We start from the raw sequence: 57,671 nt of genomic DNA, 5'->3' as shown, positions 1-57,671 counted from the left end.
GTTATAATTCCAATGTTGTATATAAAATTAACACATATATAATGAGAAAAATAAAGGAGGATGTAATATGGCTAACGTAGGAAGAAAGCTTGGCGTTAACATCAGAACGTGTATGCAGGAAGCTAACATTAGTCTTGATAGCTTTGCCAAGCATCTAGGGTATTCAATTAAAGATGTGTGGAATGTTATCGAAGGAAAGGTTATAATTCCTCCAGTTGAATTAGATAAGATTGCAGGCCTTTTAAAAACAACAAAGAATGAATTGATTAATCGCAAATCGGACACATTGGTACCTGATTTGCAGTATATGAAAGAGTTTAGCAATCCAGACAATTTGGATAAAATATTGAATTTGATGGATGAATATGTGGAACTTAGAGAAGTCATGTAAAAAGAAAAGCTGTACGAAAGTACAGCTTTTTTGAGGTGATAAATGGATTGGGAAAAGATAGTTGAGCAAATACCAACAGTAATAGAGAAAGTAAGAACAGATTATGTTCTGAATAACATGATAATTAAGGATGATATATTTGGAATTCTGGAAAAGCATTGTACAGTTGTATATTATCCTATAGAGAATGAAATTAATTGTGGTTTTCACACAAAGCGTTTTGTTAAAAATAAATTAGAAGACTTTGTGTATATCAATACTGCAAAGACTATTGCAGAGCAAGTTTTTGCGGCAGCCCATGAGTTGGGACATGTATGGGGTGTTGCCACTCAAGTGTGGGAATTGGCTGGAGAACATGGTGTATTAGAAAATACGATAGAAGAGCGAATAATTAATAGATTCGCAGCAGAATTATTAATGCCCACAAAAGAATTTAGGAAAACTTTTTGGGCGCATATGGAAAAATTGAATCTTGACGCTAATAAGCTAAGACTCGTCGATTTGGTTCGCGTAATGGTGTTACAGATGAATGATTATATGGTTCCATATGAATCCGTAAGAAGGAGAGCTGTTGAAACAAAGATTATTACTCAGAAGCTCGGAGAAACTCTTTTGGAGAATGAAAAAGATATATTGCCTTTGATTAATGTCTTTTCAAAAGACCAAAATACAATGTTAGATAGAGTGACTGCAAAGAAAACAATTCCTGGTTTAAGAAACATGTTAGAAACGGTTGAAAGGAGCGGAGAATTGAGTATTTATACTATCAATAGGATAAAGAGAGACTTTGATATTGATGATATAAATGGAGCCGATGATATTGTGGAAATTTCTATAGAAGGAGGTAAGCATGGAGAAAACTGAGGTCATTGTAGACACCTGTTTTCTTCAAAAATTATCTTCAGAAGGTAAAGTAATAGACAATATTAAAAGGGTATTGGCTGAGTTAGAGTACATTCCAGTTGTACACCCATATATTTATGAGCATGAATTATCTTTACATTCATACTTTGTGCGCTTAGTTGAGGATGGGTACATAAAGGTAATGGGGTATGATGAATTCCAGAAAGATGCGATAGATAAGCAGACTTATGAAGCCTATTATGATGTACTGTATGAAGAGATGAGACTGACTTTGGAAGCAATGAATAGTCCAAAGCAAGTAGAGAAATTGTGTTTACAAAAAGGACAGACAATATATAATACGCATAAGCAGGGGAGTAGTATGGGTGACGTTCATATGATTCTGATGGCATCCTATTTGCAAATGCCTATTTTGTTAACTGAAGACTCGGATATTGAGATGTTGCGTGACATAGCTAAACGGCGAATGCGATTAGGAGAATATTCATTGCAAATACTTAATGGTGTTCAGCTTATAGAGGAGATTGCTAAAAAGCAAGATTCATCAATAACAGTTAAGGAGATAGAAGCAATTTTAAAAGCCATGCGAGAACGAAATGCTGTTTCTGGTATAAAAGCAGTATGGCGAGAGAATCATCCTGTGTAAAGGGCAGTATTAGAAAATAAATATAATATTTACGTAAATAGCTCCAGTGAACGCATATATTCACTAGAGCTATTTTTTTACCATCCCTTAATCTGTTTTATCTGTTCTGCCCGTTCGGGATCTCTATGATACTGTAGTTTAAATTGTATCGTTTCTACAACTTCTTTCCGTGCTTCATCATCCAATTGATAAAAAGATGTGAGTAAATTATCCACATCCGGCATACTGTTTTTTCCGAAAAGGTACATAAGCGGATACATGGAATTCTTTAAATATGTTTTTACTCGATTTCCGTCAAGAGCACCATTCAATCCATTTGGTAATGTAGGGTAGATTTCTTCTTCTGTAATGGCTCCGGAGAAAGGACTGGCAGAGCATATATCATTCACATCAATTTCTAATTCATTTGCCAACCGAAGTGCAAAATCAAATCTAATATTAGAATCCTTTTGAATAATAGAATAGAGTGTTGTGGCGCTGATTCCGGTTGCTTTTGCAATTTGGCGGACATTCGTGCCTTTACTATCAAGTATTTCTTTCAATTTCTTTCCATCGCCCATAAATGACCTCCTATATTCATACAAAGAAAAATTACGAAAAACATAAGCACAGTATTTATAATAGCATATTTACAAAATGCATAAAAGAGAAAAATACAAAAAATTGTAATTACGAAAAACGTAAAGATGAATTTACGAAGTGTTGACATATGAGATATATGGTGTTAATATAAATGTACGAAAATCGTACAAGATATAGATGCAAGAATTGTAACAAAATTAGAAATGAAGAAGGGAGGACGAATATATGGCGAATTATCAATATATGATGAGTGCGGAAGATATTGCAAAATAGTATGACGGAATTATATGTTATGCAGCGATATCTGCAGAACAGTAAATTACAAAATATGGGACTTGGACTGTTTGATTCCTGGGCTTCCACTTTTGGAGAAGTTGTCACGAGCATCGAACTTGCTCCCGAAGGAACAGGATATCGTGCAAAGTCCAGATTTGCACGGTTTTATAATATCCCGGAACTGATGAATATGTTCAAGGAGATTGCAGATATCAAGACTTCCGATCAGTTAAAGCTTCCTGTGCCGGAAGCAGAATATGAAACAGTGGTGCTGAAACCAACGGAACAGCAGAAAGAAATCGTAGAAAGCCTTGGAGAACGTGCGGAAGTTGTCAGAAATGGCGGAGTAGATGCCGCGGTTGATAATATGCTGAAAATCACCAATGATGGAAGAAAGTTAGCATTGGATCAGCGTTTAGTGAACGAATTATTGCCAGACAATCCGGAAAGCAAGATATCAGTCTGTGCAGAGAAAAGCTATGAAATCTGGAAAGACACAGCAGCACAGAAATCAGCACAATTGATTTTCTGTGATTTGAGTACACCGAAAGGCGATGGCAGTTTTAATGTCTACGACGACCTGAAACGGAAACTGATGGAAAAAGGAGTGCCGGAAAAAGAGATTGCTTTTATTCATGATGCAAATACAGAAGCAAAGAAGACGGAGCTGTTTGGAAAAGTGAAATCCGGACAGGTTCGTTTTTTGATTGGTTCTACAGCAAAGATGGGTGCAGGAACCAATGTGCAGGATCGTCTGATTGCGTTGCATCATCTGGATATTGGCTGGAAACCATCTGATGTAGGACGGATTTTGCGGACATTCAAAATAAAAAAGAATGTGGAGGTAACAGACAATGGCAAAATCATTATTTGAGGAACTGGGCGGCAAATACGAAAGGCAAGGGGATTATTTGATACCGTGCTTAACTGTACCCGCCGAAGAAGAACAGGCAATAGGCATCTGGGGGCAACGGCATTTAGATTATCTAAAACAGTACCGTAAAGTTACATACACCAATCTTCTTACAAGCGGCAGGCTAAACGCCTACCTTGCCGACATCAACAGACAGGCACAGGAACGCTTTGAAAGGCTCATAGAGGGTATGAAACAGGCACAGGGCATAACGGAACAGCTAAAGGCAGAAAACGCCTTAGAATGGACAGGATGCCTCAATAACATAAGGGCTTGTGCGAGGGAGATTGTGGAAAAGGAAATTATTTTTGCATAAACAGATGATTAGTGGCAGGGGGAAATCCTGCCGCTTTTTCTGCTTTAGTTTGTCAGCTTGACAAATAAAGGGTTAAGGAATATAATTAGATTCAGTATTATACAAGGAGTTAATAAATATGCGGCAAGGTATTCTTAAATAAACTGTCAATTTGATAGTGGGAACAAAAAGTAGCAGTCTCGTTTCACTTTTAATATGGGGCTTAGTTTTTTGTACCCAGTTTAAGAATACTTTTATCATGTAATTTTATATGCCCGAAAACATATAAGTGTTTTGGGGCTATTGGAGTTATTTACCCAGTGATAGGAGTATTTATCACTGGGTATTTTTATGCCCTTTTTTGGGTGTTGATAGGAGGAAAATCACATGAAAATAATTAACTTAGGCATTCTGGCTCACGTTGACGCAGGAAAGACAACATTAACGGAAAGTTTATTGTATACCAGTGGTGCAATTGCAGAACTAGGGAGCGTAGATGAAGGCACAACAAGGACAGATACAATGAATTTGGAGCGTCAAAGGGGAATCACTATCCAGACAGCAGTGACATCTTTTCAGTGGGAGGATGTAAAAGTCAACATTATAGATACGCCAGGCCATATGGATTTTTTGGCGGAAGTATACCGTTCTTTATCCGTATTAGACGGAGCAGTATTATTAGTTTCTGCAAAGGATGGCATACAGGCACAGACCCGTATACTGTTTCATGCACTACAGACAATGAAGATTCCGACAATTTTTTTCATCAATAAAATTGACCAAGAGGGGATTGATTTGCCAATGGTATATCGAGAAATGAAAGCAAAGCTTTCTTCGGAAATTATAGTGAAGCAAAAGGTTGGGCAGCATCCCCATATAAATGTAACGGACAATGACGATATGGAACAGTGGGATGCGGTAATTATGGGAAACGATGAACTATTAGAGAAATATATGTCAGGGAAACCGTTTAAAATGTCAGAACTGGAACAGGAAGAAAACAGGAGATTCCAAAACGGAACGTTATTTCCCGTTTATCACGGAAGCGCTAAAAACAATCTGGGGATTCGGCAGCTTATAGAAGTGATTGCCAGTAAATTTTATTCATCAACGCCTGAAGGTCAATCTGAACTATGCGGGCAGGTTTTTAAGATTGAATATTCAGAGAAAAGGCGGCGTTTTGTTTATGTGCGTATATATAGCGGAACATTGCATTTGAGGGATGTTATTAGAATATCTGAAAAAGAGAAAATAAAAATCACAGAGATGTGTGTTCCGACAAACGGTGAATTATATTCATCCGATACAGCCTGCTCTGGTGATATTGTAATTTTACCAAATGATGTTTTGCAGCTAAACAGTATTTTGGGGAACGGAATACTGTTGCCGCAGAGAAAATTTATTGAAAATCCTCTCCCTATGCTCCAAACAACGATTGCAGTAAAGAAATCTGAACAGCGGGAAATATTGCTTGGGGCACTTACAGAAATTTCAGATGGCGACCCTCTTTTAAAATATTATGTGGATACTACAACGCATGAGATTATACTTTCTTTTTTGGGGAAAGTGCAGATGGAAGTCATTTGTGCCATCCTTGAGGAAAAATATCATGTGGAGGCAGAAATAAAAGAGCCTACTGTTATATATATGGAAAGACCGCTTAGAAAAGCAGAATATACCATCCACATAGAAGTCCCGCCAAATCCTTTCTGGGCTTCTGTCGGGTTGTCCATAGAGCCGCTCCCTATTGGAAGCGGAGTGCAGTATGAAAGCAGAGTTTCACTTGGATATTTAAATCAATCGTTCCAAAATGCGGTTATGGAGGGGGTTCTTTATGGCTGCGAGCAGGGGCTGTATGGATGGAAAGTGACAGACTGTAAAATCTGTTTTGAATATGGATTGTATTATAGTCCTGTAAGTACCCCCGCAGACTTTCGGCTGCTTTCCCCTATCGTATTGGAGCAGGCTTTAAAAAAAGCAGGGACAGAACTATTAGAGCCATATCTCCACTTTGAAATTTATGCACCGCAGGAATATCTCTCACGGGCGTATCATGATGCTCCAAGGTATTGTGCAGATATTGTAAGTACTCAGATAAAGAATGACGAGGTCATTCTGAAAGGAGAAATCCCTGCTAGATGTATTCAAGAATACAGGAACGATTTAACTTATTTCACAAATGGGCAGGGAGTCTGCTTGACAGAGTTAAAAGGATACCAGCCAGCTATTGGTAAATTTATTTGCCAACCCCGCCGCCCGAATAGCCGTATAGATAAGGTTCGGCATATGTTCCACAAGTTAGCTTAACAGCTTGCAAAAGTCATATAAAATGAGATTTGAAAGGATTAGAGACTAATTATGATGAAATGCGAATGGATATTGTGTCCTGTTTGTGGGAACAAAACCCGTAATAAAATTAGGAAGGACACTGTTTTGGAGAATTATCCCCTTTATTGTCCAAAATGCAGACAAGAAAGATTGATTAAAGTTGACAACTTGAAGATAACTGTCATCAAAGAGCCAGACGCTTAAGACGCAGAGCCGATGAAATTGTGGAACAATTCACGAATCATCGGCTCTTTTTGTTTCGTATTTGAAAGAACAAACTCACCAAATAAAAAAAACGATATTCGGGTGGGTTATTTTGTTATACCCTAAATTACCCTCTGAATTTGTTTTTAAATTTGGAGGGATTTTTTTATGTCCTTTTTTCGGGCAGTTATCTATCTGCTCATACGAAGCAAAATTTATCAATACATAGCATATCAGAGAACGGCAGGAAACCAGTTAAAAAAATTTCTGCCTATGCAACGGCACTTCCTGCCTTGAATGTAGAAGTACAATCTCCATACAACAGAATTAATATTTCCCATAACCGTAAAGGTCATAGAGCCTTTGCGGTTTTTCTTTTGTCGATTTTTGTTGGAAAGTGCCATAGGGCTATTAGTGGTGTTAGGTGTCGTTCGCCACCTCTCCATCTGGATTTTGAACATTTCAAAAATTCAGATGGGAGGTACTTACAGTGAAATACGCACCGAGAAAGGTATATATCAAGGAAAGCGGCAGATATGTGGAACTGTCCTATACGGATTTCTGCCGCCGCAGGGAATCCGACCAGACCTATATGGACAAGCTGTTTATCCCCATTCAAGGCTGTCTGCTTGAAGTCGTGAGGGAGCAATACACGGACTTCTACCGAGATAAGGAACGGTGGCGTTATCTGAAAAAATTAGATACGAAGAACAGCCTGCTTTCTCTGGATGGATTTACGGACAGCGAGGGGAAGCCTTTAGACTTTATCGCTGATGAAGCGGCAGACATTGCGGAAACCGTTGTCAATGCGGTTATGGTGGACAGGCTGAAAGCCGCCCTGCCTTTGCTGTCGGATAGTGAACAGGAATTGATACAGGCAATCTTTTTTGACGGACTTTCTGAGCGTGAAGTCGGGGCGAGGTTCGGCATAACCCAGAGCGTTGTGAACAAACGCAAAGCCAGAATCCTAAGAAAACTAAGAAAGATAATAGAAAATTAAAATTTAAGGCGTTCAGCCCCCTTGTTTTTTCCTTTGGGAAAATGAGGGGGTTTTTCTCTGCCCTCTCAATCAATTCTGATTGGAGGAAAAGAAGCATGGCATATAACCACGGACGGGAGGACAGGAAATGGCGTATCTGGAAAGAAGCGGAGGAAAAGCTGCTGCGTGAGTGCGGCGTTGATGAAGCGACCATTGAGCAGATACGCATTACGGACAGGGCAGACTTCAATTCCAACAGGCGGTTTTACCGATGGACGAATGACATTGCGGAATACCTTGAGGACATGGCAGACAGGGAGCGGCAGACGGAAGTGGGTACGGTTGCGGAGTTACTGGACGAGATTGAGAGCGAAAATCTCTATCAAGTATTAGTCGCGGTGGACGGGCGTACCTTGAAAATCGTCCTGCTGAAAATGCAGGGGTATTCCACAAAGGAGATTGCCCCGCTCGTGCATTTGACGACTGGTGCCATCTATGCGAGGTTAGACCATCTGCGGAAGAAGCTACGAAAATTTTATAGCGTCTAAAACAGCCTGCCGTCCTGCGGGCTACTGGGTGAGGGATGGAAATCCCCTCACTTATTTTTTGCAGGAGGCAAGCGGGATGGCATACAGAGTTAAGGCGTACACGCTTCGGGAGGAATCCACGGAAAGCGGCACAAGGTATTTTATCAGCTTTAAGGACGGGCAGGGCAAATCCCACGAGTTGGAAGTGTCGGAACAGTTCTTTATGGAGTTTCGGCAGATGGAACGCAGGAACAGGAATCTCCTCCAATGGGACGAGCGGCACAGGGAGTTTTCGGAAGTATGGGACGAAACGCTGAACAGGCGGGCGTTGAAGCTGCCTAAGAGCATAGAGGAACAAATGATTGAGGCAGAACGGGCAGAACTGCTCTGTAAGGCGGTTGACGGACTGCCAGAGATACAAAGGCGGCGTTTCCTGCTCTACTACGAGTATGAGTTCAATTTTTACCAAATCGCCGCTATGGAGCATTGCACCGCTTCGGCAATACAGAAATCTGTTGCGATTGCAAAGGAGAAAGTAAAGGCGGAAATGAGGAAGTATCTCCAACCGTGACCGACACCGCCCGAAAAAGAAATCTGTTTTTTATTTGTGTGGGATTGGCGGCATTACATACTCTCACTTTTTCTTCGTGGGAGTAAATCTATTTTTAAGGAGGTCAACGCCTATGTGCAACGAAAACAAAAACACCGCCCGAAAGGAGGAAAGCCATGCAGAAGTTACAGACAGTCAACGCCGAAACGCTCCTTTATGAACCGCTTGAGAAGCCGTCCTTTGTGGTGGACAGCCTTATCCCCACAGGCTTGTCGCTGTTCTGCGGCTCACAGAAGATAGGAAAGAGCTGGCTCATGCTGAAGCTATGTTTATGCGTGTCGCAGGGACTTCCCTTGTGGGATATGCCGACAATGGAGGCGACGTGCTTTACCTCTGCCTTGAGGACACGTTCTGCCGTATACAGGACAGGCTGTTCCGATTGACGAACGAAGCGAGCAGGCGGCTTCACTTTGCCGTGGCAAGCTGCAAGCTGTCAGACGGTCTTATCGTGCAGCTTGAAGATTATCTGAAAGATTACCCAAACAGCAGGCTTATTGTCATTGACACTTTGCAGAAAGTCCGTACAGCTTCAAAAGACAATGCCTACGCAAGCGACTATGGGGACATCTCACTAATCAAAGACTTTGCCGACAGGCATTCATTGGCGGTCATTGTCGTACACCACATCCGAAAGCAGAATGACAGCGATGTGTTCAACAAGGTGTCTGGGACGACAGGCTTAACGGGGAGTGCGGACGCTACCTTTGTTCTGGAAAAGGAGAAACGGGCATCCGACACCGCCAAGCTGTATGTGACGGGCAGGGACACGCCCTATCAGGAATACACGCTGCGTTTCCGTGATTGCAGTTGGGAACTTGTGGAGAGAAAAACGCAGGAGCAGCTTGCGAAAGAAACGATACCAGACGTCCTTTTTCGGTTGGTGGATTTTATGAGGGATAAGGAAGAATGGGCAGGCACGGCAACGGAGCTGTTAGCCGCTATGAGGGAAACGGAAACCATACCCACGGTGATTACGAAATGGCTCAATGAATACCGCACCACATTTTTAAATGAGAACCATATCGTTTATCAGTACAGCCGCAAAAAACACGGCAGGCAGATTTCGCTTGCAAAGCGGGCGGGTGACAGCGGTGACGGTGGTGACAGCGATATTGGGATACCCCCTGTTACTGTCATTGACGCTTAAAGCCGTGTAAAGCTGGCGACTCTGCCCTGCGGGTGACAGCGGTGACGGCGGTGACAGTGATTTTAGGATACCCTGCCGCTGTCATCCCTGCGGGAGAACACCCCGTAAACGCAAAGTGCAGGCGTAGGATTTACCCGCCCTTTTCGGCGTGTAAAACCACCCCTGCGGTCAGAAAAATCCTTCCGATTTTTCCGACTGCGTTTACAGGGTGTAACACACTACACTTTGCCCTGCAAAGTCGTGTGCCAGACGTTCCCTCTGGACTCCCTTATGGCAGGTCTTACGCCCTGCTTATCCTACGCTCCACGCTTCGGATAAAAGAATGGCAGCATGACGGTGACGGCTCTTGCGAGGGGGTATTCCAAAAACACCGTCATCATCGACATGACCGTCATGCAGGGAATAAGGGTGACAGTTGAGGCAGTCGGTAGGGGGTATCCCAAAACTGCTGTCACCGCCGTCACCGCTGTCACCCAAAGGGCAGTTTACCCGCCGAAGAAAGGAAGATGATGAATTATGCCCTATGCAATCCTGCGTTTCCAGAAACGCAAAGCGGGCGGCGTTGCGGCTTGCGAACGCCACAACGAGCGTAAAAAAGAAGCCTATAAAAGCAATCCAGATATAGATATGGAACGCTCGAAAGATAACTACCATCTTGTGAATCCGCCGAGGTACACCTACAAGAAAGAGATTAACCGCATGGTAGCCGAAGCAGGGTGCAGGACGAGGAAAGATAGCGTGATGATGGTGGAAACGCTTATCACGGCTTCGCCAGAATTTATGAACAGCCTGCCGCCCAAAGAACAGAAAGCGTATTTTACGATGGCTCTGGATTTCATTTCAGAGCGTGTCGGGGAGAAAAATATCCTCTCCGCAGTCGTCCACATGGACGAGAGAACGCCGCATATGCACCTCTGTTTTGTGCCGATTACACCAGACAATAAGCTGTCTGCCAAAACAATTTTAGGCAATCAAAAGAGCCTGTCCGAATGGCAGACCGCCTACCATGAGCGGATGTCCTCACGGTGGAATCAGCTTGAAAGAGGTCAGTCCTCAATGGAAACGAAGCGGAAACATGTCCCCACATGGCTCTATAAGTTGGGCGGCAGGCTTGATAAACAGTATGAGGAAATTGTGTCTGCACTGTCCGACATCAACGCCTTTAATGCAGGGAAGAAGCGTGACAAGGCTCTGGAACTGATTGCGGCATGGCTCCCAGACGTGGAGAAATTCTCAAAGGAAATCAGTAAGCAGAGTGCCTATATCAATAGCCTAAAGGAGCAAATCGGGCAGGAATCAGACTATGCGGGGCGTATGCGTGATGAAAAGTATGAGCAGGAACTAAAGGTGCAGAAAGCGAACCAGAAGATATTTGAGTTGCAGAGAACCAACGAGCAGATGGGGCGGCTGCTCTCAAAGATACCGCCCGAAGTGTTGGAAGAATTGCAGAAAAACCATAAAAGCAGAGCGAAAGAAAGGTAGATATGTGAATGAAGAAACAGGATTTTAAGGTGTTAAAGACCAAAGACTTGTACCCGTTTCCCGACAATCCGTTTCATGTGGCAGAGGATGAAACGCTGTCAGAATTAGCGGAAAGCATCAAGGAATTTGGCATTGTCACGCCGATAATCACACGCCCGAAAGAGGACGGGAACGGCTATGAAGTGATTGCAGGGCAGCGGCGTGTCCGTGCGTCTGAACTTGCAGGGATAAATACCGTGCCTGCGTTTGTCCTGCCCTTAGACCGTGACCGAGCCATCATCACCCTTGTAGACAGTAATTTACAGCGTGAGAATATCCTGCCATCAGAGCGGGCGTTTGCCTACAAGATGAAATCCGAAGCCATGAAGCGGCAGGGTTTCCGCACAGACTTAACCTCGTCACAAGTTGTGACGAAGTTGCGGACGGACGACAAGGTGGCACAGGGCTTCGGCGTAGGCAGGATGACCGTACAAAGATTTATCCGTTTGACGGAACTGATACCGCCGATTTTGCGGATGGTGGACGAGGGGAAAATCGCCCTCACGCCTGCGGTGGAACTGTCCTTTTTGAAGAAAGACGAGCAGGAAAACCTCTTTGCCACGATGGAGAGCGAAGAAGCAACGCCCTCACTCTCACAGGCACAGCGGATGAAAAGCCTAAGCCAGAGCGGGCGGCTTGACATGGATACGATATTTGCAATTATGACGGAGGAAAAGGGAAACCAGAAAGAAACCTTGAAAATCAACACAAGCAAGCTGAAAAAGTATTTTCCGAAGAACACAACGCCGAAGCAGATGGAGGAAACCATCATTAAACTTTTGGAGCGTGAATTGCAGAGGAAACGGGGCAGGGACAGCCGCTAATCTTCTCTTTTCGGGAGGTAAATGCAGAAAATTGAGGTATGAAGAATGAAAGAAATCCAGTATGAGATTGTAAAGGAAATCGCCGTATTGTCTAAGGGCGACAGCGGCTACACAAAAGAAATCAATCTTATCTCATGGAACGGAAGAGAGCCGAAATATGACATCCGCAGCTTTTCCCCGAACCGTGAGAAGTGCGGAAAGGGTATCACGTTGAACGCTGATGAAGCAGCAGCACTCCTTGAAGCATTACAGAAAGAAGTAAACAGCGGGGATTGATGGTATCTGATTGACAGGGCGGGGCGTTTCCAGACGTTCTCCTGCCCTGTCTGGAAAGGAAGATTTAAGTATGGGCGAGGATAAGAAAGCAGATAAAAAGAGAAAGCGTATCGTGCCGAAAGCACCAGTTCAGATGATAATCAGCCGTGAATATGTCGGCACGCAGACAGTCACAGAAGCGTTTATCCCGATTATTTCCGAGGATATTCGGAAGAAGATTGCCGAGGGCGACACCTTCGACAATGAGGGGCTGTCCGCTTAGAATGTACGCAATGGAACATGAAAACAGATAGGACAGATATGGAGGTTTTACAGTATGGCAGGAATAAGAATGGAGAACAAGATTTATGAAGTCGGCATGTACTGCCGCTTGTCAAAAGACGATGGCACGGATAACGAGAGTGCGAGCATTGCGACACAGAAATCCATCCTCACGGATTATGTGAAAAAGCAGGGATGGCACTTAGCAAAAACGTATGTGGACGACGGTTACTCTGGTACAAATTTCCAAAGACCAAGTTTCCAGAACATGATTAAGGACATTGAAAGCGGTCTGATAAACTGCGTTATCACGAAAGATTTATCTCGTCTGGGGAGGAACTATCTTGATTGCGGACTGTATCTGGAAGTGTTTTTCCCAGAGCATAATGTGAGGTATATAGCGGTCAATGACGGCGTGGACACGCTCAATAAATCCGCTATGGACATCACGCCTTTCCGCAACATCCTAAACGAAATGTATTCCGCCGATGTGTCGGTCAAGATAAAATCGGCGTACCGAGCGAGGTTTCAGCAGGGGAAATTCATGGGGACGACAGCACCATACGGTTACGTCAAAGACCCCGCCGACCACAACCATCTGCTGATAGATGACAAAGTTGCCCATGTGGTAAGGGAAATATTTGACCTTGCGTTAGCGGGCAACGGAATCGCCAAAATCCGCAAGCACATCAACAAACAGCATATCTTACGCCCCGCCGCTTATGCGGCGGAGCAGGGGGCAACAGGCTATGAGAGGTATTTTGAGGAGAATGAGGAGAACCGTTATATTTGGAGCGAGAACAGCGTAAGGGGCATTTTAAGAAGCCCGATATATGCGGGAAACCTTGCAGGCTACAAGCGGATTGCCGCCAACATGAAAAGCAAGAAACGCCCCTCTAAGCTGCCCGAAGAATGGGAAGTGATACCAGACACCCATGAGGGGATAGTCACGCAGGAGGAATTTGATACCGTACAGCAGCTTATTACAAGCCGCAGATTACCAGAAAACAAGGGCGGCTTTGAGAACATCTTTGCAGGCGTTATTAAGTGTGCGGACTGCGGCTATGCGATGCGGGCTATGAGTGCCAACAGGAGGAAACGCCCCGACATCATCGACTGCGTACAATATTCCTGCAATAATTATGGCAGATACGGTAATATCATGTGTACCGCACACAGCATTGAAGCGAGGGACTTGTTCAACGCTGTCCTCACCGACATCAACCGATTTGCGGATATGGCAGTCAATGATGAAAAGGCAGTGAGGGCGATTGAAAAGCGGCTCACGGAAACAGACCAGAGCAAGGCAAAGGCACTGGAAAAGGAGCAAAGAAAACTGAACAAACGCCTTGCAGAACTGGACAGGCTGTTTTCCTCACTCTATGAAGATAAGGTGATGGAGCGTATTACCGAGCGGAATTTTGAGATGATGTCGGGAAAATACCAGAAAGAACAGCTTGAAATTGAAGCAAGGCTGAAAGAGGTAACGGAAACGCTCAGCGACAGCTATGAGAAGACGCAGGGTGTCCGTGATTTCCTCTCCCTAATCCGCAACTATCAAGGCATTAAGGAACTGGACGCAACCATCATAAACGCACTTATAGACAAGATACTTGTTTCGGAACGTGAGAAACTTACAGACGGAATGGTGCGGCAGGAAATCAAGATTTATTATAAATTCATCGGCTTTGTCGGTGAATTACATATCACACCGACAAAGCGGTGGACTGCGTTAAAGCCTAAGAATTGTACGGTGTGCGGTGTTGAATATGTTCCCCGCTCTGGCATATCGAAGTATTGTCCTGCTTGTGCCAAGAAGATACAGAGGGAGAAATCAAACGAGAGCAAACGCAGGAGCAGGGAGCGAAACAGACAGGCATGTATTGAACTGTCCGCAAAAAATGACCGACTGACTTGGAACAGAGGGAAGGACGTATTATCCGTCAGGGAAACCATAATAAAAAGGTTCATATCTTCCGGTATGTAACTGAATCCACATTTGACAGCTACATGTGGCAGTTGATTGAGAACAAGCAGAAATTCATTTCTCAGATTATGACCAGCAAAGCACCTGTGCGAAGCTGTGAAGATGTAGACGAAGCGGCACTTTCCTATGCAGAGGTCAAAGCTCTTGCAACCGGAAATCCGGCAGTAAAAGAGAAGATGGCATTGGATGTTGATGTGGCAAAATTAAAACTTTTAAAAGCCAACCACATGAATAACCAGTATCGACTGGAAGATGATATTGCAAGGAATTTTCCACAACAGATTGCAAAACTGACAGAGATCATTGACAGCTACAAGGCAGACATCGCTCATTTTTCTGAGTACAAAATCACAGATCCAGAGCAGTTTTCTATGGAAATCAGTGGCAAAGTGTTCACAGAAAAGAAAGAGGCAGGAGCGGCTCTTCTGGCGGTCTGCAAAGAAATTAAGTCTGTGGATGCAGCTATGGATATTGGAAGCTATCAGGGATTTAACATGAGAATCCAATTCGACAGTTGGAGCAAAGAGTTTATCCTGTCTGTAAAGCATGAATCGGTAGCTAAAGTTCGATTGGGAGCCGATGCTCTAGGAAATATCACTCGTATCAATAATCTTTTAGAAAGTTATCCGGAGAAACTGGCAGAAGCAGAACAACGGCTGGAAACGGTACAGGAGCAGATGACAAACGCCAAAGAGGAAGTCGGGAAGCCATTTCCAAAAGAAGAGGAACTGAACCAAAAACTGGAGCGACTGTCAGAGTTAAATGCACTTCTCAATATGGATGAACGGGAAGATACAGAAACAGAGCAGTCGGAATCAAAAGAGAAAGAAGAAAGACCGGCACGAGGTTCTATCCATGAGAAACTGCAGATTTATAAGGAAAAGAGTCAGCGGGAAAGTGAAACTGGCAAGGAAACCAGAAAACGGGACTTCGGTCTGGAATAAAGAGGAAAGATGGCATAATTTGGTAGAAGAAGGTTCTGTCGGTTATGCCATTTTTTAGAACACAGGAGGAATTTATATGGCAAGAAACAGGATAACGGGTAGAGAAACACAGAAAATGCAGGAATACACGCAGGGACAGATCAGTCAGGCAGAGCGTAGAGGCATAGAATTTCCAACAGATGTAAAAGAACAGCTTTTTGAATATGCGAATCTGATCGGTGAGGAAGAGAAAGTTAGGACTCTGGTAAGAAATCTAGCAGATGCAGTGATCCAGGCAGATGAAGAAGGGGTAGAGGATCTACTGGATGATGCAAGAATGGATATTCAGGATCTACCAGATCCAACCATAGGTAAGCTGGAATTACGTGATTATGGATATACAGCAGAAGACATGGTGCCGCTTAGAAAAGAAGCAGCTTTGGATTATCACAGAATGGGTTCTAAGATTTATTGCCTGGGCAGCGATGGCAGCAAGGGAGAGTATGCAAGTAAAGAAATGATACAGGCGCATGAAGGTCTGTTTGGCATGGAATCGCAGATGTGGGAACGGATAGAGGAGAATGACCTGGATTATGCCGATGAAGATTTTGGAGCATTTCAGGAGCCTATGAGTGTCATTGAGCAGGAAGAAGCACTGAAATTATACGATGCCGGAGCAGATATCTATCTGATCACTAATTTTTCATCACCAATGTATGTCACGGAACGCATGGAAATTGAACGAGGACCGGAGCATTATCAGATGTCTATGACAGAACTGGAGCGTTTCCGTAACCTGGAATGGGAAATGCAGAAATATCCGCAGATTCAGTCTTTGAAAGAGGCAAACCTGTTGTTAGGAACAAGGCGAACCTTTGGTATTTATCAGATCAAGGACGATTCACCGGGCGAAAACTATGCATTTATGAATATGCGCTTTATTGAAAGTCATGGTATGCAGATAAAAAAAGAAGATTATAAGCTGGTCTATGTTGGGGAATTATCGGGAAATATGTCACTGGATGATATTTTTGAAAGGTTCAACATTGATAGACCGGAAGATTTCCGTGGGCATTCCCTGTCTGTCAGTGATATCATAGTTCTGAATGACGGGGAAAAAGTAACCGCTCATTTTGTAGACAGTATCAGTTTTGAACAGCTGGATTCTTTCCTGAATCTGGAAGAACAGGTTCTTAGTGAACTGGCATATGAGGTAGGAGAACGTTACTTTGCTATTCAGAGAACAGAAGAAGGATATGATTATTCGTTTTACGATGAAGATTTTCGTCTGATGGATGGTGGCGTCTATGAAAATGATCAAATTTCTATTGAAGAAGCGGCAGAGGAACTTCTGGAAGACGAAGGCTGGACTGGAGAACGCATCCGTGGAGATTATGATCAGTTGATGGAAAAAGTAGAAGAAATGGATGAAGTTGTAATGGCAGAGATTCAGAAAAGCCAGGGCGAATATAAGCCTTTGGCAAAGGTGGAGGAACTGGAAGAGGCGAATTATAACATGATTGATAACGTCCTTAATAATATGCCACCGAAGAAAGAGCCTTATCTGGAATATTTCGCCACAGAATGTGATGAGTTCCATGATATGGGAGCTTATGAAAAAAGTACCGATGTTAATCAGATTGCTGCGGTCTATGAAAAATATAGGGAGAATCCTAAAACTGCGTATCTGGGATGCTCAATGGGAATTATTTATCGTGATCCGGAAGACAGTTACTATGATGAAGCCGAATTTGCGATCGTTAAAGGGAATACCGTATTCGGAGATCTGATGGATGATGTTCGATTTTATGGAGAACTTGCACTGGTACGGGAAGGGATCGAGAAAATTCATGAAGCATTGCCGGACTACAAGTATGTACCGATGAGGGATGTTCGAGAAGCAATGTATCCTGAGAAAATGACCACAGAACAGCTGGCAGAGGCACTGGATGAGATTGCAGAAGCTTTTGATCCGTATGAGTATCGAGATAATGTGGAGAGGGGAGAAAATACGGTGCAGGAAGTAATGCTGGATTTGAGAAGTGGAAATATTCATTCCTATATTTCATATCTGAAGGATATTGTAGACGAAGAATGCGATCTGTCTGTTCGTGCAGGAGTATTGATTGAAAGACTGAAAGCCTATGAACCTGAACTTCCAAAGGATATGGAACCAATGGTGTATGTAAACTATTGTGAAGAAAGTGATCTCATGAATCCAAGATGTCAGAAGCTGTCTGAGCTGGATGCAAAAACAGCAGAAATGGATAAAGAATGGTATGCAAAACGTGATCCGAAGACAGAGGAACCTACAAAAATTGCAAAGATATATGTGACTGTATATTATGCGGAAAAAGGTGAACAGATGCTGCATCATTTTAAGAAGTCAATGGATATTGGAAATGGACATGGCGGTATTGTGAGTCAGTTGAAGTATGATAATGAAATGAAGCTTACAGATGAGTATTGGATCAATTACCAGAAAGGCAAAGGAAGTGAAGAGTTCCAAAAGTATATGGAAGATCTGACAGACATGCAGAATCATGTGCTTCCGTATCTGCAGAGTTTTTGCAATCTGGAGGAAAAAGGTGTGAAGGAGAGACGAGAACAGCAGATAGCAGAAAGATATGAAGGAAGAGCAGATGAGAGGGTAACAAGTACCGAAGCGAATGAAGTTGTTAAGGATGTAGGAAAAACAGATAGAAAACCGGCACAGCAGAAGCAGGCGGTAGATGGAAAAGATAAGAAATTATCCATTCATGAACGGCTTGAGATCAATAAGAGGATTATTCAAGAAAAGCAGGGAAAAGATAAAACGGAGAGAGGAGTTGATTTGGGTGTAAGGACAGTGTAGAATAAGCAGAACGAGTCGGAGGTCATGGATGATAACGTGGCTTCCGGCTTTATTGCGTATTGTCGGAAGAATTATAAATGGTATAATGAATGTAAATGCGATAAAAGAATGTCGCCTGTTATGCGACTTCCAAATGAGAAAAGTGTGTTATTCTGAGATCAAACAAGAGGCTAATAGAGTCAGGAGGATGACATTATGAGTAAAAAAGGATATAGCAGACCAGGATTCTTTGGATCCATAAACCATTATGATGCAAACGGAAAAAAGTAGGCGAGAGCAGACCAGGATTCTTTGGTGGTATGAACGACTATGATGCAAATGGAAAGAAAATCGGACATAGTTCGCCTTCCTTTTTTGGTGGTATGAATCATTATGACAATAACGGGCATAAAGTAGGTGAGAGTCGACCAGGATTCTTTGGCGGTTTAAACCATTATGATGACAAGGGGCATAAGCGGGGGCATAGCAATCCAGGATTTTTAGGTGGATTCAATCATTACGGTTAAAACTGCACAGAGAGCAGCACAAGCGGCAAGGGCTGCGGCAAAAGCCGCCGTGGTTACGGTAAAGGCGATTGCCAAAGCGACCGCACTTGCCATTAAAGCGATTATTGCCGGAACGAAAGCCTTGATTGCCGCTATCGCCGCAGGCGGCTGGGTGGCGGTTTTGGTTATTATCGTGATTTGCCTGATTGGTATGATCCTCGGCTCAGTATTTGGCATTTTCTTCTCAGACGAAGATTCCGGCACTGGAATGAGTATGCAGACCGTTGTGCAGGAAATCAATACCGAATACGATACCAAGCTGCAAGAGGAAAAGAACTCGGTATCCTATGATGTTCTTGAAATGAGTGGCAGCAGAGCCGTTTGGAAAGAGGTGCTTGCCGTTTACTCTGTAAAAACGAATACGGATCAAGATAACCCCCAAGAGGTTGCCACAATGGACGATGGCAAAAAGCAACTCTTAAAAGACATCTTTTGGGAGATGAATCAAATATCTTCCCGAACAGAGAGCAAGACCGAAACAGTTATTACCGAAACCGATGACGGACACGGTAATATCGTGGAAACTGAAAGCACGGTCACACAAACCTATCTGTATATTACCGTCAGCCACAAGACTGCCGAGGAAATGGCGGCGCAATATGGTTTTAACGAAGAACAGAAAGGCTACCTCGCTGAACTGCTTGCAGATGAAAACAATTACCTTTGGTCACAGGTGCTTTACGGCATTACAGGCGGCGACGGACAGATCGTGACCGTTGCACTCTCTCTGGTTGGCAATGTGGGCGGTCAGCCGTATTGGTCGTGGTACGGTTTTAACTCCCGTGTAGAATGGTGTGCTTGCTTTGTATCTTGGTGTGCCAACGAGTGCGGCTATATCGACGCTGGAGTTATCCCAAAATATGCAGGCTGTGTCAACGGAGTACAATGGTTTAAGGATCGTGGACAATGGCTGGATGGCAGCGCCGAGCCTGCCCCCGGAATGATTATTTTCTTCGATTGGGCAGACGAAAGTGGTCAGGATGGATTATCCGACCATACGGGTATTGTTCAAAAGGTCGAAAACGGCAAGGTTTATACGGTCGAGGGCAACTCCGGCGATAGTTGCCGAGTCAATGAGTATTCTATCGGTTATTACGAGATTCTTGGCTACGGCGCACCTGCCTATTAAAATACACAAGCCGCCTGCATTTTGCAGGCGGTTGGATTACATATCAGAAAGATATTGTGCCGGTTTGAAAACTAAAAGTCTCAAAATACAGACTTAATAATTGCGATTTCACTCTCAAAGTGCTATAATACAAACTATATTTGGGTGGAGGTGCGGAAATGAAAGTACGGTACAACAAACTTTGGAAACTTCTGATTGACAAGGGAATGAAAAAGAGTCAATTACGAGAAGCGGTCGGGGCAAGCAAAAGTACATTTGCGAAACTCGGAAAAAATGAAAATGTTACCCTTCCCGTGCTGTTGAATATATGCGAATACTTAGAGTGTGATTTTGGCGACATAATGGAAGCCGTACCCGAAAATGAGGTGTAGGATCAATGAACAAGAAGATTTTAATTGTGGATGACGAAAAAGAAATCGTTGATCTGCTTGAAGTGTATTTGAGTAACGATGGTTATTCAGTATATAAATGTTATAATGGGTTAGAGGCGATGAAATGTATCAAACAGTCGCAGATTGATTTAGCGATACTTGATATTATGCTGCCGGATATTGATGGTTTTCGACTTTGCCAAAAAATTCGGGAAAAGTTTTACTTCCCTATTATTATGCTTACCGCCAAAATTGAGGATAGCGACAAGATTATGGGGCTTACGATTGGTGCGGATGATTATATAACGAAACCGTTTAATCCTTTAGAGGTTGTGGCAAGAGTAAAGACGCAATTAAGGCGTTATCAGAGCTATAACAGTCCTAATTTGAGCCAATCCGAAGAAAAAGACGAGTATGACATCAGAGGTCTACTGATAAACAGAGTCAGCCACAAGTGCTACTTGTATGGCAAAGAAATAGCCTTGACTCCGTTGGAGTTTTCTATTCTGTGGTATCTGTGCGAACATCAGGGTAAAGTTGTCGCCTCGGAGGAATTATTTGAAGCCGTGTGGAAAGAAAAGTATCTTCGCAACAGTAACAATACGGTAATGGCGCACATTGGGCGGCTTCGGGAAAAATTGAATGAACCTTCAAAAAATCCGAAGTTCATTAAAACTGTTTGGGGGGTAGGGTATGAAATTGAATAAAAAAGAAAAAAACTATCTGCTCTCTACCTTGTTCAAAGGGTATGTAATTCAATGTGCGATTTGCTCTGTGCTTATTTTTGGCGGTACTTTTCTTTTAGGAATTATGGCAGAGGAAATTCTCCGCAAGTATGTTTTGTATTATTACTTGTATTACAGAACAGTATATCTTTATATAGTGGCTGTAATCGTGTGGGGTGGCTGTATTATATACATGACATACCTACTTTTGAAAAAAGTAGTCGCCTATGTGTACGAGGTACAGGCTGCGACAGGAAAAATGTTCGATCAGAATGTCAGTTACATTGAAATGTCCCCGGAGTTGAGTGAAATCGCCGCTAACATCAATCAGTTAAAACAAGAGGCTGAAAGTAATGCAAGGCTTGCAAAAGAAAATGAGCAGCGAAAAAATGACCTGATTATGTATCTTGCACACGATTTGAAAACACCGCTTTCTTCTGTAATCGGGTATCTTACTTTACTGCGTGATGAGTCGCAAATCTCAAAGGAACTTCGAGAAAAGTACCTTTCAATCACTCTTGGTAAGGCAGAACGGTTAGAGGATCTGATTAACGAGTTTTTCGAGATAACACGATTCAATATATACGATATTACATTACAATACACGAAAATCAATTTAACTCGCCTGCTGGAGCAACTTGTATATGAATTTAAGCCTATGCTCAAATCAAAGAATTTGCAATGTAATCTTTGTGTTGATGATGATATAATGCTTCGATGTGACGCAGACAAAATTCAGCGTGTTTTTGATAACCTTTTGAGAAATGCGGTTATCTACAGTTTTGAAAATACGGATATCACGATCAGCGCACAATGTCAGGAAGATACGGTCAGCATTATTTTTTGTAACCACGGCGATACTCTGCCGGAAGAAAAGTTAAACAGGATTTTCGAGCAGTTTTATCGGCTTGACGCAGCGAGAAGTACAAGCAGTGGAGGAGCTGGATTAGGTTTGGCGATTGCAAAGCAGATTGTTGAACTACACAATGGTACAATCGTTGCAGAGAGCCAAGAGGATCAAAACAAGTTTTCAATTACTTTGCCGTTGGCGTAGGAAAATTGTAAGAATTTGCATAGAAAAAAAGAGGAATATCTTACGAGCAATCAAGAAAATACGGGCTTCTGTTTTGGTACAATAAAAGTATCAAGATAGAGGCTCGTATTTTTTGTGATACAGCATAAGGAGGAATGATGAAGTTGCTAAGAAAACAAATGCTGCTATGTTCTATTTTGTTTCTTGTATTTACGCTATCTGCCTGCTCTGCAATTGGGCAGACAGACGAAAACAATCTTACAGATAGCGCAACATCCGCAGAAAAAACGGTATCAGTTGTACGAGGGACAATTACTCCAACCGTTTCAACGCAAACGACTATTGTTCCGGCAGTACCGTTTATTATTTTCTCACCCGAAAATGGCATATTTAATACAGCGGTAGAATTAGAAGAAAAAATCACTGCCGGGCAAATTATTGGAACTGTGAACGGCAAAGAATTGAAATCTCCGGTGGATGGTACAATTACCTCTATTGCCCCATCCAATGAAAGCGTACCGAGTAATTATCCCGTAGCGATAGTGCATTATACAGGATTTGCCCTCAATGTAGAGGCAGATAATTTTTTGAGTACCTTACCGGAGTATGCAGAGTTGAAAGCAAAATTTCAAGTATATGATGGTGTAGGACCAACCGATATGATTGCCGTGGTGTCGCCTGCCGCAGATGAAAATGCGTTTACGGGAATCGTGCCGCAAGAGGGCATTCTGCAATGCTTGATCAGTCAAACAGTCGATGTGAAATCGGGGCAAAGTGCAACGGTAGTCATAACGGCGACAACGAGAAATGATGTCCTTATATTGCCGCTGTCGGTAATAGCGGGTAGACAAGGGACGGGATTGGTTACTGTAATTACTCCGAATGGAGAAAGAGTGGAAACAAAAGTGACATTGGGTGTGACAGACGGAGCCAATATAGAAATACTGTCCGGCTTAGAGGAGGGCGATGTAGTTTCTGCTACTCCGCCAAACCTTGATCCGAGGGGGATTTGATAAAATGAAAGGAATTTCCGAAAAGACTTTAATCAAAATAAAGGATTTGAAAGCAAGCGTCAAATTGAATAATGGCGATATGCTGACAACAGTAACCAACGCTAATATGGAATTGCAACGAGGGCGCAGTTATGCCATTGTCGGAAAGTCCGGCTCAGGCAAAACAAGCCTTATATCCATTATTGGCTTGTTAAATCGGGAATATGAGGGCGAGTACCTTTATGATGGTATATCTATTTCTGCTTTGAAAGACCGTGATCTGTCTATACTGCGAGCCAATAATATCGGATTTGTATTTCAGAACTACTCTCTGATTAAGCACTTGCGGGTATGGGAAAATATCGAATTACCCCTACTCTATGCCAAAAAGTCGTTTACCGCCAAACAGCGTCACGAGATAATTACAGGCTTGCTAAAAAGTGTCGGCTTAGAAAGCAAGGAAAATGATTACCCAATCAATTTGTCCGGCGGTGAACAACAAAGAGTTGCAATCGCAAGGGCGCTTGCAGTATCTCCGGAAGCCATTTTATGTGATGAGCCTACGGGAGCGTTGGATAAAAAGACGGGAACGCAGATTATGGAACTGTTGCACAGCGTCGTAAAAGAAAATGGAATTATGCTGCTGTTGGTTACGCACGATCCTGATATTGCAGATACCTGTGATACGATTTTTGAAATGGATGGAGGGAGGATAACTTGTGCTAAAAATGATACTTAAAGACCTTCGTCTGTCTCCACTTAGAAGTATTCTGACAAGTGTTTCAATGCTTGTAGGCATTATCGCAATGCTTGGATCGGTATTAGTTGGTACGCTTGGACGGGAGTATTTGATTTCCGTAAACGCACAGGTATATGGCTGGTCACCTACTTACTCATTCGTGATAACGGAATCCGATTTTCACGATAGAAATAAAATGGAACAATTATTCCAGAGATTTGAAGCCATTGATGATGTAGCCGCTGTTACTTTTTCTATGGGAGAAGATATTCGATTTGCACCAATGAAAGATTTAACGCCAATACCGCCGAATGATGTTTACCAAAACCTGATGGCTTTTGATTTAGTTTGCACCACGGAGGCATATAGTCAAGTCTATAATCTTCCAATGACATCCGGTAGATGGTTAGAGCCTTCGAGTGAGGGCGGATCGCTTGAAGTGGTCATAAACAAAGAAGCTAAAAACTATTTTAATGATTCGCCCTATGCTGCAGGAAATGTAAAAAGCACACTTTCGTTAACCCCATTCAATATTGTCGGAGTAGTAAACGATGGCAGGGATTTTCCGACTATCTATGCGGATTCTGCGGCGATCCTCAATTTCGCACCAGCAATGTGGCAAGTACAAAATGCAAATGTGTATTGGCATCCCACAACAGGACTGACAATCGAACAGATACATTCTGCCCTTGGCGACATTTTGACTGATACCATTGGCGGTTACTGGGAAAGTGCTGGGCGGAGTGATATTGGAGATACCTATGATTCGGTATTGTCCATACTGCAATTAGGGCTTTTGGTTACTTCGCTTTTGTTGCTGTTTGTTTCCGTATTAGGGCAGATCAATATCGGACTATCTTCATTGGAACAGCGCACACATGAGTTGCTGATCCGCAGAGCGATAGGTGCTTCACGAACAAATATTGTGGCATTGGTTTTAGGCTCACAGTTGATTTTATCAATATTCGTTTGCTTTGCAGCTATTTTGATTTCGCTGATTTTGGTGCATTGTATTGGAGCGTTGCTCCCTGTGGATTCCCCGGTGGGAACACCGAGTTATCCAATCAGCGTTGCTGTTGTTGCAGTTGCTGTGTCTGTGCTTACAGCATTATTGGGCGGATTATTACCAGCATTGAAAGCAGCAAAATTAGAGCCTGCATTGGCTCTTAGATAATAAAACTCAATTCAAGGAGGAAACAAAATGAAACGAACAATCTCAAAATCCGAAAGACCGTACAGACTGTTATTGTGTGTTATGATTTCTTTGCTGGTGATTATGCTGGCAGGCTGCTCCACTTCTTCGGACTCCGACACAAACACAAGAGGTTTCACGGACTTTGCTACCATTGAAGAAGAATACCTAACGACCATTGAGAGTTGAATTGGCCGGAGGGCTTTACGCCGCCTGATGCTTTGGAAGGCGAAGATACGGGAGCGTCTTTTCAGATAGGATATGGCGATACAAGAGCATCTAACCTTTGGGAATATTCTTGGATGCAGGAATGGCTTGATACTTACAATACGGATTCGGAAAGGGCGGCAAAAGCCTTAGCTGAACTCGAAAAAGCCTTTGATATGCCTTATATGGGAACAGATCGCTGTGATGACGCCACACGCAAATATCTTCGTGATAATATTGATAAAGCTAAGTTGGGAGATCCGTCTGGATTTACAGAGTGTATTCAGGCAAATTATGCCGATTAAAAATGGCACATAGGAGTTTTGGTGTTGGGAGGTGAGCACATATATGCAGAGAAAACGCCGTAAGAAAAAACGATTTGGAGTATTTTTGTTTTTGCTTGTAGTTTGTATCGGCATAGGTATAATGTTTGTGCCGTGGGCAATGCAGCCGGAAAATTTCAGAGAGGTAAAGAATAAAATAAATGGTTTTCTCTACAAAGAAGATTTTCCTGACTCTTATAATGCAAAATCGCTGATTTTGGTGGATTGTTCTGATGATGAAATATTTGTTTCAAAAAACGAGAACGAGCCACAAATTCCTGCAAGTTTAGCCAAGCTGTTTGTTATTGAGTATGCGTCAACTTTAGCAGACCTTGATAGTATCGTTGTTGCAGACTATGGTGCTATTTCACTCACGAAACCTGGCTCGTCTGTTGCTCAAATCAAGGAAAAAGAATACTTTTTACACAATCTATTTGCGGCAATGTTAGTACCGTCAGGGAATGACGCAGCTTATGTGGTTGCTGATTATTGTGGAGGATTACTTTCGCCGCAAGCAGAAAGCTGTCAAGAGCGTGTGAGGATTTTCATGGAGAACTTAAACCTGCATTTGCAACAGCAGGGGTACTTAGACACAGTTTTATATGATCCGAGTGGTTTTGATATGGAGGCACTTACCACCACTTTAGATTTGAAAGAAGTAGTATATCGGTTGTTGGAATACTCGTGGTTTAGAGAAATTGTATCTCAAAACACTTATACGGCAACACTGCCTGATGGCAGTACACAAATATGGCAGAATACAAACGCCTTCCTTGATCCGACATCCGAATATTACAACGAAAATGTATGCGGAATTAAGACTGGCTCTCTGTCTGACGACTATAACTTGATTGTGCTTTATCAGCAGCACGGAAAAGAGTTTTTGATATGCAGTTTAGGCTCTCAGTCCGATTCCTCTCGTTATGACGATGTGAATTTTATTCTGAAAACGATTGATGAATCGTATTATCTCACGCAATAAATCTTATGTTGTCCAAGACAAAAAAACTAACCAAGGGGGGTGATAATATAGGACGAATCGTAATAATGGAGTTCAAAGCACAAGACTCAACAGCCTTTGACGATATGCTGGCTTTTGTAAAACAGCACCCTGATTTTGAAAATTAGAGATTTCATATGAGCCGACATTATCCCTTTCCGGCTTAGAAATCAATTTGAGCCGGCGCAGAGTTATCAATAACGGTCAGGAAATTGAACTGACCGTCAAAGAGTACGATATACTCTGCTTGCTCGCAGCCAATAAAGGTCGTGTTCTTACATACGAGCAGATTTATGATAAGGTGTGGGGCGAAATATCAGCAGGCAATGAAAAGGATACCGTAGGCTTTCACATTCGGAATCTTCGTAAAAAACTTTGTGATACAAACTCTCACTTTTCCATAGATAGTGTTCGTGAGATCGGCTACCGCTTTAACAGTCAGTAAGCAGTCCCTCGTAGTTCATAATGAATTGCGAGGGATTATTCATTTTCTAAGACGGTATGTCGGAATTTGATAAATCCCTGCAAATGTTGTTTTTATACGACTGTTAAGAGCAATATCGTGTCTAAACTTGCGACTGGACTTTGCATTTTCTACGAGTTATCTTCGTAATATCTCGGCATTATACTACTGGAATGTTTATCATAAACAGGGCATGATTTATGGCAGAATGGGCAGTCGTTCTCGTGCCATTTATTAGGTCTTGCTTGGATACGAATATGTTTAACTCCATTCTTATCAGAGTAAAGATTACAATTTTTTATAACTGTGTTCTTGACATTAAGGACACTTTTGCATAATGTATTAACTGAAGCCACTTGTGAATACTCCTTTTGTGTTTTTCTTCGCAGTTAATACATTAAAGGACACAAGTGTTTTTTCAATATGGTGTTGTTAATTTATGGTGTTAGGCTTCCACCATTATGCCAGAAGCCTCATATAAATTTATTGGGAAGAGTTACCGATCAAGTTTTCTCAGAATCCGAAGAATGGGATATTGATACGGTGTCAGAAACTATTGCATCGGAATATGAAAGAGCAACGAATCTTTCGATAAATAAAGAGAAGCAGAATTTGCCAATAGAAGAAAAACGAACGATAGATGTTAAAGAAATACGAGAATGGCTGAACTTTATTATTACGATTATATCAGTTGTTTTGGGAGTTACGAATTCTTCAGCAACAACGATAAATAATTACAATTATACACAACAAGTCAATAATTATTACATCGTTGGAATGGGATATGATGCGAAGGAGCTAAATACGACTAAATATAGAATCGTTAATAGAGAATCTATTGTACGACTGAAGCATGACTGCCATTCGATTGTAATTGAAAAGCTTGAGGAAGGGAAAGTTGTTAGAATTATAGATAAATATAAAAAGTGGCGACAGATAATTTGGGAGAATGAAGATGGTGAAGAATGTATGGGGTGGATTCAAAATTATAGATTAACTGAGTTTAAAGTGCCTAGAAATAAATGATGTATATTTGATGAAATAGAATCTATAAGTGAAGGAAGTATTATGTGTGGTAGATATTATATTGATTCTGATATGGCAGATGAAATCGAAAAAGTAGTGCATGATATAGACCAACGGATCCGGCAGGAACATTTTGCAGGAGATATCTTTCCAACCAATGTAGCACCGATCATTGAAAAATCAGAACATGGATTGAAACTGGATGTTTGCAAGTGGGGATATCCATTGTCACAAGGAAAGAATCTGGTTATAAATGCAAGAGCAGAATCTGTTATGGACAAACCTTCTTTTCGAAATGGAATCCTCTATCACCGCATTTTGATACCGGCAAGTGGGTTCTATGAATGGAATCGGTTAAAAGAGAAAAATACATTTTCCAGATATGATGCACCAGTATTGTATATGGCTGGCTTCTGTGATTGGTTTGAGAATGAACGACGATTTGTGATTATGACTACAGCAGCCAATGAATCTATGATAAAAGTACATGATCGTATGCCGCTGATATTGGAAAAAGGACAGCTGAAAGATTGGTTCGATGACAGGAAAATGGAGCAAATTCTGCATCAGGTACCGGTTCAGCTAAAACGAGAGGCAGAATACGAACAGCAGAGCTTATTCTTATAATGGTTCAGAGGAGAAATAGAAAGATGCAAATATTTGTTGATGCAGATGCCTGCCCAGTGGTTGCGATCATTGAAAAGATTGCAAAAGATAATAGTGTTCCGGTAATGTTGTTGTGTGATCTGGAAAATATTTTTTACATGGGAGGATGGAAGAAAATATAACATCGACAGAATTTTGAAAATCGAGCGATGCGCCAGCAGAAAGGCAGGCGGTGTAGGAATGATGTACACCTGTATGATACAGGGACAGGAAAGCCATTTATTCTATGAAGTGGATAAATGGTTTATGGAGAGAAAAACAGCATAAGGAGAGATAGGTATAGACGATATTATATGGATTATTAACCGGCAGGGATAGTCACTTTCCCTTTATATTCCTGCAGGTTTTACATAAGAAGATGGATTCCGGTCAGCAAAGGCAGCTCCCACAATGCCTTTTGGATATCCGCTTCTGCAAATTGTAGTAAGTAATTGCTTCCCATCAAAATCATGGGGAAAGCGAACTGGTCTGAAAGACCGCCAGTTAGTGTGATGATGATAAGGAGATTTTGAAACTGATGACAGATAGAGATTATGCAATTAAATCAATGAAAGAAATTACCTTCCAGATGGCAAACCATGCACAGAATTATCTGGAAGTAACGATCGAAAGACATTATACTGATATTAAAGAACTGATGACAAGCTACCAGAAACTGATTTTAGAAAACCAGGTTGTATTGGAAGAACTGGATATGGAGTGTCAGGAGAAGATCAATGAAGATATGGCATATGCGTTGAGTTATCTGAGTATTTATAACAATCAGCTGAATGTGCCAAAGATGCACCGGGAAATGAATAACCTGATGATCATTTACGGCTTGTCAGATATGATCTATCGTGGAATGACACTGGTGAAGTTTTATGCACCGAATGGTGTGATGCTCAGTGAGATCCTTCATTCTTGTTTTTGCAGTCATTATAATAAGACAGATGTGGAAGTACAGCAGGAGTTAGGAATAAGCCTGATGTTTGTTACTATGGTGGAGATGGTCCTGACAAAATCGTTGTTTGTGAACCTTTAGGTAAGGCAACTGTAACCGGAACATCGTTTGCGGCACCTTGGATAACTCGCAAAATGGCGTATCTTATACATGTTATGGGTTTAAGCCGTGAAGTGGCAAAAGCTTTAATAATTGATTCTGCGGCAGGATGGGATCGACAGGATACTATTAAATATGAAAAAGGATATGGCATTGTACCCAAAAGGATAGAGGACATTTTGTATTCTCGAGAGGATGAGATAAGATTTATTATGTCTGGAAGCATAGATGAGTATGAAGTATATACGTATAATATTCCGGTTCCACAAGATATGAATGCACATCCCTTCTTTGCAAAGGCTACACTTGCTTATTTCCCGCAAAGCGATCGAAACCAAGGTGTTGATTATACATCAACGGAGATGGATATTCATTTTGGAAGAATTGCGGAGCAGAAGGGAAAAGCAGTAATTAAAGCTATAGATTATAATAAACAAGCAGAAGAAGGTCTCAATACAATCTATGAAGAAGATGCGAGAAAATTGTATCGTAAGTGGGATAATGTCAAGCATATTAGCGAGGCGTTAAAAGAAAATGGTCGTCCACGCAAGGCGTATCGATCGGGAATGTGGGGACTAAGTATTAAAACAAAAGAAAGACTTGATCCGAAAGCCGGAAGAGGGTTGCAATTTGGTATTGTTGTAACTTTGCGAGAAATGAATGGTGAAAACAGAATAGATGACTTTATAAAGATGTGTATGATGAGAGGATGGGTTGTTTCCAGACTTGATGTGCATACACAGGTTGATGTTTATGTTAAAGCCGAGGAAGAGATTACATTTGAATAACTAGAATTGTTATGCGTTATTGTAGGTGTGTAATAAACAAAAGTGTATAATTTAATAAGAATGTTATTACAAATAAAAAATTGTGAGTAACAATTTTGTAGGAGAAAGGAGTTTATTGTGCATGGCAAAAAAAATTATGTTTGCAAGGTCAAATGTCGAAGGGGATTTTAAAAAGGAAATTTATTGCGGGGATTTAGATAAAAATGACTATGAAACAAAATACAAAGGGCATTTGACTTGTATAAAGGGATGTCCGGCTAGAATCAAATTCACAGAAAGAAAAAATAATGTTAAATTCTTTAGCACATGGAATAAAGAGGGGCACTTACATAAAGAAGGTTGTCCTTATCATGTTGATTATAAGGGCAAAATGGGAAGGAAAAAGCTAAGTGCTTATTATGAAAGCATAGAACTTAGTGAAGAAACTATTTTGCGCCGATTACAAAGAAAAATGGAGGGCTTACTTAGACAATATTCTGACGAAGATATAATTGATCCGTCAAATGGTAGTATGGAGGTCGATGCAATTGGCGAGGATGAAGCTGTAGTATTTGAAGGTGATGAAAATGGCAATAAGAGTGAATATATGCCAAGAATTCGTTATGAGGATGCTGAATATATAAGTACGGATGATATTGGATGTAGAAAATCGGTTTATGGATTTATAAGTAATGTCCAGTTAGAAGAGGATAAGAACAAGAGAGAATTTGCATATTTTAACTTGGCGACAAAGCATAGTACCGTAAACATTGCTTTTCCGGAGGCTTTCTATTCGAATGAACTGTCGGCTGGGATGGAAGAATTTGAAATATACATATCAAAGGTAAAAGAATTAGTAGAAAAATACCCTGATAAAATTATGGTTATTGCATACGGAGACATAACTAAAAAGAAGAGAGATAAAAATGGAGTAAATGTTTCGGTTATTTCTCCAAATCGGATTTTGGTTAATAATAAAACATACAAGCAGATTGTATATGGAGAAATCTAAGTGATAAATGCAGTTATCGGGAAAACGGAACATATATGATATAGCGTAAAAAAATATATCGGATACTTCCTGAAATTGAAGGTATCCGATATATTTACGCATTAAAACGCTTCCAAACTATCCTCCGCATTCACCCATGCCTGAATCTCGCCATCCAGTGCAAGCAGGGCGTATTTCAGTGGATTATCAATCGCCAGAGCATTTAGGCACCGTTGAGAATTAGGCGTGGTCCGTATTCCTGATTCTGCCTGATTACAATCAAGCCGGAGGATGTAGCCGTTATAGTGGTTAATGTCGATGCTGTTGTGCATCGGGTTATATTCTGCGTGTATCAATTTCATTGTTATCAGTCCTTTCGTTTTAATTGGAGGTAAAAAGCCCATGGGCTTATTTTGGACTTGAAAAACTTTCGAAATAGATATAATAATCACAAAATGTACTATTTTATGAAATGAAATATCACTAGAAATATTCAGAACAATACAAGTTGTGATATTAACAGTTGTGTTGCTACAATCATCGAGTAATCTACGCGTAAGTAACGAGAAGATTAGATAAATAAAAAATATCCGGAGAGTGTTTGCACTCTTCCGGGTATTTTTTTGTTTATCGATTAGCAGCAATATTGACAATGAAATTACCGGTATGTTACTTTGTAGATGCAAACAATTGGGTGGGCTTATAAGCAAGCCCTGTGCAGCAGAAAAGGAGATATCAATGAAGAAAATCTTGATTACCGGTGGAACCACATTTGTCAGTAAGTATGCAGCAAAGTATTTTGTAGAGCATGGATATGATGTCTATGTAGTGAACCGTAATTCAAAACCGCAGGTTAAGGGCGTGACGCTGATTGAAAGCGACAGGCATAATTTAGGGGATAAGCTGAAGAATCTGCATTTTGATGTTGTTGCCGACATAACCGCTTATGATGCACAAGACATAATTGATTTACATAATTCGCTGGACTCTTTTGATCAATATATAATGATCAGTTCCAGTGCGGTATATCCGGAGTATGGTGTACAGCCATTTCCTGAGGATTCTGAAAGAGCAGTAAATAAATTCTGGGGAAAATATGGAACAGATAAGATCGAAGCAGAAAATGCACTGTTGGAGAGAGTCCCGGATGGTTATATTTTAAGACCGCCATATTTATATGGTTCTATGGACAACGTCTATCGGGAGGCGTTTGTATTTGACTGTGCAATGGCAGACAGAAAATTTTATTTGCCGGAAGCCGGTGAGATGAAATTACAGTTTTTCCATGTGGAAGATTTGTGCAGGCTGATGGAAGTATTAATTACAAAGCGCCCAACTGATCATATCTTAAATGTCGGAAATGAAAATGTAATATCGATAAGCGACTGGGTTATCAAATGTTATGCCTGCTTTGATAAAGTACCGGAATTCGTATCGGTACCGGAAACAGTAGAGCAGAGAAATTATTTCAGCTTTTATAATTATGAATACTGTCTTGATGTGACCCGGCAGAAGAAGATATATCCGGAGACGATGTCAATGGATGCCGGGTTACAGGAGGCTGCAAATTGGTATATAGAGCATGAAGGTGAGGTAAACAAGAAGCCATATTGGAAGTATATCGATGCCAATTTGGTATAAAGGTAATTGACATAATAAAATGACAAGCGTGTGTATCAGGAAGGAATTATGATGGAGATAATAGAAGTAGCGGATCTGAATCGATCGGAGCTGGTGGTTTATGCGGAACTCTCGGAACGGCAGCTTGCAACAATCTATGAACCGGCGGAAGGGCTGTTTATTGCTGAGAGTCCGAAGGTGATCGGGCGGGCGTTAGATGGTGGATATGAACCGGTGTCTTTTCTGGCAGAAAAGGGACAGCTTGCAGAGGCCGAGGAGATTCTGAATCGGATGGAGGATGTTCCAATCTATGTTGCACCGGATGAGATATTGACGAAGCTTACCGGTTATCATCTGACAAGAGGACTCTGGTGTGCGATGCGCCGCAGGACATTGCCAACGATAGAGGAGGTATGTCAGGGAGCGAAGCGGATCGCTATTTTGGAAGAAGTGGTCAATCCGACAAATGTGGGAGCGTTGTTTCGCTGTGCCGCAGCACTTGGAATGGATGCGGTGATATTGACCGGTGGCTGCAGTGATCCTCTTTACAGGCGTGCAAGCCGTGTGAGTATGGGAACGGTATTCCAGATTCCGTGGACAATGTTGTCAAAGAAGGATGGTATCTGGCCGGAGCAGGCAATGAAGACATTGAAAGAAATGGGCTTTAAGACGGCGGCAATGGCACTTCGGGAAGATAGTGTAGGAATTGATGATCCGCAGTTAAATCGTGAGGAAAAGCTGGCGGTTGTGCTTGGTACAGAGGGCGATGGGCTGGCCGGAGATACGATAGCTGACTGCGATTATACGGTTATGATTCCGATGGCACATGGTGTGGATTCACTTAACGTAGCGGCGGCAGGAGCGGTAGCTTTCTGGCAGCTGGGACATCAGCGGCAGGAGTAGTATCCGTTTGTAAAGATTGTGCGTCGACGACAGGAAAGGGTGGTCTTCTGGCAGGTGAGATACCGCTGACAGGAATAAATAGTATTCATCTGGAAAGTTATAGCATCAGTCGCAGAAGGGAGCAGCCCGCAAGAAAACATGCTGGGAATATATTGATGCCGATTTGGTAAAATAATAAATTGACAAATAATAAGATGGCAGTATAATGATTGGTAGCACTGAATTGGTGCTACCAATTTCTTTTATATGAAAAAGTATAGTTCAAACGAAAAAGGATAAAAAATGTAGAGAGGATATTTGAATGAAGTATATTAGACAATTTTTAATCATTCTTGCAATTTCATTTATCGGGGAACTGCTCAAATATGTATTACCGTTGCCGATTCCTGCAAGCATCTATGGAATGGCGATTTTATTTGTATGCCTGATGACGGGTTGGATCAAGTTAGAAGCGGTGAAGGAGACAGGAAAATTCTTAATTGAGATCATGCCATTGATGTTCATTCCTGCCGGTGTTGGTCTGATGGTTAGCTGGGGAACGCTGAAGCCGGTGCTGATTCCGGTATGTGTGATCACGGTCGTTACGATCATTACGGTTATGGCGATGACAGGCAGACTGTCACAGTGGATCATCAGAAAAGACAGGAAGAAAGAGGAACAAGAGGATGCATGATTTTTTTGAAAACTCCCTGTTTGCGGGAGTTACACTTAGCCTGATCTCATATTTGATCGGGTCGATATTAAAGAAAAAATTCAAACTGGGAATATTTAATCCGTTGCTGATCTCGATTGTAGTTACCATCCTGGTACTGGTTGTGAGCAGGGTGGATTATGATACTTATAATGAAGGCGCCCAATATTTAAGCTGGCTGTTGACCCCTGCAACCGTATGTCTGGCGATCCCGCTCTATGAACAGTGGGAACTGCTGAAGCATAACTGTAAGGCGGTTATGGCAGGTCTTGTTGCCGGTGTGGTGACAAGTCTTTGTACGGTGTTTGTATTGTCAAAGATCATGGGACTTACACATGAGGATTATGTAACGATGCTTCCGAAGTCTATCACGACAGCGATCGGTATGGGTGTTTCAGAAGAACTGGGTGGATATGTAACGATTACGGTTGCGGTTATTATCGTAACGGGTGTTCTTGGAAATATATTTGGTGAATTAGTGTGCAAGATTTTTCGAATCACCGAACCGATATCAAAGGGTCTGGCATTTGGATCTGCATCTCATGCGATCGGAACGGCAAAGGCGATCGAGATCGGTGAAGTGGAAGGTGCAATGAGCAGTCTGGCGATTGCGGTTTCCGGTATTCTTACGGTTGTGCTTTCGTCGTTATTTGCGCATTTTATGTAGTTATATACGCCGCATTATAAAATGCAGGGGTTTATTTCAAATTTACAGATCAGATATCAAAATATAGAAATAACGAAATTTATTGATAGTCAGGGAGACGAGTATGGAAAAACAACATGTTACATCAGAATATGAAAAAGCAATTCAATATATTTACAGCCTGATGCAGGACGGAACCTTGCAGATCGGAAGCAAGCTTCCGACCGAACGTACGATAGCGGAGACGTTGGGAATCGGAAGAAATTCGACCAGAGAGGCACTCAGTATCCTGCATGGCATGGGAATGATCGAACGCGTACAGGGATCGGGAAATTATATATCAAAAAATGCCGGAGAGTCGATCCGTCAAATGCTTATGATGATGCTGGCACTTGGCAGTATCACGAAATCCGAGGTCTGTGAGTTCCGTTGTACAATGGAAAAGTCTGTATGCAGTATGCTGATCGAGAAAGGAATACCATTTGAGTGTCAGGTGCTTCTAGAGGATAATCTGGCAAGGATGGAGCAGGCGGATGGTTCCGAACTGGTTAGCGTGGATAAGGAATTTCATGAACTGCTGATCCGGGCGACAGAGAATGAACTGTTTTCAATGATCATGGAGGCGGTTATGATCGTTTACCGGGAATGGATCGATCTGGTGCTGCGTCGTGTGAATATAAAAGAAAAGGCAAACTTGCTTAATTATCACAAGCAGATCTATAATAGTGTATTGGAACGTGATGAAGTAGCCATGAAAGCGGCGGTAGACGGGCATTATCATCTGATCAGCCAGATGCTTGCATTGTAGATGAGTAGAGATAATATATAAGAAGGAGGTAAGAGCGTATGATCGTAACACTTGGAAGACAGTGTGGATGTGCGGGAGATGAGATCGGAAGAAAATTATCAGAGCTGTTAGGGATTCCGTTTTATACAAAGCCTGAACTGATCGCACTTGCAAAAGAAAAAAAGATTTATGAGAAATATCCGATGTATTTTGGGGAACAGCCGGTAAATGCGATGATCAGTTCTGTCGCCGATGATTTCTGTCCGAAGAATCAGTATGATACACCGAAACGGGCATTGTCAGCAATGTTTGGTGGACAGAGTTTTATTATTATAGGACGTGCTTCGAATTATGCCTACCGGGATGATAAGGATGCTGTCCGGGTGTTTCTGTGCGGAGATAAGAAGCAGCGGGCGTATCATATCGCAGGAAAGCATAAAATCTCGGAGCGAAAGGCTATAGCGCTTGTTGAAAAGACAGATGAGAAACGGCGTGGCTATCACAGATATTATACCGGAGAAGAATGGGGCTATGCAGAAAATTATGACCTGTGTATGGATGCGGTCCGTCTGGGCGTGGATAAGACAGCAGAGATGATCGCAGACTATGTAAAGCAGGTTGGAGGAAAATAAATGACAACAAGGGAAGAAGCATTGGCATATGGACTGTCTTTTCCTGATACATATCAGCAGGCGCCATTTCATGATCCGAACTGGCAACTGGTGCGTGTGAAAGGAAGCAAGAAGGTATTTCTGTGGACATATGAGAGAGACGGATATATTAATCTGAACGTAAAGGTCGATCCGGAATGGCGGGATTTCTGGCGGAGTGCGTTTGACTCGGTGATACCGGGCTGGCATCAGAATAAGGAGCATTGGAATACGATCATTCTGGATGGAAGCATTCCGGATCAGGATGTGAAACGGATGATCGCAGAGAGTTATGATCTGGTGACAACCAGTCCATCAAAGAGAATCTATGAGGCTGTGAAAAAGATTCCAGCCGGAAAGGTTGCAACCTATGGTCAGATCGCGGAGCTTGCCGGGGATAAGAAGATGGCGCGTGCAGTGGGAAATGCGCTCATAAGAATCCGGATCCGGAGCACATTCCCTGCTTTCGTGTGGTAAATGCAAAGGGTGAATTATCCGGAGCATTTGCATTTGGCGGAAAGAATGTACAGGCAGATCGATTGACGGCAGATGGAGTTACAGTTGTCGATGGACGGGTGGATATGGAGAGATTTGGAATAAAGATCTTAGATGGAGAAATCATATAAAAATATAAAGTGAAAAATGATTTATATGCAGGAAATGACCGTTCAAATACAAAGGTTATTTGAAACAGAAAACAAGTCATTTTTGCGGATGCATATTTTACGGAGTGGAAGTTAATTATTTTGTAATTCCGTTTGAATGTGTAAGATTTGCAGGCAATTCTTTATTTGAAAGGAAATAAAAATGTCAGAATATCAGTATGTAGAGCATGAATTTGCTCCGGTATATAATGAAGAATCACAGGTGCTGGTTCTTGGCAGTCTGCCATCGGTGAAATCCAGAGAGCAGGGCTTCTACTACGGACATCCGAGAAACCGTTTTTGGAAGGTAGTGGCAGCTGTACTTGGTGTACCGGAACCCTTGACGATAGAAGAGAAAAAACGGATGCTGCTTGCCGGTCATGTGGCGGTCTATGATGTGATCCGGGCTTGTGAGATCATCGGTTCCAGTGACAGCAGTATCCGAAATGTTGTTCCTGCAGATATTGAAAGCATTGTAACACATGCCCCGATACAGGCAGTTTTTACAAATGGAAAGACTGCGGGCAGATTATATAAAAAATATCAGGCGGAACATATTGATCTTCCGATGATCGAACTGCCGTCGACAAGCCCGGCAAATGCAGCGTTTTCGCTGGAACGACTGGAAGAAATATGGAAGCAGGAGTTAGGAAGATATTTGTAAAAGCATTTTACAATATAGGTTGACTGATATAAAAAAGAATAAAATTTTACATTGATTATACACACTTGACAACATCAACCGTATCGCAGAAAACTGTGTAAGTATTGCAGAAGAGGCTCTCGACAATACAGCATTTGTTGAGATCAGGGAGGATGCAAAGAAAGCAGAAATAGAAGCTTCCGATAATGTAGTCCTTGCATAAAAGCATGTTACATGGCGGTTTTATCTGTTTGTAACATCATATGAAACAGTTCCTTCTGTAGGGCTTTTTTCACACCCTGAATGATATAGATTGTTTTTTCGTTTGACCGGTCTCTGTATGTTACAGTTGACCGGCCGTTTTTTGTATGATATACCACATCCAGACCAGAATTTTGCGTGTAAAATATAAGATGATGGCATGAGGAATTTTCTCATGCCATTAGCTTATTTTTAATTTTACAAAATTCTGGTGGGTATGGTATAGTAAGGATAACTTTTTTTCTGATGAACAATAGACGCGGAGGTTACAAGGAAATGTCTCAGATAACGAAACGTGCGTTGGAAGCATCACTGAAGAAGCTTCTTACAAAGAAACCGCTTGACAAGATCACAATAACCGATATTACAGAAGATTGTGGTATTAACCGGATGACATTTTACTACCATTTTAAAGATATCTATGATCTGGTAGAGTGGGTGTGTGTGGAGGATGCAACGAGGATACTGGGTGAGAATAAAACCTATGATACCTGGCAGGAAGGCTTCCTTCGTATCTTTGAAGCGGTGAGCGAGAATAAGACATTTATGATGAATGCATATCATTCGATCAGCAGAGATCAGGTAGAAAAATATCTGTACAGTCTGACGTATGATCTGATGATCAAGGTCATCGAAGATAAGGCGAAGAATATGCAGGTGCGGGATGAAGATAAGAAGTTCATTGCTGATTTTTACAAATGCTCCTTTGTCGGTGTGTTGCTTGAATGGATTGAGAATGGCATGAAGCAGGATCCACATGTGATCGTGGATAAGATGGGACTGGTGATGCATGATAATATTACCAGAGCACTGGAAGCATTTCGGACGGATGCCTTTCACAAAAAAACAGAGAGCTGACAGATACATTGAAAAAACAATGTGTCTTATTTTCAGACCGGTTATCCCATCAAAACAGGGGAAATGATAAAATTTTAGACAGAACAAGTACCGTGAATATATTTTTATCACGGTACTTTTTTTGTTTATTGAGGGCAAAAACGGGGAATCTTATAATAAAGACAGTTTTTGAGATAACCGGTCTGTTTGCGGGCAGGCTGTATAGATTGGAGGTAATTCGTATGTATTACGCAAGTGGAAATTATGAAGCATTTGCCAGACCGAAGAAGCCGGCGGGTGTGGATCAGAAATCGGCATATATTATAGGTTCGGGACTTGGTGCATTGGCGGCAGCCTGTTTTCTGGTAAGAGATGGACAGATGAAAGGCTCGCATGTGCACATTCTGGAGAAAGACCCGATTCCGGGCGGTGCATGTGATGGTTATCAGTACAGCGATATCGGCTATGTTATGCGTGGCGGACGTGAGATGGATAACCATTTTGAGTGTATGTGGGATCTGTTCCGTTCGATTCCGTCCATCGAGACAGAGGGTGTCAGTGTACTGGATGAGTATTACTGGCTGAATAAGGCAGATCCAAACTATTCTTTGTGTCGGGCAACTGAGAATCGGGGGCAGGATGCACATACCGATAAGAAGTTCGGATTGTCCGATAAGGGTGCAATGGAGATCATGAAGCTGTTCTTTACCCCGGATGAAGAATTATATAATAAACGGATCGATGAGTATTTTGATGAAGAAGTGCTTAATTCTAATTTCTGGATGTACTGGCGGACGATGTTTGCATTTGAGAACTGGCATTCTGCACTTGAGATGAAGCTCTATATTAAGCGTTTTATCCATCATGTCGGAGGACTGCCGGATTTCACGGCACTTCGTTTTACCAAATATAACCAGTATGAGTCCATGATTCTTCCGATGGTAAAATATCTGGAATCATTCGGTGTGGTGTTCCATTATAATACCAAGGTTATAAATGTGGAATTCGAGATCGAAGCAGGAAGAAAGCTGGCAAAGAAGATTGATATTATCCGTGACGGTGAAGCAGATGCGATCGATCTGACCGAGAATGATCTGGTATTTATCACAAATGGCGGCTGCGTGGAGAATTCTTCATACGGAAGTCAGAACAAACCGGCTGAATTCAAGACCGAGATCCGTGAGGGTGGCGGATGGGATATGTGGAGGAAGATCGCAGCACAGGATCCATCCTTTGGACATCCGGACAAATTCTGCTACGATCCGGAGCAGTCAAACTGGATGAGCGCAACGGTGACGACATTAGATGAAAAGATTCTCCCGTATATTAAGAAGATCTGTAAGAGAGATCCGCTCTCAGGCAAGGTAGTTACAGGTGGTATTGTGACTGCGAGAGATTCCGAATGGCTGCTTTCCTGGACGATCAATCGTCAGCCGCAGTTCCGTAATCAGCCAAAGGGACAGGTGCTTGTATGGGTATATGGCTTATTCTCGAATAAACCGGGTGATTATGTAAAGAAGACCATGAGGGAATGCACCGGTAAGGAGATCTGCGAGGAATGGCTCTATCATATCGGGGTACCGGAGGAGGAAATACCGGAGCTTGCCGAACACAGCGCAAATACGGTGCCGGTTATGATGCCATATATCACGGCATTTTTCATGCCGCGTGAGAAGGGCGACCGTCCGGATGTCGTACCGGAGGGAGCGGTCAATTTTGCATTCCTTGGACAGTTTGCCGAGACAGCAAGAGATACGATATTTACAACCGAGTATTCGATCCGGACAGGTATGGAAGCAGTATATACTTTGTTGAATATCGATCGTGGTGTGCCGGAGGTCTGGGGCAGTGTCTATGATGTCCGCGACCTGTTAAATGCGACAGTGGCGATCCGGGATGGAAGAAAGATCACAGATATGAAGCTTGGTCTGAAAGAAAAGATCGCGATGAAAGAGCTTTTAAAGGCGGTAGAAGGAACCGATGTCGAGAAACTGCTGCGGGAGCATGGAGCGATATAAATACAAGATCTGTATATAAAGAAAGTCTCACGATATAATATAGTGAAAGAAAACAAAGCATCTGCTGATGTATGGACTTTATATAGTTTATGGATCAGCAGATGTTTTTTATATGGACAATGCAGACCATGACGGATAAACTGTCATGCATGACAAATTTATATATTTATTTTTTATATGCAGTGATATAATACAGGTATCTGCAAAATCTGCAGAAGGAAGGAATAAAAAATCAGGAGGAAAATGAATGAAAAGACATTTAAAAAAAGTAGTATTGGCAATGATCGCATTTGTACTGTGTGGAGTAATGAATGTGACAGGTTCCAATGTAAGTCTGGCAGCAACAGACGTTGAGACGGAGCAGACGGCGGAACTGGAAGCAGCATCAACCGTAAAGCATGTATCAGCGAGAAAACTGTATCATGCAGGTGACTATCTCTACATAGAAACCTCAAAGGGTGTACTTGCGTATAATATGAAAAAACAGACTGCAAAGTATGTTGTAGAGAGTGATGGTGTCAGTGGAGTTTTGGTACACAAAGGATATCTGTATTACAACCTTTATCAGGACAGCCAGATGAGTATCTATAAGATCAAGGCTGATGGAAGTTCAAAGCCAAAACAGATCTGTAAAAATGGAAGACTTGGTTTTATGAAAAACAACCGACTTTATTATGGTCATTCCGGTTTATGTTCTATGAAACTGGACGGAACTGATAAGAAGCGTCACATGAGGGTAAAAGATGATGCAAATGGAAAGGTATTCTATTATAAGGGCAAATATTTCTACAGTGTATTTCCGTATATGACAGAATCCTATTCCGTTGACACAAAATATAAGCATAAAAAGAAATACCCGGCAGGAAATCAAACGGTTTGCAATGCATTTGTCAGAGCTTTTGATGATATGCAGTTTAATGAGAGCCTGACTGTAAGAGGATATCAGTATGGTACTTTGATCAAAAATGGAAAAAGCTCAAATTCCATTTATAAATTTGGAGATTCTTATTATGGAAAGAGTACGGGCAGAACTTCCAAGAAAAGGATCTACCAGTCATCCAAGAAGAAGGTACATGTTCTGGCAGCATGTCCGGGATATATTATGTTTGCAGAAAGCAATCAAAAAGCAAGTTATGAAGATGGAACTGTAAAGATCATCAATGTAAAAGGCAAGGTTGTTGCAACATTAAAGAAGAGTCAGAAATAGAACATATAAAAACAGAAACTATAAATATAATAAATGCTCTGGCAGAGGTGTGGTTTGCCAGAGCATTTGTTGGATTGTACGATAATGTACAAGCGGAAGGACTGCCACATGGCAGATTCCTGTGTTTTGGTTGTGTTTAGAGATGTGTATTATTATTTATTAAACAAGTGCTTCACCAAGTGCGGTACAATCAGCAAGACCTGCTTCATCCGGTGTTTCATGGCAGATCAGTGGAGCTGCTGCAAATACAACGCCATCAGCCTGACACTGGGCTTCCCAGGTATCCATCCATTCGCCGCTTCCCCAGCCGTAAGAACCGAAGATGGCGATCTTCTTGCCGTTTAATGCCGGTTCGCATTCTGCAAACATTGGCTCGAATTCGCTTTCTTCCAGGACTTCAGCACCCATGGCCGGACATCCGAATGCAACAGCGTCATAGCTGTCTAACATGGAAGCTGTAAATTCTGCAGATGTTAAAAGATCACAATCTGCTCCTTTTGCTTTTGCACCATCAGCAACAGCCTGTGCCATTAATGCTGTGTTACCTGTGCCACTCCAATATACAACTGCAACCTTACTCATAGTAGGTTCCTCCTTATAATTCATGTATTTTATATTTAGAGATCTCTGCATTGAAAATATATGCAGAAATCTCCTATATTCATTTTTGTTATGTGAACGTCGTTTGCATAAATAATCATTTTACTATGCGGATGCAATTTTCTAAATACTTATACAGCAACTGTCAGTTGCCAGATGGTTCGTCCCTGATGCCAGAGATCTGCATAGATTTCCCGGCATTTTTTAAATTTTGCAAATGTTTTCTGAGCCTCACCCAGATCACCATATACCTTCCAGTCTCCCATGCCCTTACAGTTGCTTCCGTGGTTCTTGATAAATCCAAGAACATCCTGTAACGGATAACCGAGAAATACACCGATCTCATGAGGAAATTCCGTTGATGCCTGAAGCCTTATACGTAGCTCGGCGAGCAGCTGGTCGACCGTGCCGGACGGATATCCGATGTTCAAAAGAAAGACATTGATCTCCGGTCTTGACAGTTCACGGATCATGGCTTCCGGTCTGTAGACATAGATCAGAGCAGTGTCAGTATTTTCCCGCAGGATTGTTATGCGGATTCCTTTTTTCTGAAATTGTGCATCCCAGACGGCTACGCTTTCGTATAATTCATCCTTTGACATAAAATAATATAAAAACAGGCTGGCTGGTTTTAAGGAAGCCAAGGTAGGCGAACAATGCTTGATCAGATATTCCTCAAACATAATCACAATCTCCTTTTTGCATCGATTCCGACAAATATTCTGCAATATTCAAAAATCCTAAAGCTATATGCAGTGCTGGTACGCTCGCATCAAAGCAACGTTGCATATCAAATTTTAGTATGCACCGTAACTCTGTAAATCATTCAATCTACTGGTTAGACATATCTAACTCATGGGTGCATTATACGGTCTGATCCTGTAAAAATCAAGCGAAAAATGTGATAGAAATTCTCAATAAATTCGACCGTTTTTTGTTGACGGAAAAGGCTTCTGCATGGTATTTTTATAAATGGTTAGCAGAAACTAACCAAAAATCTTGTGAATAAATCGTGTGACTCCATTCTATATGCATCCCTGACTGCTGAAAACAGGGTATGCACCCGGATGCAATGACGGATCCGGGACAGAAGCTGTCACCAGAAAGAAGGATCAAAGCATGATGAATTATTTAGAAATCGAAAAAGTAATCGGAAGAGAAATTATCGACTCCAGAGGAAATCCTACAGTAGAAGCAGAAGTTATTCTTGCAGATGGTACAGTTGGACGTGGCGCAGCTCCAAGTGGTGCATCAACAGGTGAGTTTGAAGCATTGGAGCTTCGTGATGGCGACAAGAACCGTTTTGGCGGCAAGGGCGTCCAAAAGGCAGTAGAGAATATCAATACAACGATCAATGATATGTTAGTTGGAATGGATGCATCAGATACATATGCTGTAGATCAGGCAATGATCAAGGCAGACGGAACAAAGGACAAGTCAAATCTGGGTGCAAATGCAATCCTTGCCGTATCAATCGCAGCAGCAAGAGCAGCAGCTATTTCACTGGATGTACCTTTATATCGTTTCTTAGGCGGTGTAAGCGGCAACAGACTTCCGGTTCCTATGATGAATATTATCAATGGTGGATGCCATGCATTATCATCCGGTCTGGATGTTCAGGAATTTATGATCATGCCGGTTGGTGCTCCTTCATTCAAAGAGTGTCTCAGATGGTGTGCAGAAGTATTCCATGCACTTCAGGCCATCTTAAAAGAAAGAGGACTTGCTACGTCTGTTGGTGATGAAGGTGGATTTGCACCTGCACTTGCATCCGACGAAGAAGCAATCGAGACAATTCTTGAGGCAGTAAAGAAAGCCGGATATGAGCCGGGCAAGGACTTCAAGATTGCGATGGATGCAGCTTCATCCGAGTGGAAGACAGGCAAGGTTGGCGAGTACAAGCTGCCAAAGGCTGGTACTGTATATACATCAGAGGAGCTGATCGCTCACTGGAAGAGACTGGTTGAGAAGTATCCGATCATCTCCATCGAGGATGGTCTGGATGAAGAAGACTGGGAAGGTTGGAAGAAGCTGACTGCAGAGCTTGGAGATAAGGTACAGTTAGTTGGTGATGATCTTTTTGTTACCAATACCGAGAGACTTGCAAAGGGTATCGAGCTTGGCTGTGGTAACAGTATCCTGATCAAGTTAAACCAGATCGGTTCTGTATCAGAGACACTGGAAGCAATCAAGATGGCTCACAAGGCCGGATACACAGCTATCTCATCGCACAGATCCGGTGAGACAGCAGATACAACGATCGCAGATCTTGCAGTTGCTTTAAATACTTGCCAGATCAAGACCGGCGCACCATCCAGATCCGAGCGTGTAGCTAAGTACAATCAGCTCTTAAGAATTGAAGAAGAGCTCGGTGCTTCAGCTGTATATCCTGGGATGAAAGCCTTCAATGTAAAATAATTATTGTCATATATTTTCCTCAAAAAAATATGAATAAATGCTATGGGAGACGTAAGCTTTGCGTCTCCCATATTTTATATGTAAAATAAGACCTGTAAGTAGAGTTTTTCATTGCCGGGTGGTATAATTTTAAACAAGTCATATTATGTTAAAAAGATTCGATGGTTGTGATTACAGACATCGGATCAGGATAATGGGAGGGCATATGAGTCGAATACTGATCATAATAGCAGTCTTACCGGCATTGATCCTGCTGGGTTTTATATATATGAGAGACCGGAAAGAGAAGCCGCCGGTCAAATTAATGGTATTGCTTCTGGCACTTGGTGCAGGTACGATCATTCCGGCAGCGATCGCAGAATTTATCGGGCAGTTAATCGTTGCACAGACAGATACGGATCATCAGACGATGCTGCTGGTGCTCTGCTTTCTGGTGATCGGAATTGTGGAGGAGCTTGGAAAATATCTGGTAACGGTCTGCACTACATGGAAAAACAGAGAATTTCAGCACAGCTATGATGGAGTTATTTATATGGTCTGTGCATCGCTTGGCTTTGCTATATTGGAAAATATCTTATATGTTGCTTCAGGCGGAATCGGAACGGGCATCCTCCGGGCATTTACCGCTATTCCACTTCATTGTACGGTAGGTGTTATCATGGGTGCACTTTATGCGAAGGGCAGAGAAGCGGCATATGCAGGTGACCGTGCGGGTATGATCGGATTTATGGCATGGGCATATATCGTGCCGGTATTTATTCATGGCTTATATGACTATCTTGTGATGGCGGCATCGTATGGATATATTTCGGAGGCATGGGTATTCCTGATCCTTGGAGTGATGTATGTACTTTCAATTTTTCTGATCTTTTACTGTTCAGCGCATGACCGCAGAATTGACGGCAGACCGGAGACTGCAGATTATGGGATGTACCGGATGGATTTTCGCAGACCGGGCAGGGGATATTATTATCCAGATCAACCGGATTACCGGGCGGGTTATCCGGGCTATCCGGGTGGTGATGCATATGGTCAGGCCGGAGGATATATGCAGAATACAAATTACAACCCATACAATGGTGGTTATACACAGGGGATGAATCAGTATCCGGGTAATGGCTATGTGCAGGGGGTGAATCAGTATCCGGGTAATGGCTATGTGCAGGGGATGAACCAGTATCCGGGTAATGACTATGTGCAGGAGATGAACCAGTATCCGGGTAATGGCTATGCGCGGGGGATGAATCAATATCCGCAAACTGGAGTTAATCAATATCCGCAAACTGGAGGGAATCCATATCGGCAGCAGGAGAATCCCGGATCACAGAATTATCCACAGAGTTATACGTCGAATGGCACTGGTACGGATTATGGCATGACAGGGTACAACGGACAAGGACGGAAATAAGACAGGAATTGTGGCAGAAACGCTGAATATGCCGCACGTTTTGATGGAAGAGACATATGATGAATATATAGGAATCCATATAGCAGGAACATTTGCCAGGGGGTGAAATGATGAGATTTCACAACATACCGGTCCGCGATATCATGCAGGAAGCAGTCCGCTATGGCGGGGTGATCGTGGACGTTCGTACCGAAGAAGAATTCCTGAGAGGACACATACCAATGGCAGTCAATGTACCATTGTCGGATATCCAGTATGGTAATTATAATCTTCCTAAAAATAAAGTACTGCTCACATATTGTCAGTATGGAGGCGGCAGTGCACTGGCAGCGAGACTGCTGTCGCAGGCAGGATATAAGGTGATCAATACCGTTGGGGGAATCGTACAGTATAAAGGAGCATTGACGAAAAACCGCTGACAGAGGGTGTAACTAGCCATTATGAAAGAGAAGAAAATGTGGTTTAAAAATGAGAATAACAGAATAGATTGATCCCGGACATGACAGAACCTGTTAAGGAAGTGCATGGCCGGGATTTTTTTGTTTAATTTACTTGTGGTGGCAGGGGGAAGTATGTATAATATGGACAGGGTAATTGGCGGGTATCCCAGGATATTCCGGAGGTACTTATTTTTTAGAAAAGAAAGGATATAGGGTAAATGAGAAAAAGAATTTTAGGAACGATCATTGCGGCAGGTTTTTTTGCTGTAGCAGCATTTGCAGGGGCAAATGGACTGGCAGAGACACAGGCGGCATGTGAACATTCACAGGTGAAGGATGGAGCCTGTGTGGATTGTAATGATCCGGTAGAATGCATCGAGGTAGAGGATGCAAGTGGAACAGCAAAGGGCACTTATTCTAAACTGGAAGATGCAGCGGCGGCTGCCGGAAACGGTGATATACTGAAGCTTCTATATAATTGTGAGAGTACATCAACATATATTGATGCGGGGAATAAGAATCTTACGATTGATCTGAATAAGAAGGAGTTAAAGGCTGTTCATTTCGATATCATGGGCTCGCTTGTGATAGAAAATGGAGAATATAGTGGCTATATCAGGAATGCAGCGACAGGGAATGAACATACATTAACATTTGAAAATGTGAGAGCAGATCTTACGCAGCTTGGATGGTATGCAAAGGGTGGCATTAAACTGGTAAACAGTAATATAGAACAGCAACATGATGGTGCAGCATTTACAGAATGGTGGCTTGAAAAGCTGCAGATGGATCAGACATCTGTTTATAAGATTACAAATTCGCCAAGCGGACTAAGCAATTATGGGTTGCTTTCATTAGATGAAGCTGTGGGCGGTATTGAGGAATTTCTTCCGGCCGGATACACATTGGATGGACAGCCGAATTCCTATAATACGATATTAGATGAAACAGGCACAAAGGCGAGAAGCGTAGAGCTTCGTTATCGCCGGCTGACAGATGCGACAGTTTCTGTATCCATTGCCCCGACTTCTTATGTATATGATGGAAAAGCAAAAGAGCCAACAGTGACTGTCACGTACGATGGCAGAGATCTGACAGAAGGAACGGATTATACCTGTACATTTACAGATAATATCAATGCAGGAACAGCAAGCGTAAAAATAACAGCAAAGGGTAAGACTTATCACGGAGAAACCGTAAAGAATTATACGATCGATAAAGCACCACAGACAGCACCAACCGGTCTTACGACAGAAAATGAAAGTGCAAAAGGGAAAAAGGACGGTTCCATTAAAAATGTTGATGTATCCATGGAATATTCCGTTGACCAGAATGTATGGAAGCCGATCACAGCAAATACGATCACAGGCATTTCTGCCGGTGATTATTACGTCAGATATAAGGAAACAGCAAATTATTATGCCTCGGGAGCAACAAAAGTAACGGTTAAAATGTCTGTTCCGGATGGTGGAACAACAGAAGATGTGACAACAGAAGACGTGACAACGGAAGCTTCTACAGATGCAACGACAGAGGATACAACGGAAGCTACAACTACGACAGAAGATCGTACTGATGATACAACGGAAGATGTAACGACAGAGTCAACGGATGATACTCAGGATGAAACGGAAGATGTGACAACAGAATCCGAAGAAGTTGTATCAACGGAGGACCAAACAACAGAGAAAACAGATGCCGATAAGCCGGATGACCAGAAGAACACCGGAGTAAAGACAGGAGATGATTTTGCTATGAAGACAGCAGTTGCAGGTATGATTATTTCACTGGGGCTTGCCGGAATCGTTGTTATAAATAAACGCAGAAAATAAAATCAGAAACAAAGATATAAGAGAAAAGGAGTGCTGGATTTGGACAGAAATGTCTGAATCTGGCACTTGTGATTGAAAGGAAGTATATGAGCAGAATCGAATTGATCGCTCCATGTCATTTTGGATTGGAGTCAGTATTGAAAAAAGAAATCCTGGATCTTGGATATGAGATCGTTCAGGTAGAAGACGGAAGAATTACATTTGCAGGAGAAGAAGATGCGGTTGCAAGAGCAAATATGTTTATTCGTACAGCTGAACGTATCATGATCAAGTGCGGAAGCTTTAAGGCTGTAACATTTGATGAATTATTTGAAGGAACCAAGAGTATTCCATGGGAGCGGTATCTGACCCGTGATGCAAAATTCTGGGTATCCAAGGCTACATCAAACAAGAGTGCGTTGTTTAGTCCATCTGATATCCAGTCTATCGTGAAGAAAGCTATGGTAGAACGTTTGAAACAGACCTACCATGTATCATGGTTCACGGAAGATGGAGCAGAATATCCGGTTCGTGTATTTATATTTAAGGATATTGTTACAATAGGGTTAGATACATCAGGAGTATCTCTTCATAAACGTGGCTACAGAAAGCTGGTTGGTAAGGCCCCGATATCAGAAACCCTGGCATCGGCACTGATCATGCTGACACCGTGGAACAAGGATCGTGTACTGGTCGACCCATTCTGTGGAAGCGGAACATTTCCAATCGAGGCTGCTATGATCGGAGCAAGGATCGCACCGGGCATCGACCGGGATTTCCTGGCTTCCGAGTGGGCGAAGGTCGGAGATAAGAAGATGTGGTACAATGCGATCGATGAAGCAAATGACATGATCGACCATGATGTGAAGATGAATATTCAGGGCTACGATCTGGATAATGAAATGGTGAAGTGTGCGATGGAGAATGCCAGAGCAGCGGGAGTGGATGAACATATCCATTTCCAACAGAGAGATGTAAAGGATCTCAGGCATCCGAAAAAATATGGCTTTATCATCACGAATCCGCCATATGGTGAACGTCTCGAGGATCGGGAGGATCTTCCTGAATTATATAAGACGATCGGGGAAAGCTTCAGACGACTGGATGACTGGTCGATGTTTCTGATCACGTCATACAGTGAGGCGGAGAAATATATAGGAAGAAAGGCGGATAAGAATCGTAAGATCTACAATGGTATGATCAAATCATATTTCTATCAGTTCATGGGACCAAAGCCGCCAAAGAGAAAGTGAGACCAAATTGAAAAAGTTTTTGATAGCGGTAGCAGTTGCAATCTTGAGTGTATTGCTCTATCTGGGCTTCTTCCGGCATCCGGATGTGAGCGTGGAAAAGACCGACGGTTCGGAGGCTGCGGCCGAGGCAATGATGAAAGAGATCGTAACAAGTGCAAATGAAAAGGGTGTTACGTTATATATTAATGACAATAAGATCACAGAGGCTGAATATCAGGCATATTTCAGTGATCGGTTACAGTTAATGATTCCAATTGCAGCATTTACCGATAAACTGGATTGTCTGGTAAATGTATATGAAAACGGAACGATCACACTGGCAAAAGGTGACAGCCTTGTTAAAGTTTATGGTGATTCGGATATGGTGAACATCAACGGAAATACGATTCAGACGATCGATAAGCCGGAAAGAAAGGATGATATCATCTATGTGCCGGTGAATGAGATCTGCGAGGCATTAAACTACAGCTGTAACATCAATCTGGAGACAAATGCTGCGGTGTTAAAAAAGATTGCCGAGGAAGAAAAGCTTCCGGCTGCATATGATATGAGAGAGCATAATCGTGTTTCTCCTGTCAGAGATCAGGATATCTATGGAACCTGTTGGGCATTTGCATCACTGGCAGCACTGGAAAGTACGATCCGTCCGGCGGAAAGTCCGGTATTTTCTGTTGACCATATGGCACTGAATAACAGCTTTAATGTCAGCCCGTTTGACGGTGGCGAATATTATATGAGTATAGCTTATCTTGCGGCATGGCAGGGACCGGTGCTTGAGGAAGATGATCCGTATGGTGATAACCAGACGGTAAATGGATTGTCGGCGGTAAAGCATCTGGAAGAAGCCATCATCCTGAAGGACAAGAATTACGAGGCGATCAAATCATCCGTATACAAATATGGCGGTGTGGAAACGGTTATTTACTGTGATATGAAGAATGCAACGAGTAGTTCTTATTACTATAACAGAAACCGCAGTTCCTATTATTATGATGGAGATCAGACGCCGAATCATGACGTGGTGATCGTTGGCTGGGATGACAACTATCCGAAGGAATATTTTAATACAGAACCGGCGGGAGATGGCGCATTTATCTGCAAGAATAGCTGGGGGCAGGATTTTGGTGACGAGGGATTTTTTTATATCTCTTATTATGATACCAATATCGGTATGAACAGCGTAGTATATACGAAGCTTGGAAATAGTGACAACTACGACAAGATCTATCAGTCAGATCTGATGGGCGAGGTCGGAACGATGGGATTTGACGACAGGCCGGAGGCCTATTTTGCAAATGTCTATACGGCTGGAAAGAACGAGACATTAAAGGCAGTTTCTTTTTATGCGACAGGCCCGAAAACGACATATGATGTGTATGTTGTGACGGATTTTACCGATGTATCCGACTTGCAGCAGCGGACAAAGGTGGCATCCGGTGAAATGCAGTACGAGGGTTATTATACGATCAATCTAAATGAGGCAGTACCGCTTCCGGATGATCGGAAATTTGCGGTGGTTGTGCATGTGAACACACAGGATTCCACGATGCCGATCGCAATCGAATATAATAATGATGAGAAAACGGCGAACTTTGATATCACGGATGGCGAGGGCTATATCAGCCTGTATGGCACGAAGTGGTCGAGTGCGGAGCAGGAGAATGACTGTAATGTCTGCCTCAAAGCCTTCACGGATGTGGGGGATTGAGAACATGCGGCGATATCTGACAAGGTATAGCAGAGATACATGTTATTTCGCAAGGCGTTCTCACTCTATCCTCATGTAGCGGTACTAAGTTCGCTGCATAAGGCAGCTTACTAAGGACCGACATTCGGACAGGCTTGCTGCATAACAGTATCATCTGCTGTGCTTGTCAGATATGGCAGGTGAAGTACAATGTCGCATCGTTACAAATAGAAAAGGAGAAGACAAGATGAAGAAATTGATTTTTGCTACAGGTAATGAGAATAAGATGAAAGAAATCCGCATGATCCTTGCGGATTGTGGATATGAGATCCTGTCGATGAAGGAAGCCGGAATTCAGGCTGACATCGTAGAAGATGGAAAAACATTTGAAGAAAATGCCATCATCAAGGCAGAGGCGATCCGTAAGATGACAAATTGTCTGGTGCTTGCGGACGATTCCGGTCTGGAGGTAGACTATCTCGATAAAGCACCGGGAATCTACTCTGCAAGATTTATGGGGGAAGACACCTCATACCGGATCAAGAATAAAGCGATCATTGACAAGCTTGCCGGTGTTCCGGATGAGAAGCGTACTGCAAGATTCGTATGTGCGATTGCGGCTGCATTCCCGGATGGAAAGACCATTACCAGACGTGGCACGATCGAAGGAATCATTGGATACGAAGAACGCGGCGAGAATGGATTTGGCTATGATCCTATTTTCTTCCTGCCGGAGTATGGTAAGTCCACAGCAGAGCTGTCACCGGAAGAAAAGAATACGATCAGCCACAGAGGAAACGCACTTCGTTTGATAAAGGAAGTTATAAATGAGAATACTGATAATTAGTGATACACATGGAAGAACCAATACAATCCGGGATGTCTTAGATACGGTGGGAGACATCGATATGTTTATCCATCTGGGAGATGTCTGCGGAGATGAAGAATATATTTATGACAATGTAACCTGCCCGATCCACATGGTTGCCGGGAATAATGACTGGACCTCTGATCTTCCAATGCAGGAGGAATTCATGATCGGCCGGTATAAGGTATTTATTACGCACGGACACCGATACAGTGTCCATTATGGAACGGACTACTTACAGGAGTTGATCAAATATGATGGTTACGATATTGTGATGTATGGGCACACGCATGTCCAGAATCTGGAACGATATGGCGGAGCTTATATCGTAAATCCGGGCAGTCTGGCATATCCGCGTGATGGCATGAATGGCAAATACATGCTGCTGGAATTTGACCAGCATGGAACACCATTTTTTGCAGAAAATGAACTGAAACCGAAACGTCGGATGCGCAGCATATTTGAAGATATGTGGGGCGACCGGGAAGAGTAGAGATTATTAGAGACAAGAAAGAGGTCGGCTGTGAAGAAACGAGAGATTATAGAAGGTGTTATAAAAGACTATGATTTCCCAAATAAGGGAAGCTTTGAACTGGATGGCAAAAAAGTGATCGTGAAGGGAGCACTGCCCGGACAAAAGGTGTCCTGTATGGTATCCAAGGTACGGAAGGATAAGGCAGAGGCACGTCTGTTGGATGTGCTGGAACGCTCTGAGATCGAAGATGCAGTACCACCATGTCCACAGTTTGGCATTTGCGGCGGCTGTGCATACCAGACCATGAGCTATGAGCATCAGTTGGAGTTAAAGGCAGGACAGGTGAAGAAGCTGTTAGACGGTGTGATCGATTCAGAGACACATCCATATGATTGGGAGGGCATCATCGGCTCGCCAGTTACAACTGCATACCGGAATAAGATGGAGTATTCATTTGGCGACGAATATAAGGATGGTCCGCTGGTGCTGGGGCTTCATAAGAAGAACAGCATGTACGACATCGTTCCTGTCTGCAACTGCGTGATCGTAAGCGAAGATTATAACAGGATCGTTTCTTATACGATGGAATTTGCAAGGGAGCATGGGCTGTCCTACCATAAGAAAATGCAGCATGTAGGACTGCTTCGTCATCTGGTGCTTCGCCAGTCCAAGACAAATGGCGGACTTCTGGTAAATCTTGTAACCAGCACGGACGGATTAGAGAATCTGGATCTGAATGCATATGTAGATGGGCTTCTGGCACTTCCGCTTGACGGAACGATCATTGGTATTCTCCATACGGCAAATGATTCTCTGGCGGATGCTGTTGTGCCGGAGAAGGTAACGCTGTTATACGGAAGAGATTATATCGAGGAAGAGGTGCTGGGGCTGCATTTCCAGATCTCACCATTCTCATTTTTCCAGACAAATACAAAGAGCGCGGAACGACTGTACAGCAAAGCCCGTGAATATGCCGGAGATACCAAGGACAAGCTGATCTTCGACTTATACAGCGGAACCGGAACGATCGCCCAGATGTTATCACCGGTTGCCTCCAAGGTTATCGGCGTAGAGATCGTAGAAGAAGCAGTCGAAGCCGCAAGAGAAAATGCAAAGAGTAACGGACTTGATAACTGCGAATTCATCGCAGGCGATGTCTTAAAGGTCATCGACACCATCGAGGAAAAACCGGATCTCATCATCCTCGATCCACCGAGGGATGGCATCAATCCAAAGGCGCTCCTTAAGATCATCAACTACGGTGTAGACGAGATCGTTTACATCAGCTGTAAGCCAACCTCCCTCGCAAGAGATCTTGTGACTTTGCAGGAGCATGGATATTATGTGAAAAAGGCATGTGCAGTGGATCAGTTTGTGAATACCGGGCATGTGGAGACGGTTGTCTTGCTTTCCAAGGGTGAGGTCGACTCGAAAAAGATTCGGGTTGAGTTCTCTTTGGAAGATATGGATATGTCCGAATTTCAGGATGGGGCAACCTATCCGCAGATCAAGGAGTATGTGTTGGAGCATACCGGGTTAAAGGTGTCCAACCTCTATATCTCACAGATTAAACGAAAATGTGGGATTGGGGTTGGTAAGAACTATAATCTGCCGAAGTCCGAGGATTCCAGACAGCCCCAGTGTCCGCCGGAAAAAGAGAAAGCAATCCGAGAAGCATTCAAATATTTTGGGATGATCTAACATCCCGCAAAATGGAGGTTTCTTATGGATAGATTGATTTCTTGTGAGTTTAACATGGATACGCTTGTGTGGAACTGAAATTTTTAGATGGCAGCATGATTGCCATTGATACCATCGCCGTGGAGAATGAGGTTGCTGACAATATGTATCAACGGTCAGAACTGGATTATCTAATCTACAATGATCCGGTTGGATATGCAGACTTGATCTTGAACGGTGATCCCGAAATTTATCTAAAAACTGTAACTGAATGTAAACCCTTAGATTAAAACTCAGCCCTCTGCCTTTTCCTTGGCAGAGGGCCGTTTTTTGCTTAACAGTTATTGAGCATCCCTTAATTGCTCTACAACACTGCATTTCGCTGCATTGTCATACATCATGCAAGGAATCAGCCACCCCAGCAGAAGAAATACCGGAATTGTCAGCAGGACAGGCAGAATGGTGAACCGATACTCAAAGAACCAGAACATACTGCCCAGCATTTTTCCTGCAAGAGGTCCCACCGCCAGCGACAGAATAAAGGCCGCCGATACGGAGGACATTGCGTAAAACAATCCCTCGTAGATCAGCATGGTTTTGAGCTGCCGGTTCGTCATTCCTACAGCCTGAAGCACAGCAAATTCACGGCGGCGGGAAAGAATACTGGTCATCATGGCGTTGAAGAAATTTAAGAGTCCCACCAGCCCGATGATAGCACAGAGGATACCACCTACCAGAAGGAACATCTGCCGGAACTGAGCAAACTCAGAGCGAGCCGTGGCCTTGCTTTCATACATCAAGGGTGAAAACTCACCGGCAGTGAGCTTCGATAGATATTGCTCTGCTTCGGCCTCGTCTGCGTCGTCTGCTGTGTCGAACAGGTAGAGCATCGGAATGGCCGCACCGCCGCTGTCCCTCTGTGCGGTATCCACAGACAAAACTGTCTCATATCCAATACCACCATAACGATAACTCATGGAATACGGAAGCTCTACCAAGGCGCAGACCGTGTACTCTACATCTCTGGCTCCATACAGTTTTTCCTGAAAGTACTCCTCCGGTGTATCTTCGGTGCGGAGTTCCCCGGTGCGGCTGTCGATATATTTCACATCGTCCGCATAGGTGGCGGTGATCGTGTCTCCCACCTTGGGGTAGTATTCAGGATTGGGCAGATTACCGTAGTCATCTAAGGAAACCGCAATGGCAATAGCGTTATTGTTTGGCTCCAGCATAGGAGAAATATCTCCGTCGAACACTTGCAGCTTGTCAAACAGGCTGTTATCCAGAGCCTCGATTCTGGTATCTCCCATCACCATATCGCCCCGGTGCTCCATGCGGCTCATATGGCTGTCCAACTGCTCAGCACTTTCGTACCTTGCATAGTCCTGCCGCAGAGCATCCTCCGTCATCCAAAGATATACGGGTTTTCGCACAGCATATCCCGTGCCGGAAAGACTGGACTTTGTGTTTGCTGCGATCTCTTCGATCTGTTCCGGCGTGATGAATTCATCTGCCGGGTTGTAACGGAAATAGTCGGGCGTGCTGACGATAAAATCGGCGCAGGTCATGAAGGATACATACTTCTCCATGCTGAAGCCGCCCACAAAGGCACACAGTGCATTGAACAGCGTCACCGACAGTGCCAGAGACACCACCACCAGCACCGTCTTTTTTTTGTTTCGTCCCAGATTGGCAAAGGCCATCTGATGGAGCTTCGCTCCCCGGGTGCTGCGCTGTTTTTTCTTGGTCTGCATCGCATCTGTATATTTGGTAGCCTCCACCGGAGAAACCCTGGCTGCCATTTTCCCGGGCTTGGAGCAGGACAAAAGCACCGTCAGCAGGGCAAACAGCACGGAGCCAACAAAGATCACAGGCGAAGTGCTGATGGTGGTGATGCCTGCATCCAACTGGGTGGAGCGCAAGACAACAGGCACCAGAACAGCGCCAATGCCATAGCCCAACAGCAGCCCCGCCGGAATGCCGATCAGACAAAGCAGAAGTGCCTGCTGGCGAATGATGCGTTTGAGCTGCCGGGGCGTTGTGCCAATGGTTTTCAGAAGCCCGTAAAACCGGATATCCCCCGCAACAGAGATCTGGAAAATGTTATAGATGATAAGATACCCGGTGAAAATCACCAGCAGCAAAAAAGCTGCTATGGCGATCACAAGTTCCGGATCGAGATGCGACTCCAGCTGGGATGAGGTATATCCCCAGTTGACGCCGATCCGGACGCTGTTGGGATCGGTATAGCTGTCCCATGTGTAGCCGAGATCGGTATCCACCTGCTCCATCTGCCCTTGAATGTTTGTACTGGAAGCCATCATGACATTCAAATCGGTGCGGAAAGGCTGTAAACCTGTTTTCACTGCCTGCGCTTCGATGTCATCTGCGTAATCACGGCTGATGTTGATGTAATGAACAGGCATTAGTTCATCATAGTCCCAATAGCCCACCAGCGTAAAGGTATCTGTTACAGTAAAGGCGGTTTGATCCTTGTCCGTAATG

At 42.9% G+C, this 57,671-nt stretch carries 58 protein-coding genes and 6 pseudogenes (1 of these 64 cut by a window edge); 59 read left to right on the top strand and 5 right to left on the bottom strand.

Annotation, left to right across the window (positions count from 1 at the left end):
• Window positions 1-67: 67 nt before the first annotated feature.
• From DW959_RS03040 to DW959_RS03030, 3 genes are read left to right on the top strand one after another with little or no spacing between them, the layout of a single operon-like run.
• Window positions 68-391 (top strand): helix-turn-helix transcriptional regulator, encoded by a 324-nt coding sequence (locus tag DW959_RS03040; protein WP_117822283.1) that lies wholly within the window; start codon window positions 68-70, stop codon window positions 389-391.
• 42 nt (window positions 392-433) lie between these two features.
• Window positions 434-1,255, top strand: a complete 822-nt coding sequence (locus DW959_RS03035; RefSeq protein ID WP_117822282.1) for an ImmA/IrrE family metallo-endopeptidase — start codon at window positions 434-436, stop codon at window positions 1,253-1,255.
• Window positions 1,242-1,901, top strand: coding sequence for a hypothetical protein (locus DW959_RS03030; protein WP_117822281.1), 660 nt, complete (start codon window positions 1,242-1,244; stop codon window positions 1,899-1,901). The genes DW959_RS03035 and DW959_RS03030 overlap by 14 nt, the downstream gene beginning before the upstream one ends.
• 77 nt (window positions 1,902-1,978) lie before the next feature.
• Here the strand turns inward: DW959_RS03030 and DW959_RS03025 are convergent, their stop codons facing one another.
• On the bottom strand, window positions 1,979-2,461 hold the full coding sequence (locus DW959_RS03025) for a helix-turn-helix transcriptional regulator (protein WP_117822280.1): 483 nt from the start codon (window positions 2,459-2,461) through the stop codon (window positions 1,979-1,981).
• Window positions 2,462-2,745: 284 nt separating this feature from the next.
• Between DW959_RS03025 and DW959_RS03020 the strand changes: the two are divergent.
• The 34 genes and pseudogenes from DW959_RS03020 to DW959_RS02845 form a co-directional block, all read left to right on the top strand.
• Window positions 2,746-3,633 (top strand): annotated as a pseudogene (locus DW959_RS03020) (adenine methyltransferase); the annotation flags it as partial.
• Window positions 3,614-3,988, top strand: a complete 375-nt coding sequence (locus tag DW959_RS03015; protein WP_001129922.1) for a TnpV protein — start codon at window positions 3,614-3,616, stop codon at window positions 3,986-3,988. The pseudogene DW959_RS03020 and the gene DW959_RS03015, both read left to right, overlap by 20 nt.
• 366 nt (window positions 3,989-4,354) lie before the next feature.
• Entirely contained in the window at window positions 4,355-6,274 is a 1,920-nt protein-coding gene (gene tet(O), locus DW959_RS03010; protein WP_002596250.1) for a tetracycline resistance ribosomal protection protein Tet(O), read from the top strand.
• 51 nt (window positions 6,275-6,325) lie between these two features.
• Window positions 6,326-6,499, top strand: a complete 174-nt coding sequence (locus DW959_RS03005; protein ID WP_008724758.1) for a cysteine-rich KTR domain-containing protein — start codon at window positions 6,326-6,328, stop codon at window positions 6,497-6,499.
• A gap of 490 nt (window positions 6,500-6,989) precedes the next feature.
• On the top strand, window positions 6,990-7,499 hold the full coding sequence (locus tag DW959_RS02990) for a sigma-70 family RNA polymerase sigma factor (protein WP_002596252.1): 510 nt from the start codon (window positions 6,990-6,992) through the stop codon (window positions 7,497-7,499).
• A gap of 95 nt (window positions 7,500-7,594) precedes the next feature.
• Window positions 7,595-8,026, top strand: a complete 432-nt coding sequence (locus DW959_RS02985) for a sigma-70 family RNA polymerase sigma factor (protein ID WP_118615356.1) — start codon at window positions 7,595-7,597, stop codon at window positions 8,024-8,026.
• Window positions 8,027-8,102: 76 nt separating this feature from the next.
• Window positions 8,103-8,576: a sigma-70 family RNA polymerase sigma factor gene (locus DW959_RS02980; RefSeq protein ID WP_002596254.1), complete on the top strand. Its 474-nt coding sequence runs from the start codon at window positions 8,103-8,105 to the stop codon at window positions 8,574-8,576.
• A 155-nt stretch (window positions 8,577-8,731) separates the two neighbouring features.
• Window positions 8,732-9,762: pseudogene (locus tag DW959_RS02975) on the top strand (AAA family ATPase).
• Between the two features lie 330 nt (window positions 9,763-10,092).
• Window positions 10,093-10,272, top strand: coding sequence for a hypothetical protein (locus DW959_RS02965; RefSeq protein ID WP_004613323.1), 180 nt, complete (start codon window positions 10,093-10,095; stop codon window positions 10,270-10,272).
• 6 nt (window positions 10,273-10,278) lie between these two features.
• The gene (gene mobV / locus DW959_RS02960) at window positions 10,279-11,244 is read left to right on the top strand and encodes a MobV family relaxase (RefSeq protein WP_002596256.1); all 966 of its coding nucleotides are present in this window, start codon (window positions 10,279-10,281) and stop codon (window positions 11,242-11,244) included.
• Window positions 11,245-11,252: 8 nt separating this feature from the next.
• Entirely contained in the window at window positions 11,253-12,107 is an 855-nt protein-coding gene (locus DW959_RS02955) for a ParB/RepB/Spo0J family partition protein (protein ID WP_002596257.1), read from the top strand.
• A 45-nt stretch (window positions 12,108-12,152) separates the two neighbouring features.
• Window positions 12,153-12,383 carry a PC4/YdbC family ssDNA-binding protein gene (locus DW959_RS02950; protein WP_002596258.1) on the top strand — a complete coding sequence of 77 codons (231 nt, stop codon included), beginning with the start codon at window positions 12,153-12,155 and terminating at the stop codon, window positions 12,381-12,383.
• Window positions 12,384-12,453: 70 nt separating this feature from the next.
• Complete coding sequence (locus tag DW959_RS02945) at window positions 12,454-12,645, top strand: hypothetical protein (protein ID WP_002596259.1); 192 nt, start codon at window positions 12,454-12,456, stop codon at window positions 12,643-12,645.
• Window positions 12,646-12,699: 54 nt separating this feature from the next.
• Window positions 12,700-14,557: pseudogene (locus DW959_RS02940) on the top strand (recombinase family protein).
• A gap of 1 nt (window position 14,558) precedes the next feature.
• Window positions 14,559-15,575: a helicase gene (locus DW959_RS02935; RefSeq protein WP_118247406.1), complete on the top strand. Its 1,017-nt coding sequence runs from the start codon at window positions 14,559-14,561 to the stop codon at window positions 15,573-15,575.
• Between the two features lie 76 nt (window positions 15,576-15,651).
• Window positions 15,652-18,408, top strand: a complete 2,757-nt coding sequence (locus DW959_RS02930; protein ID WP_015514513.1) for a YodL domain-containing protein — start codon at window positions 15,652-15,654, stop codon at window positions 18,406-18,408.
• Window positions 18,409-18,707: 299 nt separating this feature from the next.
• A complete protein-coding gene (locus DW959_RS02925; RefSeq protein WP_012744284.1) occupies window positions 18,708-18,914 on the top strand; it encodes a hypothetical protein in 207 nt (68 codons plus the stop codon).
• Window positions 18,907-20,082: pseudogene (locus DW959_RS02920) on the top strand (CHAP domain-containing protein); the annotation flags it as partial. The gene DW959_RS02925 and the pseudogene DW959_RS02920, both read left to right, overlap by 8 nt.
• 158 nt (window positions 20,083-20,240) lie before the next feature.
• Window positions 20,241-20,453 carry a helix-turn-helix transcriptional regulator gene (locus DW959_RS02915; RefSeq protein WP_008703822.1) on the top strand — a complete coding sequence of 71 codons (213 nt, stop codon included), beginning with the start codon at window positions 20,241-20,243 and terminating at the stop codon, window positions 20,451-20,453.
• A gap of 5 nt (window positions 20,454-20,458) precedes the next feature.
• Window positions 20,459-21,160 carry a VanR-ABDEGLN family response regulator transcription factor gene (gene vanR, locus DW959_RS02910; RefSeq protein WP_004853366.1) on the top strand — a complete coding sequence of 234 codons (702 nt, stop codon included), beginning with the start codon at window positions 20,459-20,461 and terminating at the stop codon, window positions 21,158-21,160.
• Window positions 21,147-22,232: a HAMP domain-containing sensor histidine kinase gene (locus tag DW959_RS02905; RefSeq protein WP_008703821.1), complete on the top strand. Its 1,086-nt coding sequence runs from the start codon at window positions 21,147-21,149 to the stop codon at window positions 22,230-22,232. Before vanR ends, DW959_RS02905 begins: the two co-directional genes overlap by 14 nt.
• A 134-nt stretch (window positions 22,233-22,366) precedes the next feature.
• Entirely contained in the window at window positions 22,367-23,224 is an 858-nt protein-coding gene (locus DW959_RS02900; protein ID WP_117449615.1) for a hypothetical protein, read from the top strand.
• Window positions 23,225-23,228: 4 nt separating this feature from the next.
• Window positions 23,229-23,942 carry an ABC transporter ATP-binding protein gene (locus DW959_RS02895; RefSeq protein ID WP_004853372.1) on the top strand — a complete coding sequence of 238 codons (714 nt, stop codon included), beginning with the start codon at window positions 23,229-23,231 and terminating at the stop codon, window positions 23,940-23,942.
• On the top strand, window positions 23,932-25,116 hold the full coding sequence (locus DW959_RS02890) for an ABC transporter permease (protein WP_117456454.1): 1,185 nt from the start codon (window positions 23,932-23,934) through the stop codon (window positions 25,114-25,116). The genes DW959_RS02895 and DW959_RS02890 overlap by 11 nt, the downstream gene beginning before the upstream one ends.
• 27 nt (window positions 25,117-25,143) lie before the next feature.
• Window positions 25,144-25,323, top strand: coding sequence for a hypothetical protein (locus DW959_RS14410; protein ID WP_242986192.1), 180 nt, complete (start codon window positions 25,144-25,146; stop codon window positions 25,321-25,323).
• The gene (locus DW959_RS02885) at window positions 25,320-25,646 is read left to right on the top strand and encodes a hypothetical protein (protein WP_242986190.1); all 327 of its coding nucleotides are present in this window, start codon (window positions 25,320-25,322) and stop codon (window positions 25,644-25,646) included. Before DW959_RS14410 ends, DW959_RS02885 begins: the two co-directional genes overlap by 4 nt.
• 43 nt (window positions 25,647-25,689) lie before the next feature.
• Window positions 25,690-26,646: a peptidase S11 gene (locus DW959_RS02880; protein WP_012744280.1), complete on the top strand. Its 957-nt coding sequence runs from the start codon at window positions 25,690-25,692 to the stop codon at window positions 26,644-26,646.
• Window positions 26,647-26,839: 193 nt separating this feature from the next.
• Window positions 26,840-27,109: a winged helix-turn-helix domain-containing protein gene (locus DW959_RS14405; protein WP_243023314.1), complete on the top strand. Its 270-nt coding sequence runs from the start codon at window positions 26,840-26,842 to the stop codon at window positions 27,107-27,109.
• Between the two features lie 441 nt (window positions 27,110-27,550).
• Entirely contained in the window at window positions 27,551-28,153 is a 603-nt protein-coding gene (locus tag DW959_RS02870) for a hypothetical protein (RefSeq protein ID WP_015514507.1), read from the top strand.
• A 42-nt stretch (window positions 28,154-28,195) separates the two neighbouring features.
• Window positions 28,196-28,780, top strand: coding sequence for an SOS response-associated peptidase family protein (locus tag DW959_RS02865; RefSeq protein ID WP_012744277.1), 585 nt, complete (start codon window positions 28,196-28,198; stop codon window positions 28,778-28,780).
• A 23-nt stretch (window positions 28,781-28,803) separates the two neighbouring features.
• Entirely contained in the window at window positions 28,804-28,941 is a 138-nt protein-coding gene (locus DW959_RS14090) for a hypothetical protein (RefSeq protein ID WP_181983881.1), read from the top strand.
• Window positions 28,942-29,336: 395 nt separating this feature from the next.
• Window positions 29,337-29,843 carry a hypothetical protein gene (locus DW959_RS02855; RefSeq protein ID WP_242997301.1) on the top strand — a complete coding sequence of 169 codons (507 nt, stop codon included), beginning with the start codon at window positions 29,337-29,339 and terminating at the stop codon, window positions 29,841-29,843.
• Window positions 29,816-30,649, top strand: a pseudogene (locus DW959_RS02850) (serine protease); the annotation flags it as partial. The gene DW959_RS02855 and the pseudogene DW959_RS02850, both read left to right, overlap by 28 nt.
• Before the next feature lie 121 nt (window positions 30,650-30,770).
• Window positions 30,771-31,640 carry a hypothetical protein gene (locus DW959_RS02845; RefSeq protein WP_117822278.1) on the top strand — a complete coding sequence of 290 codons (870 nt, stop codon included), beginning with the start codon at window positions 30,771-30,773 and terminating at the stop codon, window positions 31,638-31,640.
• Window positions 31,641-31,741: 101 nt separating this feature from the next.
• Here the strand turns inward: DW959_RS02845 and DW959_RS02840 are convergent, their stop codons facing one another.
• Window positions 31,742-31,981, bottom strand: coding sequence for a DUF6061 family protein (locus DW959_RS02840; RefSeq protein ID WP_117822338.1), 240 nt, complete (start codon window positions 31,979-31,981; stop codon window positions 31,742-31,744).
• 376 nt (window positions 31,982-32,357) lie between these two features.
• Between DW959_RS02840 and DW959_RS02835 the strand changes: the two genes are divergently transcribed.
• The 12 genes from DW959_RS02835 (at window position 32,358) to DW959_RS02785 (ending at window position 42,526) form a co-directional block, all read left to right on the top strand.
• Entirely contained in the window at window positions 32,358-33,260 is a 903-nt protein-coding gene (locus DW959_RS02835; protein ID WP_118615354.1) for an NAD-dependent epimerase/dehydratase family protein, read from the top strand.
• 48 nt (window positions 33,261-33,308) lie between these two features.
• Window positions 33,309-34,142, top strand: a complete 834-nt coding sequence (locus DW959_RS02830) for an RNA methyltransferase (RefSeq protein ID WP_117822276.1) — start codon at window positions 33,309-33,311, stop codon at window positions 34,140-34,142.
• Window positions 34,143-34,443: 301 nt separating this feature from the next.
• Complete coding sequence (locus tag DW959_RS02825) at window positions 34,444-34,815, top strand: CidA/LrgA family protein (protein ID WP_008402058.1); 372 nt, start codon at window positions 34,444-34,446, stop codon at window positions 34,813-34,815.
• On the top strand, window positions 34,808-35,500 hold the full coding sequence (locus tag DW959_RS02820; RefSeq protein WP_021943648.1) for an LrgB family protein: 693 nt from the start codon (window positions 34,808-34,810) through the stop codon (window positions 35,498-35,500). The genes DW959_RS02825 and DW959_RS02820 overlap by 8 nt, the downstream gene beginning before the upstream one ends.
• 103 nt (window positions 35,501-35,603) lie before the next feature.
• Window positions 35,604-36,287, top strand: coding sequence for a GntR family transcriptional regulator (locus tag DW959_RS02815; RefSeq protein WP_117822275.1), 684 nt, complete (start codon window positions 35,604-35,606; stop codon window positions 36,285-36,287).
• A 38-nt stretch (window positions 36,288-36,325) separates the two neighbouring features.
• Window positions 36,326-36,898, top strand: coding sequence for a cytidylate kinase-like family protein (locus tag DW959_RS02810; protein WP_117822274.1), 573 nt, complete (start codon window positions 36,326-36,328; stop codon window positions 36,896-36,898).
• The gene (locus DW959_RS02805) at window positions 36,899-37,393 is read left to right on the top strand and encodes an MmcQ/YjbR family DNA-binding protein (protein ID WP_347475310.1); all 495 of its coding nucleotides are present in this window, start codon (window positions 36,899-36,901) and stop codon (window positions 37,391-37,393) included.
• Complete coding sequence (locus DW959_RS15020; RefSeq protein WP_347475309.1) at window positions 37,387-37,542, top strand: hypothetical protein; 156 nt, start codon at window positions 37,387-37,389, stop codon at window positions 37,540-37,542. Before DW959_RS02805 ends, DW959_RS15020 begins: the two co-directional genes overlap by 7 nt.
• Window positions 37,543-37,723: 181 nt before the next feature.
• Complete coding sequence (locus DW959_RS02800; RefSeq protein ID WP_117822272.1) at window positions 37,724-38,224, top strand: DNA-deoxyinosine glycosylase; 501 nt, start codon at window positions 37,724-37,726, stop codon at window positions 38,222-38,224.
• 516 nt (window positions 38,225-38,740) lie between these two features.
• Entirely contained in the window at window positions 38,741-39,322 is a 582-nt protein-coding gene (locus DW959_RS02795; RefSeq protein ID WP_165853015.1) for a TetR-like C-terminal domain-containing protein, read from the top strand.
• 221 nt (window positions 39,323-39,543) lie between these two features.
• Window positions 39,544-41,319: an oleate hydratase gene (locus DW959_RS02790; protein WP_118615352.1), complete on the top strand. Its 1,776-nt coding sequence runs from the start codon at window positions 39,544-39,546 to the stop codon at window positions 41,317-41,319.
• Between the two features lie 247 nt (window positions 41,320-41,566).
• Window positions 41,567-42,526, top strand: a complete 960-nt coding sequence (locus DW959_RS02785) for a hypothetical protein (RefSeq protein ID WP_117808186.1) — start codon at window positions 41,567-41,569, stop codon at window positions 42,524-42,526.
• Between the two features lie 159 nt (window positions 42,527-42,685).
• Here DW959_RS02785 and DW959_RS02780 read toward each other — a convergent pair whose 3' ends face one another.
• Both DW959_RS02780 and DW959_RS02775 read right to left on the bottom strand, forming a co-directional pair.
• The gene (locus tag DW959_RS02780; protein ID WP_118615350.1) at window positions 42,686-43,108 is read right to left on the bottom strand and encodes a flavodoxin; all 423 of its coding nucleotides are present in this window, start codon (window positions 43,106-43,108) and stop codon (window positions 42,686-42,688) included.
• Window positions 43,109-43,257: 149 nt separating this feature from the next.
• The gene (locus tag DW959_RS02775) at window positions 43,258-43,809 is read right to left on the bottom strand and encodes a DUF3793 family protein (protein WP_118615348.1); all 552 of its coding nucleotides are present in this window, start codon (window positions 43,807-43,809) and stop codon (window positions 43,258-43,260) included.
• Between the two features lie 439 nt (window positions 43,810-44,248).
• Here DW959_RS02775 and eno point away from each other — a divergent pair, with 439 nt between their 5' ends.
• The 10 genes and pseudogenes from eno (at window position 44,249) to DW959_RS02725 (ending at window position 55,456) form a co-directional block, all read left to right on the top strand.
• The gene (gene eno / locus DW959_RS02770) at window positions 44,249-45,544 is read left to right on the top strand and encodes a phosphopyruvate hydratase (RefSeq protein ID WP_118615376.1); all 1,296 of its coding nucleotides are present in this window, start codon (window positions 44,249-44,251) and stop codon (window positions 45,542-45,544) included.
• A gap of 205 nt (window positions 45,545-45,749) precedes the next feature.
• On the top strand, window positions 45,750-46,952 hold the full coding sequence (locus DW959_RS02765) for a PrsW family glutamic-type intramembrane protease (protein WP_182430049.1): 1,203 nt from the start codon (window positions 45,750-45,752) through the stop codon (window positions 46,950-46,952).
• A 110-nt stretch (window positions 46,953-47,062) separates the two neighbouring features.
• Window positions 47,063-47,371 carry a rhodanese-like domain-containing protein gene (locus DW959_RS02760; RefSeq protein WP_021943660.1) on the top strand — a complete coding sequence of 103 codons (309 nt, stop codon included), beginning with the start codon at window positions 47,063-47,065 and terminating at the stop codon, window positions 47,369-47,371.
• Between the two features lie 239 nt (window positions 47,372-47,610).
• Window positions 47,611-49,224, top strand: a complete 1,614-nt coding sequence (locus tag DW959_RS02755) for a hypothetical protein (RefSeq protein ID WP_118615344.1) — start codon at window positions 47,611-47,613, stop codon at window positions 49,222-49,224.
• 86 nt (window positions 49,225-49,310) lie between these two features.
• Window positions 49,311-50,456, top strand: a complete 1,146-nt coding sequence (locus DW959_RS02750; protein ID WP_118615342.1) for a class I SAM-dependent RNA methyltransferase — start codon at window positions 49,311-49,313, stop codon at window positions 50,454-50,456.
• 7 nt (window positions 50,457-50,463) lie between these two features.
• On the top strand, window positions 50,464-52,164 hold the full coding sequence (locus DW959_RS02745; protein WP_182430048.1) for a lectin like domain-containing protein: 1,701 nt from the start codon (window positions 50,464-50,466) through the stop codon (window positions 52,162-52,164).
• 226 nt (window positions 52,165-52,390) lie between these two features.
• Window positions 52,391-52,990 carry an XTP/dITP diphosphatase gene (locus DW959_RS02740; RefSeq protein ID WP_117785740.1) on the top strand — a complete coding sequence of 200 codons (600 nt, stop codon included), beginning with the start codon at window positions 52,391-52,393 and terminating at the stop codon, window positions 52,988-52,990.
• Window positions 52,971-53,504, top strand: coding sequence for a metallophosphoesterase (locus DW959_RS02735; RefSeq protein WP_118615340.1), 534 nt, complete (start codon window positions 52,971-52,973; stop codon window positions 53,502-53,504). The genes DW959_RS02740 and DW959_RS02735 overlap by 20 nt, the downstream gene beginning before the upstream one ends.
• Before the next feature lie 30 nt (window positions 53,505-53,534).
• Window positions 53,535-55,187, top strand: coding sequence for a 23S rRNA (uracil(1939)-C(5))-methyltransferase RlmD (gene rlmD / locus DW959_RS02730; protein WP_118615338.1), 1,653 nt, complete (start codon window positions 53,535-53,537; stop codon window positions 55,185-55,187).
• A 24-nt stretch (window positions 55,188-55,211) separates the two neighbouring features.
• Window positions 55,212-55,456 (top strand): annotated as a pseudogene (locus DW959_RS02725) (DUF6061 family protein).
• A 51-nt stretch (window positions 55,457-55,507) separates the two neighbouring features.
• Here DW959_RS02725 and DW959_RS02720 read toward each other — a convergent pair.
• Window positions 55,508-57,671, bottom strand: partial view of an ABC transporter permease gene (locus DW959_RS02720; protein ID WP_118615336.1) — the 3' portion only. The gene runs 482 nt beyond the window's last position; 2,164 of the gene's 2,646 nt are visible here — the last part of the coding sequence; its start codon lies off the right edge, out of view; the stop codon is at window positions 55,508-55,510.

This window comes from Clostridium sp. AM46-21 (genome assembly GCF_003480025.1).
Taxonomy (GTDB): Bacteria; Bacillota; Clostridia; order Lachnospirales; family Lachnospiraceae; genus Coprococcus; species Coprococcus ammoniilyticus.
This window is presented reverse-complemented; position numbering and strand designations above follow the sequence as displayed.

Excerpts from the sequence above, each read along its gene's own strand:
- DW959_RS03040 (WP_117822283.1), top strand. The coding sequence starts at position 68 with ATGGCTAACGTAGGAAGAAAGCTTGGCGTTAACATCAGAACGTGTATG.
- DW959_RS03035 (WP_117822282.1), top strand. The coding sequence starts at position 434 with ATGGATTGGGAAAAGATAGTTGAGCAAATACCAACAGTAATAGAGAAA.
- DW959_RS03030 (WP_117822281.1), top strand. The coding sequence starts at position 1,242 with ATGGAGAAAACTGAGGTCATTGTAGACACCTGTTTTCTTCAAAAATTA.
- DW959_RS03025 (WP_117822280.1), bottom strand. The coding sequence starts at position 2,461 with ATGGGCGATGGAAAGAAATTGAAAGAAATACTTGATAGTAAAGGCACG.
- DW959_RS03015 (WP_001129922.1), top strand. The coding sequence starts at position 3,614 with ATGGCAAAATCATTATTTGAGGAACTGGGCGGCAAATACGAAAGGCAA.
- DW959_RS03005 (WP_008724758.1), top strand. The coding sequence starts at position 6,326 with ATGATGAAATGCGAATGGATATTGTGTCCTGTTTGTGGGAACAAAACC.
- DW959_RS02985 (WP_118615356.1), top strand. The coding sequence starts at position 7,595 with ATGGCATATAACCACGGACGGGAGGACAGGAAATGGCGTATCTGGAAA.
- DW959_RS02980 (WP_002596254.1), top strand. The coding sequence starts at position 8,103 with ATGGCATACAGAGTTAAGGCGTACACGCTTCGGGAGGAATCCACGGAA.
- DW959_RS02965 (WP_004613323.1), top strand. The coding sequence starts at position 10,093 with ATGACGGTGACGGCTCTTGCGAGGGGGTATTCCAAAAACACCGTCATC.
- mobV (WP_002596256.1), top strand. The coding sequence starts at position 10,279 with ATGCCCTATGCAATCCTGCGTTTCCAGAAACGCAAAGCGGGCGGCGTT.
- DW959_RS02955 (WP_002596257.1), top strand. The coding sequence starts at position 11,253 with ATGAAGAAACAGGATTTTAAGGTGTTAAAGACCAAAGACTTGTACCCG.
- DW959_RS02950 (WP_002596258.1), top strand. The coding sequence starts at position 12,153 with ATGAAAGAAATCCAGTATGAGATTGTAAAGGAAATCGCCGTATTGTCT.
- DW959_RS02945 (WP_002596259.1), top strand. The coding sequence starts at position 12,454 with ATGGGCGAGGATAAGAAAGCAGATAAAAAGAGAAAGCGTATCGTGCCG.
- DW959_RS02930 (WP_015514513.1), top strand. The coding sequence starts at position 15,652 with ATGGCAAGAAACAGGATAACGGGTAGAGAAACACAGAAAATGCAGGAA.
- DW959_RS02925 (WP_012744284.1), top strand. The coding sequence starts at position 18,708 with ATGAACGACTATGATGCAAATGGAAAGAAAATCGGACATAGTTCGCCT.
- DW959_RS02915 (WP_008703822.1), top strand. The coding sequence starts at position 20,241 with ATGAAAGTACGGTACAACAAACTTTGGAAACTTCTGATTGACAAGGGA.
- vanR (WP_004853366.1), top strand. The coding sequence starts at position 20,459 with ATGAACAAGAAGATTTTAATTGTGGATGACGAAAAAGAAATCGTTGAT.
- DW959_RS02905 (WP_008703821.1), top strand. The coding sequence starts at position 21,147 with ATGAAATTGAATAAAAAAGAAAAAAACTATCTGCTCTCTACCTTGTTC.
- DW959_RS02900 (WP_117449615.1), top strand. The coding sequence starts at position 22,367 with ATGATGAAGTTGCTAAGAAAACAAATGCTGCTATGTTCTATTTTGTTT.
- DW959_RS02895 (WP_004853372.1), top strand. The coding sequence starts at position 23,229 with ATGAAAGGAATTTCCGAAAAGACTTTAATCAAAATAAAGGATTTGAAA.
- DW959_RS02890 (WP_117456454.1), top strand. The coding sequence starts at position 23,932 with ATGATACTTAAAGACCTTCGTCTGTCTCCACTTAGAAGTATTCTGACA.
- DW959_RS14410 (WP_242986192.1), top strand. The coding sequence starts at position 25,144 with ATGAAACGAACAATCTCAAAATCCGAAAGACCGTACAGACTGTTATTG.
- DW959_RS02880 (WP_012744280.1), top strand. The coding sequence starts at position 25,690 with ATGCAGAGAAAACGCCGTAAGAAAAAACGATTTGGAGTATTTTTGTTT.
- DW959_RS02870 (WP_015514507.1), top strand. The coding sequence starts at position 27,551 with ATGGTGTTGTTAATTTATGGTGTTAGGCTTCCACCATTATGCCAGAAG.
- DW959_RS02865 (WP_012744277.1), top strand. The coding sequence starts at position 28,196 with ATGTGTGGTAGATATTATATTGATTCTGATATGGCAGATGAAATCGAA.
- DW959_RS14090 (WP_181983881.1), top strand. The coding sequence starts at position 28,804 with ATGCAAATATTTGTTGATGCAGATGCCTGCCCAGTGGTTGCGATCATT.
- DW959_RS02855 (WP_242997301.1), top strand. The coding sequence starts at position 29,337 with ATGACAGATAGAGATTATGCAATTAAATCAATGAAAGAAATTACCTTC.
- DW959_RS02845 (WP_117822278.1), top strand. The coding sequence starts at position 30,771 with ATGGCAAAAAAAATTATGTTTGCAAGGTCAAATGTCGAAGGGGATTTT.
- DW959_RS02840 (WP_117822338.1), bottom strand. The coding sequence starts at position 31,981 with ATGAAATTGATACACGCAGAATATAACCCGATGCACAACAGCATCGAC.
- DW959_RS02835 (WP_118615354.1), top strand. The coding sequence starts at position 32,358 with ATGAAGAAAATCTTGATTACCGGTGGAACCACATTTGTCAGTAAGTAT.
- DW959_RS02830 (WP_117822276.1), top strand. The coding sequence starts at position 33,309 with ATGATGGAGATAATAGAAGTAGCGGATCTGAATCGATCGGAGCTGGTG.
- DW959_RS02825 (WP_008402058.1), top strand. The coding sequence starts at position 34,444 with ATGAAGTATATTAGACAATTTTTAATCATTCTTGCAATTTCATTTATC.
- DW959_RS02820 (WP_021943648.1), top strand. The coding sequence starts at position 34,808 with ATGCATGATTTTTTTGAAAACTCCCTGTTTGCGGGAGTTACACTTAGC.
- DW959_RS02815 (WP_117822275.1), top strand. The coding sequence starts at position 35,604 with ATGGAAAAACAACATGTTACATCAGAATATGAAAAAGCAATTCAATAT.
- DW959_RS02810 (WP_117822274.1), top strand. The coding sequence starts at position 36,326 with ATGATCGTAACACTTGGAAGACAGTGTGGATGTGCGGGAGATGAGATC.
- DW959_RS02805 (WP_347475310.1), top strand. The coding sequence starts at position 36,899 with ATGACAACAAGGGAAGAAGCATTGGCATATGGACTGTCTTTTCCTGAT.
- DW959_RS02800 (WP_117822272.1), top strand. The coding sequence starts at position 37,724 with ATGTCAGAATATCAGTATGTAGAGCATGAATTTGCTCCGGTATATAAT.
- DW959_RS02795 (WP_165853015.1), top strand. The coding sequence starts at position 38,741 with ATGTCTCAGATAACGAAACGTGCGTTGGAAGCATCACTGAAGAAGCTT.
- DW959_RS02790 (WP_118615352.1), top strand. The coding sequence starts at position 39,544 with ATGTATTACGCAAGTGGAAATTATGAAGCATTTGCCAGACCGAAGAAG.
- DW959_RS02785 (WP_117808186.1), top strand. The coding sequence starts at position 41,567 with ATGAAAAGACATTTAAAAAAAGTAGTATTGGCAATGATCGCATTTGTA.
- DW959_RS02780 (WP_118615350.1), bottom strand. The coding sequence starts at position 43,108 with ATGAGTAAGGTTGCAGTTGTATATTGGAGTGGCACAGGTAACACAGCA.
- DW959_RS02775 (WP_118615348.1), bottom strand. The coding sequence starts at position 43,809 with ATGTTTGAGGAATATCTGATCAAGCATTGTTCGCCTACCTTGGCTTCC.
- eno (WP_118615376.1), top strand. The coding sequence starts at position 44,249 with ATGAATTATTTAGAAATCGAAAAAGTAATCGGAAGAGAAATTATCGAC.
- DW959_RS02765 (WP_182430049.1), top strand. The coding sequence starts at position 45,750 with ATGAGTCGAATACTGATCATAATAGCAGTCTTACCGGCATTGATCCTG.
- DW959_RS02760 (WP_021943660.1), top strand. The coding sequence starts at position 47,063 with ATGAGATTTCACAACATACCGGTCCGCGATATCATGCAGGAAGCAGTC.
- DW959_RS02755 (WP_118615344.1), top strand. The coding sequence starts at position 47,611 with ATGAGAAAAAGAATTTTAGGAACGATCATTGCGGCAGGTTTTTTTGCT.
- DW959_RS02750 (WP_118615342.1), top strand. The coding sequence starts at position 49,311 with ATGAGCAGAATCGAATTGATCGCTCCATGTCATTTTGGATTGGAGTCA.
- DW959_RS02740 (WP_117785740.1), top strand. The coding sequence starts at position 52,391 with ATGAAGAAATTGATTTTTGCTACAGGTAATGAGAATAAGATGAAAGAA.
- DW959_RS02735 (WP_118615340.1), top strand. The coding sequence starts at position 52,971 with ATGAGAATACTGATAATTAGTGATACACATGGAAGAACCAATACAATC.